The organism is Deinococcus aquaedulcis (genome assembly GCF_019693445.1).
In the GTDB taxonomy this organism is placed as follows: domain Bacteria; phylum Deinococcota; class Deinococci; order Deinococcales; family Deinococcaceae; genus Deinococcus; species Deinococcus aquaedulcis.
Map to the genome: position 1 here is coordinate 220,684 of NZ_JAHRBL010000003.1, position 56,506 is coordinate 277,189.

The window sequence follows — 56,506 nt, forward strand, 5'->3', positions numbered from 1 at the left end:
TCAGCCTGCTGCTGGCCGCCTGCTCGCCTACCCCTGCTCCGCTGGCCAGCACCGATCCCTATGACCGGCTCATTCAGGCGGTGGGCGGCGAGGTGGCCCTGGCCCAACGCACCCAGGCCCTGACCCCCGAGCAGGCCAGAGCCTTTTTCGCCTCGTTCGGTATGGGCTTTCAGGCCCACGACACCCTGAGCGCCCAGCTGGCCGACGGCTGCCCGGTGCGTTTTGCCACGAGCGAGCGCAATATGTGGCACAGCATTAACGGCGGCTACTACTACATTGACAGCGAGGGCCGACCGCGCAGCGCCTACCGGTACCTGCCGCCCATCACAGCCGCCACGCGCGACACCACCTGCCAGAGCACCGTGGGCAACCTCGACAACCCCGAAGGCTACGACGGCGGCCACCTCGTGGGCAGTCAGCTGGGCGGCTGGGGACGGCGGGCGAACATGGCCCCGCAGAACAGCAACTTCAACCGGGGCAACTACGTGCAGATTGAAAACCAGGCCGCCAAGTGCACCCGGCTGGCGCGCGGCGCCCTGACGTACCTCGCCCGGGTGACCTACCCCAACACCACCACGAACACGCCGTCCACCTGGACCCTGGAAATGACCATTGGCGGCGAGACCTTCAGCCGGACCTTCGAGAACGTGGCGTATGGCGGCGCCAGCGGAACGACGTACCGCCAGCAGGCCGTGAGCTGGCTGATCAGCAAGGGCTGCAGCTAAGCCAGCGGCAGCGGCAGGTCGCGCAGCGCGTCCAGGAACGAGGCCATGCCCTGAAAGCGGGACTCGTCGCCCTGCACGCTCAGGTCCCCGGCCTGCACCGCCCGCGCGGCCCAGGCAAAGAAAGTGTCCAGGTCGGGGGCCACCACCCGGCGCAGGGCTTCGTCCGGGCCATAGGTGATGACCTGCCCGGCCTTCCCTGCCCCGCCGGGGTCCAGGTCCACCGCCAGACCGTTGCCGCCGCCGTCGGTGGCGAAGGGCAGCCAGCCCCGGCTGAAATTCACTGCGCGGATGGCGCCTTCTGGCTCGCTGGTCAGGGCCGGGTCGTCCTGGGCGAGGTCCATCCAGGTGGCGTGCTCCTGCACGGCGCGCCCCAGAGGCAGCCACGTCAGGCCAAACAGCACACCGGGCAGGATGCCGTTCTGGCCGTCGTGGGTGCTGTAGGACGACTGAACAGCCGGGGGCAGAGGCAGCCCCAGGGCCGCCTGCGCGCCCTCCAGATCCTGGGCGCGGGCAGGCGGGCGCAGCGGCGCGGCCAGGGCCGGCACAGCGGCGCGCAGGGCATCGGCAAAGGCAGTGGCGCTCATGGCTGCAGGGTACACGGCGCGCGGCGCGGGGCCCTGCCGGGTTTCTTTAGGCGCGGCGGGCCGGGCTGGCGGCAGCGGCCTGGGGCTGGGGCTTCCGGCACCCGGTCCATCCCGTACACTGACAGGGTTGCCCTGCCGTGATTCGGCAGGAGAAGGAGTCGTGAAATCATGGGATTAGCTATCGGTATTGTTGGCCTGCCCAACGTCGGAAAAAGCACGCTGTTTAACGCCATCACCCGCGCCGGGGCACTGGCGGCGAACTACCCCTTTGCCACCATTGAGCCCAACGTGGGCCGCGTGACCGTCCCCGACGAGCGCCTCGCGGCGCTCAGCAAGGTGTTCACCAAGGGCGAGCGCGTGCCGCCGATTATTCCCACCTTCGTGGAATTCGTGGATATTGCCGGGCTGGTGAAGGGTGCCAGCAAGGGCGAAGGGCTGGGCAACCAGTTCCTGGCCAACATCCGCGAGGCCGACGCCATTGCCCACGTGGTGCGCTGCTTTGAAGACGGCAACGTGGTGCATGTGGCCGGGCGCGTGGATCCGATCGACGACATCGAGACGATCAACACCGAGCTGATTCTGGCGGACCTCGCGGGCCTGGAAAAGCGCCTGCAGAACCTGCAGAAAAAAGCCAAGAGCAACGACAAGGATGCCAAGGAGCAGGCGGTCCTGGCCGAGCAGATCATCGCCGTGCTCTCAGAAGGCAAGCCCGCCCGCGCCGCCCAGTACGACGCGCCCATTCCCAAGGAATTCGGTCTGATCACCACCAAGCCTGTGATCTACGTGGCGAACGTGGGCGAGGACAACCTGACTGAAGACAACGAGCACGTGCAGAAGGTGCGCGATTACGCCGCCGCCGAGGGCGCCCAGGTGGTCAAGATCAGCGCCCAGATTGAGGGCGAACTGGCCGAGATGCCTGAAGACGAGGCCCGCGCCTTTCTGGAAGAACTGGGCGTGCAGGAAAGTGGCCTGGACCAGCTGGTGAAGGTGGGCTACGAGACGCTGGGCCTGATCACCTTTATCACCAGCGGCGAAAAAGAGGTGCGCGCCTGGACCATCCGTAAAGGTGAGAAGGCCCCTGAAGCCGCCGGTGAGATTCACAGCGACCTGGAGCGCGGCTTTATCCGCGCCGAAGTGATTGAGTGGGACAAGATGGTGGAAGCGGGCGGCTGGGCCCCCGCCAAGGCCAAGGGCTGGGTGCGCACCGAAGGCAAGGACTACGTGATGAAGGACGGCGACATCATGAATGTCCTGCACAACATGTGAAGCGGGGAGTGGTAAGTAGGGAGTAGACAGTGGAAAAAAGAAGGGGGCGTTGCCACAAAGGACACGCCCCTTCTTCTGTTTCCACTGCCCACTCCCTACTGCCCACTTACTTCCCCACACAGAAATTCCGGAATACCGCGTCCACCACGTCTTCCTGCACGTCCTGACCCGTCAGTTCGGCCAGGGCTCGCAGGGCTTCTTCCAGTTCGTAGCCGGCCAGATCGTCGGGGAGGGTCTGGGCGGCCTGAATGTGGGCCAGGGCGCGGCGGGCGGCGTCGGCCTGCCGCTCGGTGGTCAGCCACGCTTCGCCCCGGGCAGCGTCGCCCAGCAGGGCCGCGCGCACGGCCTCGCGCAGTTCTGGCAGGCCCTGGCCGGTCACAGCACTGACCTCTAGGGCCCCAGGGTCAGTCCAGGCGGGGGGCAGGTCGGCCTTGGTGCGCACGCGCAGCACGCGGCCCGCCCCCGCCAGGTCGGCGCCCAGGGCCTCGCGCGGGCGGCTGCCGTCTTCCAGGGCCAGCACCAGATCGGCAGCCCCCGCCAGGGTCAGGGCCTGCTGCACCCCGGCCGCCTCGATCTGGTCGCCGGTTTCGCGGATGCCGGCCGTGTCTACCAGGGTCACGGGCACCCCGGCCAGTTCCAGGCCGGCTTCCAGGTAGTCGCGGGTGGTGCCGGGCAGCGGCGTCACAATGGAGCGTTCGTAGCCCACCAGGGCGTTCAGCAGGCTGCTTTTGCCCGCGTTCGGGCGGCCAATCAGGGCCAGCCGGGCGCCACGCGTGGCCACCTGTCCGGCGTGGGCGGTGCGCACCAGGTCCTGCAACTCGCGTTCGGCCTGGGCCAGCGGCTGGGCGCGGTCCTCTTCGGGCACACCTTCTTCGGGGTAGTCCAGCAGGGCCTGCAGCGCGGCCAGGGTGCGGGTGACCTGCCGGGCCACCCCCCCCACGCGTTCTCGCAGGGCGCCGCCGAGGCCCAGGCTGGCCTGCCGCCGGGCGGCGTCGGTCTGGGCTTCCACCAGATTCAGCACCGCTTCGGCCTGGGTGAGGTCCAGGCGGCCATGCAGGTAGGCGCGCAGGGTGAATTCGCCGGGGCGCGCCGGGCGGGCGCCCAGCGCCAGCGCGCGGGACAGCACCCCGGCCAGCACGGCGGGGCTGCCGTGGGTCTGGAATTCGGCCACGTCCTCGCCGGTAAAGGAGCGCGGCCCCCGGAAGACCAGACACAGCCCTTCGTCCAGCACCTCGCCCGCGTGGTCTACAAACTGCCCGAACAGAAAGCGGCCCCCGGGCGTGCGCGAGGGCACGCGCCGCCCCCGAAACAGCCCGTCGGCCACTGCCAGGGCCTGCGGGCCACTGACGCGCACGATGCCCACCCCGGCGCTGCCCGGCGCGGTGGCAATGGCGGCAATGGTGTCGGACAGGCCGGTGCGCGAACTCACGCCCGGCAGGCTAGCACCTGGGCCAACCGGGAATGAGGTGTGGAAAAGGGCGTGTGGGGCCCGCTTGAGGGTCGGCCCCTCCTTCCCCTTCAAAGTTCACGCTCATGCGCCGGCCATAGCATGGCCGGGTATGCGCCTTCACGTGCTTTCTGCGGCCCTGACCCTGGGGACCGCCTTGCTGCTCACTTCTGCCACCGCCCAGACGGCAGCCCCGGCCAAAACGGCAACCCCCGCCGCGCCGGCCAAGGGGGTCAGCTCGGCGGCCACCACCAAGGCGGTCAGCGCCCTGTCCATTGAGGTGAGCCGGGCAGTGGGCGGCCGGATTCTGTCCTGCCCCGACGCCCTGAAGCTCAGCCCGCGCGCCGTGTGCCTGTACGCCACCCAGGCCCAGGCCTCGCTGCGCCCGCTGGTGCGCGGCAAGCTGGCCGCCCGCGCCCAGGGTGACTGGAGAACCACCGGCAAGACCAACGTGCTGCTGGTGAGCGAAACAGCGGGCGGGCCCGTGGCCGCCTTCGTGATGCTCAGCCCCATCAGCGACAAGGAAACGCTGGTGGTCGTGGACGCCACTCAGGCCAGCGCCGCCCCGGCCGCCAAAGCCAGCGTGCCCGCTGGAGTCACCAGGGGGCAGCCCTACGTGCTGGGCAGCGATCTGGCCGGGGTGGTCAATGTGGCGGCCCTGGGGGGCGGCAAGTACCGACTGAGCGCCGACGACAACACCCTGACCGTGACGGTGGGGCAGCGCAGTGCCCAGACCTCGGGCGGCGCCGTGGAACTGCCCCTGGCCCCCGCCAGCGACGGCAAGAACCTGATTTTCCCGGTCTCGGCCCTGCGCGCGCTGGGCTGCACGGTGACCCCGGCGGGCGGCAGCCTGACCGTGGCCTGCGGCAGTGACAGCGTGGGCCTGAAACCCATCGTGTTCTAAGACGGCACCCAGCGCCCACCCTGCCCATCCCCGGGCAGGGTGGCCTTCATTGGGGCCGGGGGCGGCGCGGGCTTCATGCAGGCTTTAGCGTGCCTTGGGCAATTCCTGGCGGTGCGGCGCGTGGCCCTGGCCCCACGCGGCATGATGGACAGCACGACTGCACTCCCGCTCTTTTCACAGGAGGAACCCCATGAGCATCCTTGACCGTCTGTCCCGACTGCTGCGCGCCAACGTCAACGACCTGATCAGCCGCGCCGAAGACCCCGGCAAGATCATTGATCAGGCCCTGCGCGACATGCGCGCCGCCTACGCCGAAGCCCGCAGCGAGGTGGCCGAGGCCATGAGCCAGAACGCCAAGCTGGAGCGCGAAGCCAGCACCAACCGCCGCCTGAGCAGCGAGTACGAGAAAAAGGCCGAAGAAGCCCTGCGCGGCGGCAGCGAGGACCTGGCCCGCGAGGCCCTGCGCCGCGCCCAGAACGCCAAGGATCTGGCGGCCGGCTTCGAAGAACAGCTGAGCACGCAGAGCCAGACCGTTGAGCAGCTCAAGACCCAGCTGCGCGCCCTGGAAGCCAAGATTGACGAGATGGAAGGCAAGAAGACCCTGCTGGCCGCCCGGCAGAAGACCGCGCAGGCCGGGGCCACCCTGGACCGCGTCTCTGGCTTCGACAAGGCGGGCGGGGCCATGGACGCCTTCGAAGAAATGGAGGCCAAGGTGGCGGGCATGGAAGACCGCAACCGCGCCGTGACCCAGCTGCGCCAGGAGGGCGACTTCGACGCCCAGCTCAAGGACCTAGGGCGCAACCGTGAACTCGACGACGCCTTTGCCGCCCTGAAGGCCAAGGTGCAGGGCGAGGGCGGCCAGAACAGTGGCGGCACGAACAGCGGCGGCCAGACCGGCGGCTGAGCACAGGCCACCAGCGGGGCGTGGAGGAGCTGAGGCCCTCCGCGCCTCTTTTTCTGGCTGGTGGGGCGGCTTCCTACACGGGGGACTCCTCCCCCCAGTGCCCCCTGCGCCTTCTGGGGGACGCCTGTCAGCCAAAGTTCATGTTTGCTGACAGAATGAGGGCGATGAGGCGTTCTACCCTAGGCAGCATGGCTGCCCCCCTGCGCACGCTGCTGGGCACCCTGGCCCTGGGTCTGTCGGCGTGCGCGCCGCAGGCCACAACCACGGTGCAGGCGAACACCCCGGTCTCGGCGGTGTCGTTCTATCCCCACGAGCCGGGCTTGGCCTGGACCTATCTGCTGGAGGGCGAGGCGGCCGATCAGCCGGCCTACCTGCTGCGCGCGCTGGGGCCGACCGTGTTTTTCGACCAGCCCACCCTGGCCTTTCAGATGACCGGGCGCGGCGCCGACCAGACGTGGTACCGCACGGTGAGCAGCAGCGGGGTCTTCCTGCACGGCCTGCGCAAGCCCGGCGTGACCATTCGCCTGCAGCCCCCGTGGCGCGAGGCCCCGGCCGAAGTCGAATGGCGCGTGGGCCTGAGCTGGCAGGGCCAGTCGCAGGTGACGGTCAATGCCGACGATGGCAAGGAGCAAGCGCGCGGCACCCTGACCTACACCTACGTGGTGCAGGACCGCCGCACGGTGCAGACCCCGGGCGGCAAATTCGAGGTCTGGGTGGTCACCCGGCAGCTCACCGACACGCTGGGCGGCCTTTTTCCGGCCACCCAGCAGCTGTGGTTTACCCCGTTCGTGGGCGACGTGCGCACGCCCGAAGGCCTGCTGCTGACGGGGCGCAACTTCACGGCGCGCACAGGAGGCCGCTAAGTGCCTCGCCCCTCCCATTCCAACGCTTCAGAAGAGCGCCGAAACGTTTCCATTCCTGGGGCGAGGCCCTTTCTTCGCTTCTCGCTCTGCTCGGTTGATCTCAAGATCAACAGCGAGGTACTTCAATGGACAGCCCTGCAAGCCTGACCCCGCTGCTGGACCGGATTGCCACCCCCAGCGACCTCAAGGCCCTGAGCCGCGAGCAGTTGCCGCCCCTGGCCCAGGAACTGCGCGAGGAGATCGTGCGCGTGTGCTCGGTGGGGGGGCTGCATCTGGCGTCCTCGCTGGGGGCCACGGACCTGATCGTGGCGCTGCACTACGTGCTGAATTCGCCGCGTGACCGCCTGCTGTTTGACGTGGGCCACCAAGCCTACGCCCATAAGATGCTCACCGGGCGCCGCACCCAGATGCCCAGCCTCAAAAAAGAAGGGGGCCTAAGCGGCTTTACCAAGGTCAGCGAATCCGAGCACGACGCGATCACCGTGGGCCACGCCAGCACCAGTCTCGCCAACGCCCTGGGCATGGCGGTGGCGCGCGACGCCCTGGGCCAGGACTACCGCGTGGCCGCCGTGATCGGCGACGGCGCCCTGACCGGCGGGATGGCGCTGGCGGCGCTGAACACCATTGGCGACACCGGGCGCAAGATGCTGATCGTGCTGAACGACAACGAGATGAGCATCTCGGAGAACGTGGGGGCGCTGAACAAGTTCATGCGTGGGCTGCAGGTGCAGAAGTGGTTTCAGGAAGGCGAGGGGGCTGGTAAAAAGGCGGTGCAGGCGGTCAGCAAGCCCCTGGCCGACCTGATGAGCCGCGCCAAGAGCAGCACCCGCCACTTCTTCGACCCGGCCAGCGTGAACCCCTTCGCCGCGATGGGCGTGCGCTACGTGGGCCCAGTGGACGGCCACAATGTGGAGGAACTGGTGTGGCTCCTCGAGCGCCTCGTGGATCTGGACGGGCCCACGATCCTGCATGTGGTGACGAAAAAGGGCAAGGGCCTGAGTTACGCCGAGGCCGATCCCATCTACTGGCACGGCCCCGGCAAGTTTGACCCGGCCACTGGTGAATTCAGCGCCAGCAAGGCCTATTCCTGGAGCAACGCGTTTGGTGACGCCGTGACCGAACTGGCGCGGCTGGACCCCTGCACCTTTGTCATTACCCCCGCCATGCGCGAAGGCAGCGGGCTGGTGGAGTACAGCAAGGCGCACCCCAACCGCTACCTGGACGTGGGCATTGCCGAGGAAGTGGCGGTGACGGCGGCGGCCGGCATGGCGCTGCAGGGGCTGAAGCCGGTCGTGGCGATCTATTCCACCTTCCTGCAGCGCGCCTACGATCAGGTGCTGCACGACGTGGCCATTGAGCACCTGAACGTGACCTTTGCCATTGACCGCGCCGGCATCGTGGGGGCCGACGGCGCCACCCATAACGGCGTCTTTGACCTGAGTTACCTGCGTTCTATTCCGGGCGTTCGCATTGGCCTGCCGAAAGACGCCGCCGAACTGCGCGGCATGCTGAAGTACGCCCAGAACGCGGCTGGCCCCTTCGCCATCCGCTACCCGCGCGGCAACACCACCCCGGTGCCCGAAGGCACCTGGCCAGATCTGGAATGGGGCACCTGGGAGGTCGTGCAGCCGGGGCAAGAGGTGGTGGTGCTGGCCGGCGGCAAGGCACTGGAGTACGCGACCAAGGCGGCAGCCGGCCTCTCGGGCGTGGGGGTGGTCAACGCCCGCTTTGTCAAACCGCTGGACGAGACCATGCTGCGCGAGCTGGCCCATACCGCCCGCGCGCTGGTCACGGTGGAAGACAACACGGTGGTGGGCGGCTTTGGTAGCGCGGTGCTGGAATTCCTGAACGCCGAGGGCCTACACACGCCCGTGCGCGTGCTGGGCATCCCCGACGAGTTCCAGGAACATGCCACCGTGGACAGCGTGCACGCCCGCGCCGGCATTGACGCCCAGGCGATCCGCACCGTGCTGGCCGAGCTGGGCGTGGACGTTCCGATAGGGGTGTAAAGAGGGTGGCAGGGAGCAGGCTGCGGGAGGCAGGAATAGCCTGTCCCCCGCGCCTTTTTGGCTTGCTCTCCAGTCCTTTTGACCGCGCCCTGCTACCCGCGCACTGTACCCTCGCCTTCTACCACCCACTTTGTCGTCGTCAATTCCCGCAGGCCCATGGGGCCCCGGGCGTGGAGCTTCTGGGTGCTGATCGCCACCTCGGCACCCAGGCCCAGCTGACCGCCGTCGTTGAAGCGGGGGCTGGCGTTCACCATCACGGCGGCACTGTCCACGTCCTGCACGAAGCGCGCCGCCTGCCCGGGGTCGCGGGTCAGGATCACGTCGGTGTGGTTGCCATGTGCGGCGATAAAGTCCAGGGCCTCGTCCAGCCCGGCCACGGTCTTGATGCTGAGCGTCAGGCCCAGGAACTCGGTGCCGTAATCGGCCTCGGTGGCGGCCTGGGCGGGCAGGCCGGCCGCGTGTAGGGCCGCCAGGGCCTCCGGATCGGCGCGCAGGGCCACGGCCTCGGCTACCAGCGGACGCAGGAGGTCAGGCAGCGCGGCCAGCGCGGCGCGGTCCAGCAGCAGGGTGTCCAGGGCGTTGCAGGCGCTGGGTTTCTGCACCTTGGCGTTGTGCAGGATGGCGGCGGCGGCAGCGCGGTCTTCCGGTGTGCGGGTGAACGAAGCGTCCAGATACAGGTGCACCACGCCGATGCCCCCCACGATCACCGGCACCGTGGCGTTGTCCACGCAGAAGCGGTGCAGCCCGGCGCCGCCCCGGGGAATGATCGCATCCACCAGATCATCCAGTTTCAGCAGCTCCAGCATGCGCTCGCGGGCGGGGTCGCGGATCACCTGCACGGCCGCTGCGGGCAGGTCCTGCGCGCGCAGGGCCGCGTGAATCACCTCTTCCAGCGTGGCGTTGCTGCGCACCGTTTCCTTGCCACCGCGTAGAATCACGGCGTTGCCGCTCATCAGGGCCAGGGCGGCCACGTCCACCGTGACGTTGGGGCGGCTTTCGTAAATCACGCCCAGCACGCCCAGCGGCACCCGCCGCGTGCTCACCCGGATGCCGCTGGGCTGGGCCTGCACCGGGCCCGTCTCCCCCACCGGGTCTGGCAGGCGCGACACCGCCTCCACATCGGCCGCGATGCCTTCCAGAGCATCCGGGCTCAGACGCAGGCGGGCCACCATCGGCTCGGGCAGACCGGCGGCCACGGCGGCTTCCACATCCTGGGCATTGGCGGCCAGGATCACCCCGGCCTGGGCGCGCAGGCCCTGGGCGATGGCCGCCAGGGCCGCCACCTTGCGCGCGGTAGGCAGCGAACGCAGCACCCGGGCCGCCGCCCGGGCCTGCACGCCCATGAGGCGAATCTCGGCTTCTCCGGCCACAGTCATGTGCAAAGGGTAACAGGGCGCAGGGCAAACGCCGCCAGCCTGCCTACGGTGCGCAGCCCCTTACTGTGGGGTCATGGCCCACTCCAACATGCTGTGCTGTCTTGTTGCGACAGACACACTTCACCTCACGGTAATGCGGCTTCTGGATGGGCTGCGGGCTCGTCAGATCCCCGTTCGCCTGACGGGTGACGTATCTCACCCGGACCATCTGCTGGACTTTGTGCACGACGAACCGCCCTACAGCGCGCTGGAGCACTTTGACCTGAAGGTTGGCCCGCCCGAGGAAGCCTTTACCCTGAAGATCAAGGGCTGGCATGAACAGCTGTTCGTGGGGCACGCGGCGGCGTGCATCTTGATTGACCTGCCCAGCGCCCGCATGCCCCATGATTTTCTCCGTTACCGCACGGGCCTGTTGCTGATCCTGCGCCTGCTCGACCCGGAGCTGGCCTTTTCCAGCCAGGATTTCTATGGCCACTTCTCTGTGGCCCGCCTGGGAAGCCCCGATCTGCTTTTTATCCGCCGGTCCTGGCTGGTCCCCGAGTCTATTGACTGGTCAGCCTTTTACGACCATGCCGATTGCGGGGCGCATTTCTGGGTCTGCAGCCCCAGGCGCCTGGGGAACGGAACCCTGGCCGAGCAGGAGGACTGGCTTGGCGAGCTGGATGCGGTGGACCATACCCTCAGCGACGTTCTGTCCAGGCTTGAATACCGGCATGACCACGCGCTGGTCCCCCTGATGGCGCAACTCAGAGGAACTGGGGAACGCCTGGGGTGGTGACTGAACTCAGCCCTGGTCGCGCTTGGGGGCCGCGTGCAGCAGGGCCTGGGCCAGCGCGGCGGGGTCGTGCCGGGCCTGACCGGGTTGCAGGAGGGGCAGCACCACCGCGCGCCCACGCAACTCGCGGCTGGCGCCCGCGAGGTTCAGCAGGTGCGCGCCGCCTTCGGCGTAACGGGCCACCACGTCGCGCGGGGGCACGGCGCTGTTCACCAGCACGCAGTCGGGCATCCGGCCCAGGTGGCTGGTGATGGCCTGCACGTGGTCCTCCAGGCTCAGGCCGTCGGTTTCCCCGGGCTCGGTCATCAGACTGGCCACGTAGATCAGAGGCGCGGGCGAGGCGCGCAGCTCGCGGGCAATTTCGGGCACCAGCAGCGCCGGGATGATGCTGGTGTACAGGCTGCCGGGCCCCAGCACGATTTGCTCGGCCTCGCGGATGGCGTGCAGCACTTCGGGCAGGGCGGGCAGCGCCGGGGGGTCCAGCTGCACATGCTGAATCTGCGCTTCGCCCATCTCGGCGGCAAAGCGGCTCTCGCCGCGCAGGGTGCGGCCGTCATTCAGGCGGGCCACCAGCGTGGCGGGCTGGGTGGTGGCCGGGTACACCCGCCCGCGAATGCGCAGCACCTCATGAATGTCCAACATGGCTTCGCTCAGGCCGCCCTCTTCCTCGCTGAGGGTGGCCAGCAGCAGGTTGCCGAAGGTGTGGCCCTGAATACCGTCCCCGCGTTCAAAGCGGTGCAGCAGCAGCCGCGCCATGACGGGGCTGTCGGAGAGCGCCGCGTAGCAGTCGGTGAGGTCCCCGGGCGCGATCATGTCCAGCGAGGCCCGCAAGCGCCCCGAGGAGCCGCCGTCGTCCGAAACGGCCACGATGGCGGTGGTGTTACCGGTGTGCACCCGCAGGCCCGAGAGCAGGTTGCTCAGGCCCGTGCCGCCCCCCACCGCCACGATGCGCGGGCCCCGGGCGAGGTGACGGCGCTGGTACATCAGGTCCACGGCCTGTTCGGGGGCGGTGCCGGTGCCGCGCAGCACCGAGCGGCTGAGCATCATGATGCTCCACAGCGCGCCCAGCAGCGACAGCACCATCAGGGCCATGCCGCCGGTGTACAGGGGCATCACTTCGGGGCTGACCAGATGGTTGACCCACAGAATCCAGCGGGTGGCCACGAAATGCAGCGGCCCGGTCCAGGTGAAGTGCAGCACCCCCACGGCCCCCACCAGGGTGCAGACCACGAACAGCAGCAGCCAACGCTTGACCCCCAGGCCCGGCGACATCCACATGCGGGCGCGGCGGGTGACCTGCTGGCCGCGCCCCACCATGTCGTCCCGCACCGCTTCGGGCAGTACGGACGACGGGGACGGACGCGGAATGGGGGGGTCGCTCACGCGTCTTCGCCTGCCTGCATGTCGCGGTGGTCCATGATGTCCACGTTCAGGTCCTTCAGGTCCTGGGCCAGCCGCGCGGCCACTGCCACGCTGCGGTGCTGCCCGCCCGTGCAGCCCACCGCCACGGTGTAGCCGTGCCGCCCGGCCGAGCGCGCGCGCTCGGCGGCCACCCGCACGAAATCGCGCAGTTCGGCGTAAAAGGCCTCGGCCTCTGAGTCCCCAAAGGCGTAGCGGGCCACAGCCGGGTCCAGGCCAGTGCGGGGGCGTAGCACGGGGTCGTAGTAGGGATTGGGCAGCGAACGCACGTCCAGCACCAGATCGGCGTCTCTGGGCGGAGCATGCTTGAAGCCAAAGGACATCAGGCGCAGATGGAAGTCGTTTTCCAGCCGGAAGAGGCGCAGCACCTTGGCCGACAGGTCGCGGGCGCTGAGGTGCGTGGTATCAATGACGGTGTCGGCAATGGCGCGCAGGGGCGCGAGCAATTCGCGTTCGCGCGCAAAGTCCAGCATCAGGTTGTCGCCCAGCGGGTGCTCACGGCGGGTGAAGTTGTAGCGCTTGAGCAGCACGTCGGTATTCGCTTCCAGAAACAGCACGCGCAGGTCCTCGCGGCGGCGCGAGAGGCGCACGTAACTGGCTTCCAGCGCCCCCAGGAAGTCGCGGGTGCGGGCGTCGGTGCTGATCGCCACACAGGGCAGGCCCCGCGCCGACACGAGGTCGTGCATGGCGCCCCACAGTTCAGGCGGCAGGTTATCGGTGATGAAAAACCCGGCGTCCTCCAGCGTGCGCAGCGCGGTGCTCTTGCCACTGCCAGACAGACCGGAGACGACGACAAAAGGCATGGGGGCAGTGTAACGTGAGCGCCCAGCCCGAGCCTGATGAGGCGGTCAGGTGTTGGTCAGAGCCTGGGCACCGCCGGGCCGGGGCGGCATGTGGCTCTGCCTGCCTGGGCGGCCTTTACAGCCACCGCTCAATGACCTCGCGCGGCACAGTCGTCCAGGTGATGTGGCTCACATGGGTCTGGCCAGCGTAGGACCGCGTCTCGGTGCGCAGCAGCGCGTTCCAACCCCGGCTCAGCTTGAGGTTCACCCGAATGTTGTCCTGCGAGGCCGAGCTCCGGCCGGACTGTTCATAGCCACGGACGCAGCGTTGTTCCCCCTGTACCGTGGTGTCTTCTGACACGTACACCAGATTGACCCGGACCTGGCTGCCCGGCTGCTCATAGGCCTGCAGGTCGTAGCGCAGCCCCCGTTCCTTTGGAATCGGCGAGGTGAGGGACTGCATGGCCTGCTGCACCTCGGCGAAGCGGTAGAAGAAAGCCAGCTCGGGCAAGTGCACCTTGACCCCCGCCGTGGCCTCCAGGCCGTCCACCGGGCACAGGCCACCGGCCAGCGCATTGTTGCCGTTCATGGACAGGGTGTACTGCAGGGTTTCGGCCGGGCCAGTCTGGAGGGGCGCCGCGCCAGTGATGCGGCCATCGGGCTGCAGGTGCGCGGCCAGCACGACATTCTGGCCCCGGCCGCTGTAGAGGGGCACCACGTTGGTGGCCTTCCAGCCCTGCACGGTCCCGCCGGGCACATACGACTCGCCCAGCGTAAAGGCCGTGTACGCCGGCAAGGGCTGTGGGGGGCTGTCCACATAAAACGGGCGCAGTTCGGCCTCTGTCAGTGGGCGCAGCGGGGCCTGCACAGACGGATCAACGCAGCCACTCAGGAGGGGCAGGAGCAGCAAAGCAGGCACGAGACGTCGCACCCAGACAGCTTAAGCAATTGGCTCGCACCCAAGAGCCGCATTTGCAGCGCGGGGCCTTCTGACGACCCTGGCCCCGACTACCCACACAGGTCATCTGGCCTCCAACAGCGTCGCCCGCCAAGGACCCTGGGGAGTCCGTCCTGCCGACTCCACACAACGACGCCGCGCTTCCCAGAAGGATGGGAGGCGCAGCGTGGAGCTTCACGAAGAAGCGGTCATGGCCTGAAACGACTCAGGTGGCGTTTTGCCTGCAGAGCGTCCTCAGCGCACCTTCGTCCCGCTGGGCAGGTCCAGCTTCAGGCCCACGAGGTCCAGGTTGCCCTGATCGTCCTCTGCGGCCAGGATCATGCCCTGGGACTCGATGCCGCGCAGCTTGGCGGGCTTCAGGTTGGCGACCAGAATCACCTTGCGGCCCACCAGGGCTTCGGGCTCGAACCACTGGCGAATGCCGCTAACCACGGTGCGTTCTTGCTCGCCCAGGCGCACCGTCAGCTTCAGCAGCTTGTCGGCCTTGGGCACGGCCTCGGCGGCCAGCACCTCGGCCACGCGCAGGTCAATGCGGGCAAAGTCGTCAATGGAAATCAGGGGTTCAGTGGGCACGGCGGGGCTGGCGGCCGTGGCGGGGGCGGGCGTCACAGGGGTTTCAGTCTGGGTCATGGGTTTCTCTTTCGGGGGTTGGGGAGATTTAGGGGCAGCGGCGTCTGGAGCCGCTTTGGGTTCGGGTTTGGGGAACAGAATGGCGCCGCCGACAACCTGGGTACCCGCCGGGGTCAGCCCCCAGGCGCCGGCCAGGGTATAGGACTGGCCGCCCAGGCCCAGCTGCGCGCGCAGTTCGCGGGCCTTGACGGGCAGCGCCGCTTCCAGGGCCACGCTGGCCACCCGCAGGCCCTCGGCGGCGGTGTACAGCACCGTGTCCAGGCGGCGGGCGGTGTCCTCACTCTTGGCCAGATTCCAGGGCGCGCTCTCGGCAATGTAACGGTTGAGGTCGCGCACGAAGTTCATGGCGGCTTCCAGCGCCATGTTGATCTTCAGCTCGTCCACCAGGGCCAGAATCTGCCCGGGCAGGGCCAGCGCCGTCGCCTCAATTTCGCGCTCGCGCTCGGTGATCTCGGCGGCGGCGGGAATCACGCCACCCCGGTACTTCTGGATCATCGAAATGGTGCGCGAGAGCAGGTTGCCCAGGTCGTTGGCAAGGTCGCTGTTCAGTCGTGAGACCAGAATGCCTTCGCCATAGGGACTGTCGGCACTCAGGGTCGCCTCGCGCAGCAGGGTGTAGCGGATGGCGTCCACTGGGTACTGGGTCACCAGCGCTTCCGGGTCAATGGCGTTGCCCAGCGACTTGCCCATCTTGCGCCCGTCCTCGGCCAGGATGTGGCTGTGCACCACGAGGCGGCGGTAGGGGGGCAGCCCGGCGGCCTGCAGCATGGTGGGCCAGAACACCGCGTGCGGCTTGAGGATGTCCTTGCCGATCACGTGCCAGGCCGTGCCGATGACCTCGGGGGCCGCGCCCTTGCTGACGGGCGCCGAGACGTAATTGAGCAGCGCGTCGAACCACACGTAGGTGACGTGGTCGGGGTCCCAGGGCAGCTCGATGCCCCAGGGCACGCGGCTCTTGGGCCGGGAGATGCTGAGGGGGCCAATGGGCTCCTTGAGCATTTCCAGCACCTCGTTGCGGTAGCCGGCGGGCTGGATAAAGTCGGGGTTCTGCCTGATGTGGTCGAGCAGCCACGCCTGGTACTTCTCCATGCGGAAGAAGTAGTTCGCTTCGCGGCGCAGCTCGGGCGGGTCCTTGTCACCGGGGTAGCGGCGCACGCCGTCGGACCCCTCCACCAGCTCTTTTTCGGTGACATAACGCTCGGCGCCCACCGAGTACAGGCCCTCGTATTCGTCGAAATAGATGTCGCCGGCGTCGTACACGCGCTGCAGAATGTCCTGCACAAAGCGCTTGTGGCGCCCCTCGGTGGTGCGCACGAAATCGTCGTAGCTGATTTCCAGCCGGTCCCACAGGCCCTTGAAAGCGCGCGTGGCGAGGTCGTCCACGAACACCTGTGGGGTCTGGCCGGCCTTGGCGGCGGCCTTGGCGATCTTTTCGCCGTGCTCGTCGGTACCGGTCAGGAAAAACACCTCGCGCCCGGCGAGGCGCTGGTAACGGGCGATGGCGTCGGTGAGGATCTTCTCGTACACGTGGCCGATGTGCGGCGCGCCGTTGGCGTAATCAATGGCCGTCGTGATGAAAAAAGCGCGGTCAGGGTGGCTCATGGGATTCCTTCCTTCCTGGCCTCTGGGGGCCGGGCAACCTCCACAGCATAAAGGGCAACGGAAAGCGGGGCGCCCTGCCTGCTCAGAACGGCACCCAACACCGTTGGGGCGAACGAAGTGAGTGTCCGGCAAAGACGGGGGCAGAAGTGGAATTGAGGAGCCGCTGTCTGGCTCCAGGGTGGAACTGGCAGCCGCTGTCAGAACGCCCCGCGCGACTCCTGTGTGGCTCTCAGGGTCGCTGGGGCATTCGCATCATGGCGGTGCGGAACATGGAGGCAGTGTACCCCGGCGCCGGGGTCTGGGCCTGCGCCACCTGCCTTAGAGCTTCAGGCCAAACGTGATGGCGCCCGGCGAGCGGAGGAGCTCCTCAAAGCCCAGGTGCCGGTAAAAGCCCTGGGCCCGCGTGTTGCGTTCGCCCACGCCCAGGTGCACCCCCGGCGAACCCGCCGCGCGCAGGGCGTTCAGAAGGGTGGTCATCAGAGCCCGGCCCCGGCCGCCTCCCTGCACCCGGGGCAGCAGGTCAATGTGCAGGTGAGACGGGTAGGCGCCCAGCAGGGACTCTGGGGTGCGGCGGGGGTGGTGGATCAGGCCGATCAGGCGCTCATCGGGGGTGCGGGCCTCCGGGGGCGACTGGGGCAGCGGGTACACCTCTTGCAGGGCCGGCCACCACTCGCGCGCCAGGGTGGCTTCAAAGGCGGCGGTGTCGGGCGCGCCCAGCACGTAACCGGCCACCCCGGCGGCGTCTTCCAGCACAAAGGCGAAGTCCGGGGCAAAGCTCAGGTAGGGCCCGGCGTAGATGTGGCCCAGCAGCTGCGGATCGGCGTACAGTCCGGACGCGTCCTCGCCGCTGTCGCCGGTTTCCAGGCAGATGCGGTACAGCGCGGCGCGGTCGGCTTCGCGGGCAGGGCGCAGGGTCACCATGCCCCCCACTCAAGCACAACAGAGCCCGCCAGCGGTGTCGCCACGCCGGTAACTTTCCCAGACAAACCAATTGACTTTTTAAAGTTAAGATGTGGGCATGACGGCCCTCTCCCCTGCCCCCGCCGCGCCCACCCGCGCGGCCCCGGACCGCCTCACACAGGCCACGCTGCTGCTGTTGGCCGCCCTGACGGTAATGTCCGGCGCCACCATTGCCCCGGCACTGCCCGCCATGCAGGCGCACTTTGCCGACACCCCGAACGCGGCGCTGCTGACCAAGCTGGCCCTGACCATCCTGGGCGTGGTGATTGCGGTGACCGCCCCCATCAGCGGCGTGCTGGCGGACCGCTTTGGCCGCCGCCCAGTGCTGCTGGGTGCGCTGACCCTGTACGTGCTGGGCGGCGCCAGCGGCCTGGTGGCCCAGAGCCTGGGACAGGTGCTGGCCGGGCGCGTGGTGCTGGGGCTGGCGGTGGCCGGCACCATGACGGCGGCGGGCGCCCTGGTCAACGACCTGTTCAGCGGCCCCGGGCGTGGGCGTTTCCTGAGCCAGCAGGCAGCTTTTACCAGCTTTGGCGGTGCGGTGCTGCTGCCCCTGGGCGGGGTGCTGGCGGCCGTGAGCTGGCGCGCGCCGTTCGCGCTGTATCTGGCGGCGGCCCTGCTGCTGCCGCTGGTGCTGCGCCTGCCGCGTGGGGTGCCGGGGCAGGACGCGGTAGGCAGCGCCCCGCAGGCCGCCCCGCGCTGGGGCGCCATTGCGGTGGTCTATGCCCTGGCGCTGGGCTACATGATCGTGTTTTACCTGATGCCTGCGCAGGGCCCCTTTCTGCTGCGCGCGCTGGGCGCCGAACCCGGCGTGATGGGCCTCATGCTGGGCAGTTCCACCCTGATGGCCGCTGTGACGGCGCTGGTCTTTTCACGCTTTGCCGGGCGCTTTGACACGCGGCGCCTCGCCGGGCTGGGCATGGCGATTGTGGCGCTGGGCTGGCTGCTGGTGTTCCGCGCGCCGGGGCTGGCGGTGGTGGAGGCCGGACTGCTGGTGGCGGGCCTGGGCGGGGGGCTGGTGTTTCCCAATCTGTATGCGTGGCTGGCCGACCTGACCCCGCCTGCATGGCGCGGCCGGGTCACGGCCGGCATGAGCAGCGCGGTGTTTCTGGGCCAGTTTCTTAGCCCGCTGGTGCTGGCGTCTTCCGCAGGCCACGAAGCCCAGGGCTTCGCAGCGGGGGCGGCCCTGGCGGCGGTGATGGGCGGGGCGCTGCTGGCCCTCAGCCTGCGGCCAGTGCCGCGCGCCCAGGGCTAGGGCGGGCTAGCCCACCACCCGCCACCTTTTCTGTCCCGGGCAGAATGTAGACTGGGCGCGATGATTGCTTATCTGTCCGGCGTGGTCCGGGACATCCGGGAAAACAGCGCTGTGGTGGTTGCCGGCGGCGTGGGCTACGAGGTGCAGTGCCCGGTGAGCACCCTGGGCAAGCTGGTGGTCGGCGAGGTGGCCGAGCTGAACACCCGCTTCGTGGTGCGTGAAGACGCCCAGCTGCTCTTTGGCTTTCAGGACACCGACAGCCTGCGCCTGTTTGACCTGCTGACCGGCGTGAGTGGCGTGGGCCCCAAGCTGGCCCTCGCCCTGCTCTCGGCCATGCCGGTGAGCGCCCTGGCCGCCGGGCTGCTGGGCGGCGACGTGAAACTGCTGAGCAGTGTCAGCGGCGTGGGCAAGAAAACCGCCGAGCGGCTGGTGCTGGAACTGCAGAACAAGGTGCCCGACCACTTGGCCACCCCGGCGGCAGCGGGCGGCGGCAAGGCCGCGCGCGTGGTGGGCACCGCCGGGCGCGACGCCATTGACGCCCTGCTGGCCCTGGGCTTCCGCGAGGCGCAGGTGCGCGCTGTGGTCGCCGAACTGCTGGCTGCAGAGCCGGACCTGAACGCCGATACCCTGATTCGCAAAGGGCTGGGGCGCCTGCGCTAAACGGACAGGGCCCGCACATCCTCCACACTGCCGTATCCCCCCACAAACAGGGCCACGCGCAGGTCGTGAATAAACCGCGCCAGCCAGTCCTCCACCGCTTCGGCGCTGTCCAGGGCCGGGGCCAGCAGCGGCCGGGCCACCGCCACCACCTGCGCGCCCAGGGCCAGGGCCCGGGCGGCATCCAGGCCCGTGCGAATGCCACCCGAGGCAATCAGGGGCACCCCGGGCGCGGCCTGCCGGGCGTCTCGCAGCGCCTGGGCGGTGGGAATGCCCAATTCACACAGGTCGGTGCTTTGCACTGCACCGTGGTGAACCAGCTGCTCCACCCGCGCCCAGCTTGTCCCCCCTGCCCCCGCCACATCCAGCGCGGCAAAGCCCAGCGGCGCGGCGGCAGCCACACTGCGGGCGTCCAGGCCGTGCCCCACCTCCTTGAGCACCACCGGAAAGTCGAGGTGGGGCAGCACCGCCGACAGCCGCCCGGTCAGGCCCGCCCAGCGCGTGTCGCCGCCCGGCTGCAGGGCTTCTTGCAGAGGGTTGACGTGAATGGCCAGGGCGTCGGCGCCCACCTCGCGCACGGCGCGGCGCGCGTGCTCGGGACCGTAGCCCAGCAGGAACTGGGCGCCGCCCAGGTTGCCCACCAGCAGGATGTCCGGGGCCACCTCGCGCACCAGAAAAGAGGCGCGGGCCTCAGGGCGCTCCAGCATCACCCGCTGCGAGCCCAGCATCAGGCCCACGCCCAGCCGCTGCGCCGCCAGGGCCAGATGCCGGTTGATGCGCCCGGCGGCCTGGGCGCCGCCCGTCATGGCGCCGATCAGCACCGGGGCGCGCAGTGGCCGCCCCAGAAACGAGGTGCCCAGCGCCACCTCGTCCAGGTTGCGTTCCGGCAGGGCGCGGTAGGGCCAGGGCACATGTTCCAGGCCGGTGGTCTGGCGCTGGTACTGGCTTTCTGGGCGCAGGCAGGCTTCGATGTGGCGCAGCTTGCGCACCTGAATGGCGCTGTCTGCAGGGGCACTGCTTGGCGGGGCGCTGTCGGCCTGCTCGGGCGGGGTCACGCCCCCAGCGTAGCGGGCATGGGCCCTGGAGCGGCTGTAAGCCCCGCGACAAAGCCCGCGTGCCCGCCGGGCCCCCGTTGACAGATCGGGCATTCAGAGCTACTCTTTCTGAGCGCCTGAAACGGGCGCCGCAAGAAAGACCAGAGTATCGCAGGGTAGAGCAGTCTGGTAGCTCGTCGGGCTCATAACCCGGAGGTCGCAGGTTCAAATCCTGTCCCTGCAACCACTTCGCCCCCACTTCGGTGGGGGTTTTGCGTTGTGGGTGCTGGTCTGGTGGTGTCGGGCCGCGCTCGGAACCCTGGGGCCGCCCGGCGCGTAAGCATCTGTCGTATGAGTCTTGCGTTTCTGATCTTTCTGGTGGCCTGGATTATCGGCATGGTGGGTACCTTTGTGCCGGTGGTGCCCGCCACCGCCATCATCTTTCTGGGTTCGGTGGCGGCCACGCTGGTGGACGGCTTTCAGCCCTGGCCGGACCTGCCCTTCCTGCTCACCTTTCTGGTGATCACCATCCTGATCGGACTGGTGGACAACGTGGCCTCGGCCTGGGGCGCGCGCAAGTACGGCGGCAGCAAGCAGGCGGTGTGGGGCGCCCTGATTGGCGGCGTGGTGGGGATTTTGCCCATCATTCCGTTTGGCCTGATCGTGGGCCCGCTGGTGGGCGCCCTGATCGCTGAACTGGTCGTGGTGAAAAAGGCCCCTGCCGACGCCATGCGCGCGGCCTGGGGCACCCTGGTGGGCCTGCTGACCGGGCTGGCCGCCAAGCTGGTGCTGCACCTCTTGATCGGTCTGTACGAACTGTGGCGCCTGTGGGACCCGGCCAAGAGCGTGTTCGGCTGAGCCAGCTCCCCCTCTCCTGAAGCCCCCAACGAAGGGGGCTTTTGCTGTGGCCTGCGCGCCGCTGCTGCGCTAACGGCTGAACAGCAGCGGGGCCAGGGCAATGAAGCCCACCGCCAGCGCGGGCAGCAGGGGCAGCAGGGTCCCGGCGGCGGCCCGTGCGGGGCGGCCCGTCAGCACGGCAAAGGCGGGAAAGGCCAGCGCGCACTGGGCGGCGGTGCCCAGCATCGTCACGGCCAGCAGCAGCGCGGCGGGCGCGGTCTGGGCCAGGCCCGCCAGCGCCAGCTGCTGCACCTTGCGGCTGTTCTCGCCGGCCTGGGCCAGCGCGGCCAGGTCGGGGCGCCACGCGGCCTCTGGGGTCAGCAGGGCCAGCACCGTGACCAGCAGGTACAGCGGGGGCAGCAGCGCAAAACTGGCGCCGTAGACCTCGGCGGCGCGCCCAGCCCGGCCGGCGCCCAGGCGGCCCAGGCCCCACATCAGGCCGTAGGTGAATAGGGTCAGGAAGGCGCCCCCCAGCACATTGGTGGCGTGCGCGGCCAGGGGCGAGGCGCCCCCCGCCACCTCGGCGGCCAGCCGCACAGCGGGCGACACCAGGGCGGCGTAGGCCACACCGGACAGCGCGGCCGAGAGCCCCGCCATCCCCAGGTAGCGCAGGGGCGCAGGCTCGGTGGGGGCCAGCTGCCGGGCAAAGACGCGCGGCCCCATCAGGAAGGTGGTGGGCAGCGGGGCGGCCGGAGCGGGCGGCGGGGCAGAAGCAGGGGCGCGGGCCATAGGCCCCGCCATGCTACTGGCCCGCGCGGGGCCAGAGGACCCAGGCCAGCGCCAGCAGCCCCAGATAGGCGGCCATGATCAGCGCCGCGCCCCAGCCGCTGCGGCCCAGCCGGGTCGGGGCAGCCTCGGCCTGCCGCCGGGCATCGGCCATGACGGCTGGCGGAATCAGACGCAGGGCCAGCCACAGCCCGGCCGGAACCAGCAGCAGGTCGTCCAGCTGCCCCAGCACCGGAATGAAGTCGGGGATCAGGTCAATGGGGCTCAGGGCGTAGGCCAGGACCAGCAGCGCCCACGCGCGGGCGTACCAGGGCGTGCGCGGATCGCGCGCCGCGAGGCTGAGGGCCAGCAGTTCGGCCTTCAGGCGCCGGGCCAGGGTGCGCAGCCGCGTGGTCAAGGAGGGTCTGGACACAGGCTGGCAAGCCTAGCGCAGCGCCCCGCGCAGGTCGCTGGCCCACTGGGTGAACACCGGCAAGGTGGCCAGGGCCGCCAGTAACCCAAACAGCGCCACCGCCACCAGCGCCGCGCTGAGCCAGGGGCCCGGGGCGCTGCGTTCCTGCGGATCGGGGCGGGGGGTCAGCCACAGGTGCAGTACGACCAGGACCACGCTGCCAAACAGCAGCGAGCCCAGCGCCACCGGCACCTTCAGGGCCGGGTTCTGCAGCAGGTCGGTGGCCTGGGCCGTGTCGCTGGGCAGCCGGCCCGCCACAAAGGCGCCCAGCCCCACGGCCAGCGTGTTGTTCAGCGCGTGGATGATCACGCTGTTCCACAGGCTGCCGGTGTGCTGCGCCACGCGCGCCAGCACGTAGGCCAGCGGCAGAATGCCGGCCACACTGGCGGGCGCCCCGTGCGCCAGTGCGAAGACGGCCGTGCTGGTCAGGGCGGCCACCGTGAACCCCGCCGCGCGCTCGTGCCCGCGCATCAGCAGGCCCCGGAAGGCCACTTCTTCGGCAAAGGGAATCAGCAGGCCCGCCGCCAGCAGCAGCGCCCACAGGTCCGCGCCCCGGCTAAGAAACTGCGGCACGCTGTCGGCCGCACTGGGAAACAGGGCCACTACCGCCACCACGAAGGCGCGCGAGGCCAGAAAAGCCAGCACGAACGCGGCCAGCGCCGTGCCCCAGGCCGGGGGGGTGCGCCAGCGGGTGTCGCGCCGCAGCGTCTCTATCACCTCACTGAAGATGGTCAGGCCCACCAGCACCACCAGCGCAAACGCGCCCAGCAGCGCCGTGCCCAGCGGCACCCCGGCAGCCATCAGCAGCGCCGAGACCACGTTCTGCACCAGCAGCAGCGTCAGGGCGGCGCGGTTGCCGTCCACCGCCCGGATGCCCGGGGGCACGGGAGAAAGCGGGGCGGCCTGCGGCGGGGTGGGCGGGGGGCTGGGGTGCGGCGCCGTCATGCCCCAGAGCCTACCGCTTGCCCGGCCCCGCCGCCGCGCACCCACGGCAGGGGCTGTGGCGCGCTCTGGCCGCGCTGGCCTTACAGCGCCACGCCGTCTAGCTGGGCAATCCCGTGCTTCAGGGCGTACAGGGCCGCCTGGGTGCGGCTGTCCAGGCCCAGTTTGCCCAGCAGGCGCGACACATGGGTCTTGACGGTGGCCTCGCTGACCCCCTGATCGGCGGCAATGTCCTTGTTGCTGTAGCCGTGGGCCAGCAGCTGCAGCACAATCGTTTCCTTGGGGGTCAGGGTTTCGCGCATCTCGCCGCCCCGGAAATCGCGCACCAGGCGCTTGGCGGCTTCGGGGTGCAGCCGCACCTCGCCCCGGGCGGCGGCGTGAATGGCGTCGGCCAGGGTATCGCTGGAGGCGTCTTTAAGCATGTAGCTGATGGCCCCGGCCTCAATAGCGCCGTTCACCTTGTGCTCTTCCAGGGTGCTGGTCAGGGCAATCACCTCGGTGTCGGGCTGCTGGCGCTTGAGGGTGCGGGTGGCCTGAATGCCGTCCATCACGGGCATCATCAGGTCCATGATCACCACGTCGGGCCGCAGCTGGGCGGCCAGCAGGAGGGCTTCCTCGCCGTTGGCGGCCTCGCCCACCACGTCAATCAGGGGGTCCAGGCCCAGAAACAGGCGCAGGCCCTGGCGAACGACGGCGTGGTCGTCCACCAGCAGCACGCGCACGGCGGCAGGGGCAGCATCGGGGGTGGTCATGGGGTGTCCTCCAGGGGAGACAGGGTGAATTCCGAGCGGGGCGCGTCCACGAACACGTCCAGCGCGGGGGTGGGGCTGGGCGGCCGGGTGCGGGGCCAGTTCAGGGTGTCGCGGTCGGTAAAACGCACCCGCGTGCTCAGGGCGGGCGGCAGGCGCAGCGTCACGCGCCCGCCCTGGGTGCGGATGTCCAGGCTGCCGCGCGTGAGGGGGGTGGCGCTGACCGTCACGTCGCCCGTGGCGGTGGTCACCGTGGCGCGGCCCAGGATGACCGGCAGGGTCAGGCGCAGGTCGCCGCTGTCGCTGCCCACGCCCAGGGTCTGGGTGCGCATGCCCGCTAGGTTCAGCCGCAGCTCGCCGTCGGCGGTGTTCACGCGCAGGGCGTCGGGCGCGCTGCCTTTGGGGGCCGTGAGCACCACGTTGCCGCTGCGGGTGACCACGCTGACGGGGCCAGCGGGCCGCGCCGGCAGCACCAGGGCCACGTCGCCGCTGTCGCTGCGCAGGGTCAGCGCACGCACCCGCAGCGGGGTGAGCTGCAGGCGCTGATCGCCGCTGGTGGTCACGCTGCCCAGCGTGAGGGGCAATCCCCGCGCCAGCGCCAGGGTGAGGGTGTGCTGCACAGGTTCGGGGCCGCCCAGCACCACCCCGCGCGTGTTTGGCGGCTGCACGTTCAGGGTGACCTGCGCGGTAATGGCGCGGCCCTGGCGGCTGACCTCGGCCTGCACCGGGTTGCGGGCGCGGTGGCGGGCCGAACCCTGCACGGCCATGGGGCTGCCGGGCGGCAGCGGCGAGACCGCCACATTCACCCGGTCCCCGCTGAAATTCAGCGCGGCGCTGCTGGCGAGGTCCAGGGGCAGTGGGCCGTCCAGCGGCACCTGCAGGGGCGTGTTCTGCACGCTCATGCCGGGAGTCAGCGTGCGCGCAGCGCCGTGCCACGCCAGCGCCAGCCCGGCGCCCACCAGCCCCAGCCCCAGCGCCATGCGCCCCAGCACCGGCAGCAGCGGCCTCGACGGCGGCCACGTGGTCACGCGCGCCCCCGGGGCAGGGTCAGGGTCACGGCGCTGCCCTGCCCCGGCGCCGAATCCACGACCAGGGTGCCGCCCGCCCCCGACGCCCGCTCGCGCATGGAGCGCTGACCCAGCGTGCCCCGGCCCTGCGCCCCAGGATCAAAGCCCCGGCCATCGTCGCGCACGTGCAGGGTCACCACGTCTTCCGCCTGACTGAGGCTCAGCCACACCTGCGCGGCGCGGGCGTGCTTGACCACGTTGTGCAGGGCCTCCTGGGCCACGCGGTAGGCGGCGGCCTGGGCATCGGGGTCCAGGTCGGGCTCGGCGCGTAGATCGGCGTGCACGGTCAGGCCGTGGCGGGCTTCCAGGGCGTGGGCATGCTGGGTCAGGGCGGCCACCAGCCCGCCTTCTTCCAGGGCGTCGGGGCGCAGGCTAAAGAGCAGCGCCTTCATTTCCGACACGCCTCCTTCGGCCAGCCGGATGGTGTAGTCCAGGCTCTGGCGGGTGCGGGCGGGGTCGCGCTCCAGAGTGGCGCGGGCAGTCTTGGCGCCCAGCGTGATGCCGTACAGGGCCTGGGCCACGCTGTCGTGCAGTTCGCGCGCCAAGCGGGCGCGTTCCAGTTCCCCGGCCCGCGCCCCGGCACGCTCGATCAGCTGCGCGGCGTGCAGGGCGGTGCCCGCGTGGTCGGCAATGGAAAGCAGAAAGGCCAGTTCATCGGCCCCCGGGCGCGCGCCGCCCACATACCACGCGCGCAGGGTCCCGCCCTCCAGCGTGCCGGCCGACGCGGGCAGGGTGACCGGGAGGGTGGCCAGCACCTCGCCGCCGCTCAGAGCGCGCACGCTGGCCTCGCCGGGGGCGGGCTGCACTTCGCCGGGGGCCGGCAGCGGGCCCGGCACGCCGCTCACCGCCCGCAGGGTGCCGTCCGGGGCACACAGGGCCACGGCGGCGGCGGTGCTGGCCTGCCGGGCCTGTTCGGTCAGGTCGGCCAGGGTCACACCCAGGTCGTCACCCAGGGCCACCCGGCCCGCGGCGCGGCGCAGGGCGATCACCTCGCGCCGCGCCGCGCCGTCGCCATCCGGGGCCAGCAGGGCAATGCCCAGGCGGGTCCACACCCGACCCATCACGCTCAGTACCCCGGCGCTGACCAGCAGGGCGCCAGCGCCCGCCAGCATCAGCCCCGCCACCGACAGGGGCCCGGGGCGCAGGGTCCACTCGCCCCACACCACGGGCACGGCGCTGTTCAGGGCCCACAGCGGCGCGCCCAGTCCCAGCACCTCCAGGGCCAGCAGCGTGCCCAGCACCACCCAGCACAGCAGGCTCAGGGGCAACTGCACCACATGAAACAGCAGGGTGCGGTAGGTGACCGGATCGGCCAGGGTGCGGCCCAGCCACGCCAGCAGCCCGGCTGGGGACGCGGCGGCGGGGCGGGCCACCCGCACCCCCAGCAGGCCCAGCAGCACGCGCTGGACCTCGCCCAGCGCCACCACCAGCCACAGGGCCAGCAGCAAAAAGGCCGCGCCCACCAGAATGGGCAGGGTGAGCAGCCCGCCCACCACCGCCGCCGTCAGCAGGCCTGCCACCGTGCCGCCCACCGGCAGGGCCAGCAGCACGTACAGCGCGGCGCGGTAGGTGGCCGGGTCCAGCAGGTCGCCCAGCGGGCCGCCCCGGGTGGGGGTGCGTTCCCGCAGGGTGCCGGTGCCCATGACCTTCATCATGCCGCGCAGCCTACTGCGCCCGGCCAGCGCGCGGCGTCCCCCGAAAGAGGCAGCGAGGCGTGAATGGTGCCGAGGCGCGGCCCGGCGGTCCTGCATATTGCTTGCAGACAGGCTCGTCTGGGCCGTATGCACCGCAAAACCCAGAGCCGCCCTGGGGCACAGCCTTTGACGGCTTTAGAGCGAAGGAAGTGGGTCTCCAGCGGAGACAGCCGCGCGGGCGGGGGTGACGCTCGCGAAACGGGCCGCCGCGCTCAGAGCGAAACCCAGCGCGATCCCAGGTCTCTCCCCAGGGTCGCGCTGGGGCGAACCAAGTGAAGCCCCGGAGAAGACGGTGACGTGGGCGGACGTGAGGTGCGGCGCTCAGGGGCCGCCGAGCAGCCAACGGGGACTGAACTCCGCCGCGCCGCTCAGGCGCACCCGGTCCTCGGGGTGGGGTTCGCCGTCGCAGGGGGGTGTGGCCTGGGCCGGGCGCTGCAGCGGCCACACGCGGGCCAGGGCCCGCCCCGCGATATCGCCCACTGGCACGGGTCCAAACAGGCGGCTGTCCAGGCTCCCCCCGGGCGAGCGATTGTCGCCCAGCAGGTAGTAGTGCCCCGGCGGCACCGTGACTTCCGGCTGGGGTGCCGCCGCCGGCCACGGGGCCACGCCATTGGCCTGAGGCCCGAGGGTATCCAGGCAATACGCGGCCCAGAAGGTGCGGGCTACCTCGGGCAGCACCCGGCCGTTCACCCTTACCACGCCGCCCCGCAGGCTGACCCGGTCCCCCGGCAGGCCAATCACCCGCTTGACCAGAAAGGGCCGGTAGCGCCAGGGCAGCGGCATGCCCCGGTACATCTGGCTCCAGGCGGCTTCGGCGCCGCGTGGGGGCTTGAACACCACGATATCGCCCCGGGCGTAGCCCCCCACTCCCAGCCGGTGCACCCAGCCGCCGGCCTTTTCCACCGCCAGCCATTCGCCGTGGCGCAGGGCGGGCAGCATGCTGGCGCCGTCCACCTGCACCGCCGAGGCCCCAAACTGGGTGACCACCAGCGCAAACAGCACCGGCTGCCCCCACTCGCGCAGGGTGGCCCAGAGCCGCGCCGCCCACAGGCGCGTCATGGCTGCCCCGAGACGTGCAGCGGCGCCGCGAGGCTACCCTGCACGGCATACGCCGCGCCGCCCAGGGCCGCGCCCACCAGCACCGCTGCCCGCAGGGGCCGCCCCAGGTACACCCCGGCCAGCCGCAGCGCCGCCGGCCACACCGGCCCCGCCTGTTGCAGCGCGTGGGCCCAGGCCTGCGCTTCGGGCAGCCCGCGCACCTGGGCGTCGTGGGCCAGGCCATGCAGGTGGGCGTGCACCTCGGCCACCACGCGGGGCCGCACCTGGGGCGGCAGCAGCAAGGTCAGGCGGCGCAGGTACCGCCGCGCGGCCGGCGGGCAGGGAGCGGCACTCACCACAGGCTCCGCAGGGCGCGGTCAAAGGCGGCGTAGCTCTCGCGGCGGCGCTGCAGCTCGGCGCGCCCCGCTGCCGTCAGCGCGTAGGTGCGCACGGGGGGGCCGCCCCGGGCCAGGGTGGTTTCTGCCGTCTGCAAAAAACCAGCCCGTTCCAGGCGGTGCAGGGCGGGGTACAGGCTGCCCACGTTCAGGGTGATGCGGCCCTGGGTCAGGGCCTCCACCCGCTTAGCGAGGTCCAGGCCGTAGCCACTTTCCCGCTCCAGCACGCTCAGCAGAATCAGGTCCAGATTCCCCTTGAAGAGGTTGAGATCCATAGGTATCAGTGTCTGATATCGGCATCTGATAAGCAAGCGCAAATGGGTGGGGGCACCCGGTCGCCCCAGATGCCCCCACTTGCCCGCCCCGCGCCTCAGCCCGGAATGCGCAGCTTCTGCCCCGGCTGAATCAGGTCCGGGTTGCTGATGTTGTTGTAGTGGGCAATTTTCTTGTATTGCATCGCGTCACCGTAATATTTCTGGGCAATCTCCGAGAGGGAGTCGCCCGCCTTGACGGTGTAGACGGTGTCGCCTGTGTCCTGGTCCTTTTCCTTGGCCAGCTGCTTGGCACCGGCCGCGACGCGCAGGCCGCTGATGTCCACGCCCGCCACGCCGTCCACCGCGCGCGCCAGCTTTTCTGCAAGGCGCTGCTCGTGGTCGTTGTCCACCACGCCGCGCAGGATGATGCTCTTGCCACTCTGCAGCACGTCAATAGGGTCATCGGCCAGTTCGCCGTTGCTCCGCAGCGCCTGATGCACGGCCTTGGCGATGCGGCTGTTGTCTTCCATGTCTGCGTCGTCATCCTGGCCGCCGCTCTGGGGCATGGGCTCCAGCGGCGCGGCCGGCGTGCCCGCGCGGGCGTTCATGTTGCCGGTGGTGGGGGCCAGGTCCGGCTGCAGTTCGGGCAGCGGGGCCTCGGCGGTCTGGGCCTGGGGGGCCGGGGCCGCAGCGGGGGCCGACTGGGGCTGGGGCGCGCTGGCCTGCTCGAAGGTCACGCCGCTCACGTCCACGGTTTTCACGCCGTTGATGCCGCCCGCCACCACCCGGATCAGGCCCAGGTAGCGGTCATGGGGCACCATCCCGCTCACCTTGACCTCGCCGCCGCGTTCCTGCACCTGCAGACCCAGACCTTGCAGGCGAGGCTGCTCGTTCAGCGCGTCTTTCACGCGCTCCGCCGTGCTCTTTCCAAAAGGCCACATGGGGGCCAGCGTACACCGCTGCTTCTGTGGCCCTCCCCTTTTCTTCAGCTTGGGTCAAGACCGCCCCTGGCTGTGGGCTCAGGGCAGAACCCAGAGCTACCCTGGGTTTTACCCTCAACGGCTCTGGGGCGAACGGCGTGACAGCGGTTGAAGTGGAATTGGGGGGCCGCTTTTTGGCCCCAGGGTGGAACTGGCCGCCGCTATCAGGGCAGCGGCGGCAACGACGGCGACTCGACCCAGGTGCGCAGCACGCCCTCGGCACGGGGGCCCAGTTCGGTGCGGGCCAGGGCCAGCAGGTCGGCGGTGCGGGTGGGCCGGGCGGCGCGGGTGCGGGCGTAGGTCTGCAGGAAGGCGCGGAACAGGCCGTCACCCACGGCGCCCCGTAGGGCATGCAGGGCCAGGGCGCCGCGCACATAGGCGCTGCGGTCAAACAGCTCGGCAGGCGTGCGGGCCACCAGCGGGCGAGTGGGCCAGTTTTCCACACTGTCGCGCCAGCGCTGCAGCACGGCGCGGCCCTCCTCTTCTCCCTGGGCCTGTGCCCAGAGCAGTTCGGCGTAGGTGGCAAAACCCTCGTTCAGCCACGTATCGCTCCAGTCGCCCAGGGGCACACTGTTGCCAAACCACTGGTGCGCGGCCTCATGCACGATCACGCGCACGTGGCTGGAGGTCACCGGCATGGTGGACAGCGTGGCCGTTTCCAGCGCCGGCAGGGGCGGCGTGACCACCGCCGAGCCGTAGGTGGCAAATGGGTAGGGGCCGAACCACTCGCCCAGAAGGCGCAGAATCTCGCCGGTGCGCTCGTAGGGCGCGCGGATGTTCGGCGGAGTACCGGGCGGGAAATAGTCGCGCAGCGCCACCGTCTTGCCCCCCACCTGCACCGCCGGGCGGTCCACACGCTCCAGCGGCCCGATGTGAACGGCCAGGGCGTAGGTGGGAATTGGCTCGCGCTGCTCGAAGGTATAGGTGCGGCCCTGGGGCGTGTCCTGCACAGCAGTCTGCCGACCACTGGCGGCGGCGGTAACCCCCCGGGGCACGGTCACGCGCAGGGTGAAGCCAGCGGGATCGCCGGGGTGGTCGTTGACGGGCAGAAAGGCGCGGGTGCCGTCCGGCTCGCTGAAGGTGAAATTCACGCCGGGCTGCGTGCCCTGCCCCGGCAATGCCTGCCAGCCCAGGTCCACCGGCAGGTCGGGGTCAGGCACGCGGCCAGCGGGACCAGCGAGGCGCACCGTCACGCGGGCGGGGGTGCCAGGGGCCAGGGCGCGGCGAATCAGGAGTTTTTCGGCCGCGCGCTCATAGGGCACCGCCGCCCCGTTCCAGGTCACGCCCTGCACCGCCGGGCCCAGGTAATCCAGGCTCAGCAGCGGCAGGGGGCGGGTGGCCTGCACGGTCAGGGTCACCTGGGCCTGCAGGGTGCGGGTGCCGGGCTGCGGCACCCGCAGCGCCACGTCGTAGTGTGTGACGTCCAGCCCGGCCTGACCCAGTTGCGGATAGATGCGGTCGCCCCAGGCGGTGGGGACGGCCGGGGCCAGTGCCCCCTGGCCCAGCGCGCCGCCCAGCAGCGCCAGCGCCAGGCCCCACACGAGCGGCGCCATGTTAGATGGGGTAATAGGCGCGGGGCTGGCCCTGCACGAAGTCGCGGGTAGGCACCCAGATCAGCGGATTGCGCTCCTCGACCTCGGGCGGCGGGCCGTAGCGCACCAGCCCCTCCACCTGATCAAACGGCACCCATTTCACGCCCACCACTTCGGGGTCGGTGGGGTCCAGGGTGCCGTGAAAAGTGGCGGTAAAGCGGCCGAAAATTGCGTAGCACTCGTTGCGGGTGCCGGTCAGCAGCTCGCCTTCGAGCAGGCTGATAAACATCAGGTCGGTGACGGTCAGGCCGGTTTCCACCAGCACCTGCCGCACCGCCGCGTCGCCCAGGGTTTCGCCGGGCAGCGCCTTGCCCCCGGGCAGGCCGTAGAAGATGCTGCCGTCGTCCATGCGTTCCTCGACCAGCAGCAGTTTGCCCTCGTGAACGAGGTAGACGTGGGCGGCCCGCTTGACCGGCAGGGTACGGGACAGGTGACTCATGAGGGAGGCAGTCTAGCGCAGCCTCAGTCGCTCGCTGTTGATCTTGAGATCAACCGAGCGGAAGAGGTGCGTCGCAGTGCGAGAAGCGAAAAAAGCGCCTTGCCCCGAGAATAGAAACGTTTCTGCGATTCATGGGAGGGACGAGGCCCTTAGCTGGGCCCCAGCAGCGCGAGCAGGTCGTCTGGCAGCCGGGCGGGGCGGTAGGTGTGATCGGTGGCGATGTGGCGGGTTTCGCCGGTCGCCAGCAGCTCGCCCGCCCGGCGGACCTCGTAGCTGAAGGTCAGCGTGCGCGACCGCACCGCGCTGAGGGTCGCGTGAATCTGCAGTTCGTCGTCGTAGCGGGCGGCGCGGCGGTATTCCACGTTCAGACCCGAGAGCATCAGGTAATAGCCGCGCGCTTCCACCTCGCGGTACGGCAGGCCCAGGGCGTGCATGGCGTCGGTACGGGCCACCTCGAACCACACCGGATAGGTGGCGTGGTGCGCCACCCCCATGGCGTCGGTTTCGGCGTAGCGCACCCGCAGCACCGAAACAAAGGTGCGGCTCACCAACGGTCCCCGGCGGCATGGAACTCCAGCGTGGGCGTGCGGCGCATGCGTACGTGCTCGGCCACCTGCCGCTGCAGGTGCCCCCGGGCGCCGCGCAGGGCGTCAAGCAGCTCGTCCATGTCGCCGGACATGGCACTCACGTACACCCGCGCCAGCCCGTAATCGGGCGTGACCGTCACGCGCTCCACGGTCACGATCATGGGCACGCGGGGATCGCGCAGCCCGGCAATCGCGTCACTCAGCACCCGCGTCAGTTGTGCCTGCACCTGCTCCGGCTTCATGCCGCCCCCCAGACCAACCGACTGTTCAAGCCCTGCATCCCCGCATGGTACGGCATGGCGGATAGCCTGGGGGCGTGCGGACCATTGACCTGACCACATGGCCCCGGCGGGCCCACTACGAGTTTTTCCGACAGCACAGTCAGCCGCACTTCAGCGTGACGGCCCCAGTGGACGTGACCCGCTTCCGGGCGGGGGTGCAGGCGCGCGGGCGGCCCTACATGGCCAGCACCGCCTACGTGCTGGCCCGCGCCGCCAATGAACTGCCGCCCTTTCGCCAGCGCATTCGCGGCGAGACGGTGGTGGAACACGAGCGCGTGCATCCGTCGGTCATTGATACCGAGCCCGGCAGCGAGCTGTTTCATTTCTGCACCCTGCCCTACCAGCGGGGCGCCCCCGGGTTTCTGCAGGACGCGGCCCAGGCCCTGGCCGCCCGGCGCGCCCAGCCCACCCTAGACGAGGACCCTGCGCAGGACGATCTGCTGTACCTCTCCAGCCTGCCCTGGGTGGCCTTTACTGGCATCACCCACGCCATGCACCTCAGCCCGCCAGACTCTATTCCGCGCCTGACCACTGGCCGCTTTACCGAGGAGGGTGGGCGCACCCAGATGCCGCTGTCGGTGCAGGTGCACCACGCCCTGATGGACGGCCGCCATGTGGGCGCGTATTTCGAGGCGGTGCAGACCCTGCTGGACGACCCGGGGTTGTTGGATTGAGGGCGGAGGTTCAAGGCGCCGCACAGCCAGTCCTCAAGGGCGCTGAGGTGAACGAGGGGTGTAGCGGGCAGGAAAAGCCCCAAAAGGAGGCCCCGCTTTCTCACCGCAGCATCAAACCGGTCGTTGCTCTGAGGGCCACAGAGTTCTGGTTCTGTTCTCCTCTGCCCTATTTCGCGTACCGCCGCCCGGCGTAGTCGGTGAACACCCCGATGCCGTAGCTGACCCGGCGCACGCTGTCGAGCACCGCGCGGCCATTCCAGGCGATGCCGGTGCTGCTGCCGCCGTCCAGCAGCAGGGCGTCGCGCACGCCCAGGCGGGTCATGATCTTGCCCATTTCGGTGGTGGTCACGCGGGCGTGGGTGCTGACGAACACGAGGTCGCGGTTGCCGATCAGGCCCACGGCGCTGCGGGCGGCGCGGCCAAACAGGGCGGGGTCGCGGAAGACGCTGCTGTAGCGTGTGACCACCCGCCCCCCGCTGAGAATGCGCGGCCCGGTCGCCACCACCGTTTCCAGGCCGGCCCAGGTGGTGTCCAGCGGGCGGCCCAGGGCGGCGACCGCACTCACCCGGAACGCGGCGCGGTTGTCCGGCGTGATGGTCAGGGCCTGGGGAATACGGCCCCAGGTGAGCAGCCGCCCCTGGGTCACGATGTCGCCGGCCGGGGCATAGGACTGCGGATGAAAATACGAGCCGTTGACCACCATGCGTGCGCCGCTGCGCCGCGCCAGTTCGCTGACCCGCGCCCCCGAGCCGAAAGTCAGGCGGCCCGAGGGCAGCACCGGGGCCACCAGCACGTGGCGCCAGCGCAGGTCCACGCTGGCGATCTGCACCGGCACATTCAATGGCGCCAGGCGCTTGAAGGTCACGGGGGGGCGCTGCGGGCGGGGCGGAATGGGCACGGGTAGGCGCATAGGCACCAGCACCTTCTTGCCCGGCACGATGGCGCGGGCGGTGGTCATGCCGTTTAAGCGCCGCAGGGCGTCCACACTCAGGCGGTAGCGGGCGGCCAGGGTCTGCGGCGTATCGCGCACGCCCACCCAGACGTAGCGGTAGACGGTACGCACCTCGGTGGTGGGGCGCGGGGCGGGCGGGCGAACCGCCGTGCCCGGCGCGGGCACAACCAGCCGCTGCCCGGCCACGATGACGGTGCCCCGCAGGCGGTTGGCGGCCTGCAGCGCGGCCACACTGGTCCCCGTGCGCGCCGCGATGCGGCTGAGGGTATCGCCCGCCTTCACCGTGTAGGTGCGTGGCTGGGCGGCCACGGGGCGCGCTGGTCCCCCAGCCAGCCGCAGCACCTGCCCGGCACGGATGGTGTCGCCTTTTAGGCCGTTGTAGGCCCGCAGCTGCGCCACGCTGAGGCCGTGGCGCGTGGCAATGCGGAACAGGGTGTCGCCCTTCTGAACCTTGACGGTGGGCACAGTGGCCCCCAGGGCCGCACTGGCGGCCACCAACACAAGCAGGGAAAGCAGTCGCCGCATGGGGTCACACCTCATCACAGTTCTGCCAGCCGGACGTGAAGTGAACCTGACGCCGCCGTTTACCGAGGGAGGCGGGGCCACAGCGCCCGGGCCCCGGAGTACCCCTCCCCCAGCCTCAGGTGCCCGGGGTGCTGCCGGGGAACACGGCCACGCGCCCCACCATGTAGGCGCAGCCGTACAGGAAAAGCGTGACAAGTGGCAGGAATTTCAGACCGTCACGGTGCTCAATCATGCGGCCCTTGACCAGCACCTCAATCACGTACAGGCTCAGCAGGCAGAAACCCGCGTACATCCAGTGTTCCCAGTCGCGGCTGGGGTCGGCGGGATAGCCGTACTTGGTGGCGCCGCCCCCCACATCGGTGGCGCTGGGCACCTTGAGGCCGCTCAGGGTCAGCAGCACGCCGGTCACGCCCGGAATCAATGTCAGGGCCCAGGTGAGGCGCAGCCAGACCAGAAAGGAGGTGCTCACACGGGTTTTCACAGCCGGCGCGATGCTCCAGACAAACAGCACCAGCGTCGCCAGCGCGTAGGGGGTCGGGAAGAGCAGCGCCAGGGAACTGGGGAACTGGTACCCGTGAATGAGCTGCAGGAAGTCCATGCCCGCCAGCGTATCAGGGGCCTGTCCGCTACCCCTTCAGGAAGTCAATGACCGCGTGGGCGGGCAGGGCGGCCCCCGGGCGCAGCGCCGAGGCCTCGCCGGCCGCGCGCACCTGCAGGTGGTCGGGCACGCGCAGCAGCAGCACGTCGCGCCCGCTGAGGCTCACGGCCAGTTCCTCCAGGGCGGGCGCGCGCAGCACGCGGCCCAGGTCGGTCACGGGGGCGCTCAGGCCCAGGGCGTGTTCGCCGTAGGGGCCGCGCAGCCGCACCTGATGGCCGCCCACATGCAGCGCCAGCGGCAGGCCCAGCCCGGCCAGTTCGCCCAGCGGGGGGTGCGGCGCGCGCGCCCGGCGGGCCACCGCCACGCCCAGCAGGGTGCCGGGGCGAATCACGTCGCCCACCTTCACCAGCCGCGCGCCCTGGCTGACCTCCAGGTCCGGGGGAATGCGCAGAATGCGCAGGCCGTCGCGGTGCTGCTCGGCGCGCAGGCCGCTGAGGTGCGGCACGCTGGACAGCTGCCCCAGGTCAAAGGGCCCGCCCAGCGGCGTGGGCACCCCGGTCACGTCCCCCTGCGCCGAGACCAGCGACAGGGTGCGGTCCTCGCGGTAGGTCAGGCCCTCCACGGCGGGCGGGGGCGCGGGGCGCGGAGCGGGCGGGGCCACCGGCGCGCGCCGACCCCGGACAAACACCCCAGCGGCCAGCAGGCCACCTCCCAGCAAGGCCGTCAGCAGCACGGGCCATACCGGGCGCCCCTCCTGACGCGGCGCCTCGCGCGTGGGCGCGGGGGGTGGGGTCGCCGGCTCCGGCACCCGGCCCCCGGCAGCCCCCTGCACAGATGGCAGCGCCAGGGCAGGCAGCCCCGGGAAGGTGAGAGTGGGGGTCAGGGTCACGCCGGGCTGTGGGCGTAGGCCGGTCAGCCGCACCGCGAACTCGCGGGCGCCGCGCCGGGCCTCTACGACCCCGCGCACGCCGGATCCCAGGCCGCCCAGCACCGCCGCCGCCGGATTCAGGCCTGGGGCGGCGCGCAGGCGCAGCACCACGTCTTCCCCGGCCCGCAGCGCGCGGTCGGCGCCGGGGTTCAGCCACGTGAGCCCCGCGCCGGGCAGGGTCAGGCGCAGCAGCACCTGACGCGGGCGCGGCGCGATCCAGCCTGCGCCGCTGGGGGGCGGCGCGCACAGCAGCGCGGGGGTTCCGGGCGGCACCCGGCCAGGGAGTGCCAGCGCCCACTGCCCGCTGCTGGCCTGCAACTTCGCGCCCTGCAGGTCAGGGCCCACGCCCAGCGTCAGGGGCGTACCGGGGGCGAAGATGGGGGGCAGCTGGGCCGGGTCGGTGACCACCCGCAGCCCCCCTTCCAGACCCGCGCCCGTCAGGTCCGGTACCTGACCCACCGGCACGGTCAGGCCGCTGGCGTAGGTGCTGCGCTGCAGGGCGGCCTGGGCCTCGGGCGGAATGTCGGTGCCCAGGGCCACGTAGGTCAGGCGGTCCAGCGGACCCCGTTCCCGGAAGGCTGCCAGCGCCGCTTCGGGGGTCACGGTGCGGCCCGCCTCGCGCGTGTCGTTGTCGATGCCGTCGGTGAGCACGAACACCTGGGTCACATCGCCCTGGGCCGCCGACAGCGGGGCCAGGGCGCCCTGCAGGCTGCGGTAAAGGTAGGTGTTCTTGCCGTCGGCCTTCAGATTCGCCAGGGCCGCGTTCCAGGCCGCCGTGCCCGCCGGCTGGGTAAAGCTGCGCCGCGAGCGTAACCCGGAATCGAAGGTCAGCAGGTCCACCCGGTCCGGCCGCTGCTGGCGCACGTAAGCGCCGATGCTGGCCTTGACCCGCTCGAAGATGTCGGCCTGGCCGTCGCCCATGCCCCGCATGCTGCCGCTGGTGTCCAGCACGAACACGGCGCGCGTGCGGGTGGGCAGCGCCCCCCCTTCCGGCAGGGCGCAGGTGACCTCCTGCGCGGCGGCGCTGGTCAGCAGCAGGGCACAGAGGAGAGCGGTGCGGCGCATTCGAGGCGCATTGTAGCCAGATCGGGGGAAGAGGGCCGCGCCGTCTGCGCCCGGTGCAATGAAAGGGCGGACCCCGAGGCACTCACGGCCTGGTGACGCCGCCGGGTGCACGCGGGTGCCCAGAGGGCGCGGCCTTCTCTCTGCCTTCGCCCGCCGTGCTCTGGGAGGGCAGAGACCTTGTGACAAGGCTGGTGTGTTCAGATTCAGCTGGGGGCCGTTCTGGCGGCGCAAGTGCTGGGCAAGTGTGTTAGCACGTCCGGCCAGCTTGGGGACCAGGCGGCCCTGAAAGCCTTCATGTGGCGGACGGCAGGAGCCGATCTGGGTGAGTTGCGGGAGGTTTATGACGGGGCTTTCCCTAACCCAGCTTCACCTCCTTCTCCAGTCCACGCCCAGGGCCAAAACACGCCGGGTCAATTCTCCTGCCTTTCAGACCCTTTGTTCCCTGCCCAGACACACTCGCTGGCGAGGAGGGGCAAAGCCTGCCCGCGCCATGGCCTAGGCGGCGGCTCAGGTCCGTGCCGGGCGAGACAGCGGGCGAACGCGAGGCCCGCGCCTTCCCACGCCACCGGCCGTTTCTCTAATCGCGGCGGCCCACAGTATTTGCGGGGGAGCTCTGGATGGAAGTCGCCTGTCGCTTTTGAGGTGAGGAAGCAAAGCCATCCCACTTCCACATACTGACCCCAACGCACGTCCCTGCCGACATGACAGAAGCCGCGCTGTGACGCCCTTCTGCCCGGCCCGTGTCACGTCAAAGTATTACGTTATGAACGTAAAATATTTGACCCATTTCAACTCTGATAGTATACTGGACAGACCCGGAAGGCGCCTGCAGCGCGCCCCATCCCTCCTCTTCCCCATCCGGCGTTGGCCCCACCGGGAGCCGCGCCCCAGGAGTGACATGACCAAGATTGACGATCCCAGCACCGACACCACCGAACAGGGCAGCACCCGCGCCCGCGCCGAATACACCGCCGCCGACATCTCTGTGCTGGAGGGCATGGACGCCGTGCGCAAGCGCCCTGGCATGTACGTGCAGGGCGGCACGGGCGTGGACGGCTACCACCAGCTGCTGACCGAGATCATTGACAACGGCATCGACGAGGGTCTGGCCGGCTTTGCCACTGAGATCCACGTGATCATGCACGAGAATGGCGCCGCCACCGTCACCGACAACGGGCGCGGCATTCCCGTGGACATCATGGCCTCCAAGGGCCGCCCCGCCATCGAAGTGATCTTCTCGGAGCTGCACGCCGGGGGCAAGTTCGGCCAGGGCGCCTACAAGGTGTCGGGCGGTCTGCACGGCGTGGGTTCTACCGTGGTGAACGCGCTGTCCACCTTCCTGGACGTGACGGTCAATAAACACGGCAAGCTGCACAACGTGCGCTTTGAAAAGGGCCTGCTGGTCAAGCCCCTGACCGTGGAGGGCGAGACCCCCGCCGACGTGACCTGGGCCACCAGCGTGACGTTCCACCCGGACCCCACGATCTTCAAGGAGTTCGAGAACCAGTTCAACTACGACCGCATTCGCAACCGCCTGCGCGAGCTGGCCTACCTGACCGGCCTGAAAATCGTGATCCGCGACGAGCGCAAAGAGCTGCACGCCGGGCAGATCAAGGAAGAGACCTTCTTTGAGCAGGGCGGCATTGCCAACTTTGCCCGCGCGCTGGTCACCGACGACACCAAGCTGCTGTACGACCAGCCCATCGTGATGGTCGGCACGCACAGCGAGGTGAACGTGAAAGTGGCGTTTATTCACGCCAACACCTACGCCAGCGACAACATCCTGACCTACGCCAACATGATCCGCACCCGCGACGGCGGCACGCCGCTGACCGGATTCAAGACCGCGTACACCCGCATTCTGAACAAGTACGCCAAGGACAAGAACCTGATCAAGAGCGGCAACCCCGTGCCCAGCGGCGACGACCTGCTGGAAGGCATCTACTGCGTGGTCAGCGTGGAAGTGCAGGATCCGCAGTTTGAGTCGCAGGCCAAGGTCAAGCTGCTGAACAGCGAAGCGCAGACCGCCGTGAACGCCATCGTGGGCGAGAAGTTTGCCGAGTTCCTGGAGGAAAACCCCAAGGTCGGCAAGACCATCGTGGAAAAGGCCGCCGAAGCCGCCCGCGCCCGCGAAGCCGCCCGCAAGGCCCGCGACATCGTGCGCCGCAGCAACCCGCTGGAAAACGATGACCTGCCCGGCAAGCTGGCCGACTGCTCCTCGCAGGACCCCAGCGAATCTGAGCTGTTCATCGTGGAAGGGATCTCGGCCGGTGGCTCGGCCAAGGGCGGGCGCGAACGCCGCTTCCAGGCCATCCTGCCCCTGCGCGGCAAGATCCTGAACGTGGAAAAGGCCGAGCTGAACAAGATCCTGAAAAACGCTGAAATCCGCGCGCTGATCGGGGCGATTGGGGCCGGGGTGGAAGGCACGGGCGACCGCATGCACTTCGACCTGTCCAACCTGCGCTACCACAAGATCATCATCATGACCGACGCGGACATGGACGGCGGGCACATCGCCACGCTGCTGCTCACCTTCTTCTACCGCTACATGCGCCCCATCGTGGAGGCCGGCTACCTGTACATTGCCCAGCCGCCCCTGTACCGCATCATGGTGGGCCGCGAGAAGAAGGGCACGTACCTCTACACCAACGAGGAACTCAAAGAGCACGTGGCCCGCGCCAGCAAGGAAGGCAAGAAGTACGAGATCCAGCGCTTCAAGGGCCTGGGCGAGATGAACGCCGACCAGCTGTGGGACACCACCATGAACCCCGAAACCCGGGCGCTCAAGCGCGTGGGCATCGAGGACCTGATCGTGGCGAACGAGGTCTTCGAGAACCTGATGGGTTCGGAAGTCGCTCCGCGCAAGACCTTTATTCAGGAAAACGCGAGGTTCGCGGAAATCAGCGTGTAAGCGCGTGCCGAAGGAGGGCCGTTCTGTGGGAACGGCCCTCCTTCACTCTGTGCTCTCCTCTGGGGCGTCAGGCCAGCTTTGCTCCACCAGCACGCTACTTCAGGGGCGCAACATTCAGCAGCCATTCGTAGCGGAGAATCTGGCTCTCGGGCTGACCCGGCTGGTAAGACTCCAGAGCAGGCGTCAGCCCTTGATGGGGCGCTGGCTGTAAGGAAATCCAATTGGCCAGTAACGCGGCGAGGACCGGCGAGGCGAAAGACGTGCCCTCGTACAGTCGGGGCTCCGCAGCAGCGGCCAGCGTGTATTCGAAAGCTCCGGGAAGATAGCGCGTGGGTGTCGTCACAGGCACGTAGGGTCGTCCAGATCCTTCACGGCCAAATTCGGCTTTCCCTGCGCCTGCCACGTCCCAGCCACCCGCACTGAACAGCCGGTGATTGCGTTGGAAGCCCGTCCCTGTTTCGTCGGTGGGATAGGGTACCCCGGTCACTGGCCGCCCGGTCCAGTCCGCCGGATAGGCATTGCAGTGGTCCTTGAAAGGCGCAGTGGTGGTGGCCTTCTCACACCGATCTCTATTACCGTGGGCCATCACCACTAGCGCCCCAGCAGCCGTAACTTCGGCCAGCGCCTTTTTCAGGGCAGGCGAACGGTAGGGCAAGTGCAGACTAAGGTTAACAACCACCGGGCCACTGCGCGCCTGATTGGCCGCTTCACACAGGTGTTGCAGGATCAGGTCGCCATGACACACCCCCTCATCCGTACACGCGGGAGCCAGGATGACCTCAGCGGCCGGCACCATGTCGGAGATGATGCGTGCCACGGCCGCTCCGTGGCTGGCGAACGCCTGCCGTGCCTGTGGACTGGCCGGCCCCTGACCAGCGGGAGCGTTACTGCTGAGCCCTGAATCCACGACATACACTTTGACGCCCCGCCCCGCCGCTGCGCCGTTGAGACGCTGCCCCGCCGTAGTGATCACACCCGTGACCGTCAGGGCTGCGTTCGCGCCCGACTCGGGCGGCGCCTGCGAAGGAATTCCGTAGCCTGTGGGGTCCAGGGTTACGGCCTTATCCATGTACAGCAAATCGGCCAGAATTGCGACCTGCTCGCCTGTGGCTTTGATCTGCACGCGAGGCTTTCCGCAGATCGACGTCTGCATCGCTGCGGCTGAAGAGGTCGCTGGAGGCAAGCGCACATTGAGGCCCGGTACCCCGGCCGGGGTGAAAGCCAGGACGGCCCCCCCCTGAGTAGGAACGTCCGGCGCCTGTTGCAGCGATTCCAGCTTCACCTTGTAAGTCAGGGTGGGCAGCAACGCGTTGCGAACGGTGGCCTGTTGGTTCTGGAGTACGCTGGCCAGCTCCTGCGCCCGCACGCCCACAGGCAAACGCTGACGTAGCGCCGCCAGCAGTTCAGGCGGCAACGCGGGGACACCACTGAGCTTCCACCGCTGCACGTCTTCCAGGAGTGCTTCTGGAAGCCCCACACGGTAAGATGATCGGTCCAGCGGCCTTGTCATCCGTAGATCTTCGATCTTTAAGCCCCTGAGCAGCTTCAGGTAGGTTGCCGAATAGCTGTTTGGCTGACGCGGGGCCTGAACCCTCCTGGCAATAAGGTCGCGAAGCGCAACCTCTGTCCAGGGCAAGGCTCCAGTCTCTTGGTTTCTCACGACAGTCACGAGTCCAGGCGACGTCTGAACGGCCTCGACCCATCCCACCACCTGCGCCCGCCCGAACTGACCATTCAGCACCATCCGCACAGGCTGCGGCCCTGGAAGTACCTGATCCGGGAAGCGGAAATCCCAGGTGCGGCCATCGCCCCGCACCTCCCGAACCCGTTGTCCTCCCACAAACAGCTCAGGGGTGCCGGGCGGCAGCGGTTGGGTCAGGTTGAGGCGCATGGACGTTCCAGCCACCGCGAAGCTCGGGGCCACAGTCGCGGCCCTGGCCTGGGGCAAAGCGGTCAGCAGGATGCAGGCAGCCAGCAGTCGTTTCATGTCATTTCCTCCACCGCCCACCCTGCACCCGTCGGCGTGACTACGCCGTGACTGCCCGGCGGCGTGACCATGCTGGCGTTCCGGCGGATGAGGGCCACCGTGGCGTCCTGACCGCTTTGCTCCAGAAACGCCAGCGCGTCCTCAAACCCCGACAGGTCCGCCTCCAGTTCCGAGAGATTGCTCAGGGCCAGTCCCAGCAGACGCACGTCGCCGGTATTCAGGGTCAGCTCGATGGTCTGGCGGTAACAAGCGGCAGCCGCGCTCAGGTCGCCGTTCAGGTGGTGGCGGAGCCCCAGATTGTTCAAGGCGATGGCCACGCCATTGCTGTTGCCCGCTTCCCGCATGACCGCTGCTGCCTGCTCCAGTAGCGCAGGCACCTGACAGAGCTCGCCCATGCGCTCAAGTTCGACGGCGTAGTTGATCAGCACAAAGCCCCGCGCCGCCGGATGGTCGCCCGCTGCGAGCAACACGGGGGCGAAGAGGGCCTGCACACTCCCGGCTGACAGCCGACAGGCAGCTGCAGCCGCCAGCGACGCAGCCTGGGCAGCCTCAAGCAACTCGCCATGAAGGTGCCAGATGTGGGCACAGCGCGCGAACAGTTGCCGCGCCTGCGCAAAGTCTTCTCGGTAGCGGGCATCCAGACCGAGCACGAAGGCGGCCTGAGCGTTCAGCGGCGTGCTGCCCAGGCAAAAGGGCTTCGCCAGAGTCACGGCGCGCGCATTCTCACCACTGCGAAACAGCGCGGAGGCCAAACCGACCTGCGCGGCTGGACTACTGTCGAGACTTTCAAACAGTGCCCGGGCCTCGCCATACCGGCCCAGATGCACCAGCGCCCAGCCGCGCAGCAGCCGCACCTCGGGGGTCTGGGGCGCGGCCTCCAGCGTCTGTGCGGCCCGGCCTGGGTAGCCGCGCCCCAGTTCCTGGCTGGCGTACCAATGGGCCGCCTGGGCACAGGCGGTCTGGTCATGGTCCTCCCACAGGTCGCGCGCCTGTTGCCAGTGGGGCCACGCCGCCACCGTGGGGCTGGCCCGTGCCAAGCGCAAGTGAATCAGGGCAGTGTCCAGTGGAGCGCTGTCTAGCAGCTGCCGGGCCGGGCTGCTGGCACGGAGAGTCCCGTCCGGCGCGGCCAGTCCCTCGCGCACCAGCAGGTCCAGGGTCTGGGCCAGAGCTGCCGCGCCCAGCTCCAGGGCGGCGCGGGTGGCCTTCAGGTCGGGGGTGGTCTGCGCGGCCAGCGCCAGGAAGAGGCGCCGGGCGTCCGGGCCCAGCAGGGTCAGGCGGGCGTCTAGCGTGCGCTCGGGGGGCTGGCCGCGCAAGAAGGCCTGCAGCAGCGCCGGGTGTCCCCCAGTGGCGGCGTGGGCCCCCGGGTGGCCCTGCAGGTCCGCCGCACTGAGGGGGTAAAGGGGCACATGGTACGGCGTCAGGATTGCCGGGGGCTGGCGGGCAGCCACGATCAGGGTGGCGCCGGGGCGTTGCCGGGCCGCCAGCGTCAGGGCGGCGCGGGTGGCGTCGTCGGTGTCTTCCCAGTCATCCACGGCCACCTTCAACCGGGGATCGCGCAGCAGGTTCAGGGCGCCCTCCACGCTGCCCAGGGGGCGTGGGCTGAGCGGTTCCAGGGTGGCCAGCGGCAGCCCCGCGCGGGCCGGCAGCACCCGCCAGCCCCGCGCGCCCAGGGCCTGCAGGAGCGCTGTTTTGCCCATGCCGGGCGGCCCGCTCAGCCACGCCAGTTCACCGGGCGGCAAGCGGTCCAGCGTGGCCAGTTCGGCGGCGCGGCCCAGCAGCGGCGGGAGCGCCGGGTGCGGGGCGGGGGGCCGCAGGGTCAGCCCCAGTTCATCGGCCTCGCGGCGCAGGTGCACCCCCAGGGGATGGGCCGGGTCGGCGACACAGGCCCACAGCCGGGGCAGGTCTTCGGTGGCGCAGGGGGGGGCGCCGGGGGTGTGATACGCCTGCTCGGCGTGCGTGGTGGCGGGTGTGCGCTCGCCCCGGGCCATGCAGTCCTCGGCCCGGCTTAGGTGCGCGGCGCGGGCCTCGGCCCCCAGGGCCTCGCGCGTTTCGAGCACCCACTCTTCCAGATCGGGGTTCAGGGCCAGCGGCAGGTCGCCCAGAAAGGCGCCGCTGTACAGCGCCAGCGCCTCGGCCCAGCGCCCGGCCCGGGCATGGGTGCGGAAGGCCTGGGCATCGGCCTCCAGTCCGGCGGCCACCCGTTGCCCTTCCTCGCTGATTCCGCCGGGCAGGGGCCGCAGGCGAATGAGGTTTTGCGCTAAGGAGTTCATGGGGTTGGCGGCTTCGGGCCAGAACAGGCTGGCCAGCCGGCGCCGGGGCTGGGGGCCTTCCAGACACAGGTACGCCAGCAGCAGCAGGGGTTTCTCGCGGCGGTAGGCCGCTCCCTGCACCGACAGGCCCCCGAACGTGAGAAGTTTCATAGAGCATTGTAGTGACCTGCCGTCCAGGGGCGTCAAGCCAGGATGTGGAAAGGGCCGCCAAGACATCTCCGGCGGCCCTTCGAGCGAAGAACTGAAGGGGCCTAGCAGGGATTCACAGCGGCAGGCAGCAGCGGGGCTTGCCCCGGGGCCGTGATCAGGGGCAACAGGGGCACGCCCGGCTTGCAGGTCATCCAGTTGGCCAGCACGCCGCTGACCACTGGCGCGGCAAAACTGGTGCCGAAGTAGGGCCAGCCGCCCAGCCAGAACTCGCCTGGGGCCTGCACGCTGGGGGCCAGGGCTGTAACGCCCGGGGTCCCGGTGCCCCGGTTGTAAGTGGCCATCTGTCCGGTGGCAATGTCCCAGCCGGCCACACTGAACAGCATGGTCTGGCGCAGGGTGGTGTGGCCCAGAGCAATGCCCGGGCCGAATTCAAAGTCCTTTGTCCAGTCGGCGGGGAAATGCCAGCATCGGTCGCCCTTGCTGAGGCCCATGCAGTCGTCGCGGTTGCCATAGGCGGCAGCAGTAGGCACGCCGGCCGCCGCCACTTCCCGCAGGGCCAACTGCACGCCCACGGTGGGGTACGGCCCCCCCGCGCTGAGGTTCACCACATGCCGCCCGCCACGGCGGGCCTCGGCCGCTACGGCACACAGGGCCTGGGCGACTTTGAGGGTGGCGCAATTGCCGTCCCTGTCGCAGACCTGCTTGTAGCTGAGCGCGGCATTGGGGGCCACCGCCCGCACGATCTGCCCCACCGCCTGACCATGCAGGGGACGGCCTTCAACCGGCGTGCTGTAGTACATCGCCGGGCCGGAAGCACCCGAGGCATGGAACACGTAGTCGTCGGCGGAAGCGGTGGCGGTGTCCAGAATATGAACGGTGACGCCCTTGCCGTTGCCTCCCTTCAATCCAATGAACTTGTTGAGGAGGGCGGTGGGTTTGCCGTTTTTGTAGGGGGCGTCAGATTGGTCGGGGTGGCCGTAAGCAGTCGGGTCCACCTGCATATCTGGCCCGAACAGCAGGCCCAGCACCGTCAGCACCTGACCGGTGGGCAGACCAGCCGTTGGGAAAATTCCAGCCAGCGAGGTGCAGAACGATGAAGCAGACCGGGCTGGTACGGCAGACGGCACCAGTCGTTGTAGGTCAAGGTTCTGAAGTACCTGGGGGGTCAGAACAGCAGTGGACGGCGCCACGGTCAGGGGGCCGGACGCGACCCGCTGTCCCGTCACTGCCGAAGCCAACGGGGCGAAACTGGGCACGCCCAGCACCGCCAGCCGGTCAATGACGGCGCGAACCTGTTGCGGGCAGGTCTTCTGACAGTTGCTGGAGAGCCGCCGCAGCCGTTCGGCGTACTCCTGCTGCACAGTTTTCAGCGTACCCGGCGCAATGTAGGCCACCACGTCCTGCGCGGCAGCTTCGGCAGGCAGCACATTCAGCACCATGGCACTGCGCTGGCCCGGCCCCTGGGCGCTAATAAATTGCGGCCCACCCGCCGCCGTTTTCGGCACCTGAAAGGCCAGCCAGCCCGAGGCCGGGTCGCGCAAAAAAGAGGTGGCCTGTCCGCCCACCCACAGGGTGCCGCGTTCCCCCAGAGTGCTGCTGCCAATAATCCAGGCCGTGTCGCCGGGCGCGGCAGCCACCGGGTACAGCCGGGCGCCGCCAGCCACCGCTGTCTGATTCTGAGCCACGGCCCAGCCTCCACTACATAGTCCGAGTAGCCCAGCCACCACCCCTGCCCACATCCACCCGCGCCTTTTTGCCATGTCTGTCCTCCTGCGCCCAGAGTGCCAGGGTGGGCATGATCGCGGCATGAGCAGCTGCCACGGGGTTAAGACCGCAACGGCTGGCCCGTGCTCTGGGCCGCTATATGGGCGTTGCGCCTGATCTGCGCCACAAGCTCGTGATGCCCGGCTTGCTCCAACATGTGCAGCGAGTCCTCGAACGCGCTCAGGTCACCCTCAATCTCGCTGAGATTGCTCAGTGTTTGCCCCAGATGACGAACGTTTCCTGTTCCGCGCAGATAGTGCAAAGCCCGTCTGTACAGTTCTGCAGCTTCTCTTAGCTGTCCCTGCAAATGGTGGGAGACGGCCAAATTACCGAGCGCCGAGGCGAGACCTATTTGATCGCCGGAGAGCGTTAGAACATCTACAGCTTGATACATGATTTCGCTGGCCTCGGCTGATTGTCCAGTCTCAAGAAGAACTTGAGCCAAATTAACGAGTGCCAGTCCATGCACACTGGGCAGGTCGCGGGCAGCTTGAAGAATTTCTGCAAACGCAGCTTGAGGCTCAGCCCCTAAGCGCACATGTGCCCGGGCCACCATTACCAGCTCTGTCAGTTCCCGCTCGTCGTCACCATTGGCTTGCCAGAGGTCAGCGGCCATTTGACTGTGCCGTCTGGCCTCCGCCCACTGTTCCCGGATGCGCGCTGCATTTCCCTTCACACTCGCCGCATGCGCCGCTTCTGGGCCACTGCCTTTAATCTGATCGGCCAGCGCCACCGCCTCGTCCACCCGCCCCAGGCGCACCAGCGTGGTGGCGCGGACGGCCAGCACGTCCGGCCGGGTCTGGGGCTGTTCGGGTAAGGCCTCCAGGCGGGCATACGCGTCGTTGTAGCGGCCCACGCCAATCAGGGCCCAGGCGTGCGGCACGGCCAGCGAAGGCACGTCCCGCAGCGTGTCCAGCAGGGCGGCGGCCGGGCCGGGATACCCGCGCTTCAAGAGGGTCTGGGCCCGCAAGCAGGCGGCGCGGGCGGCCCGCACCTCGTCGTGGTCTTCCCACAGGTCGCGGGCCTGCTCATAGTGGGGCCACGCATCGGCTTCGGGCAGGGCGCGGGCCAGTTTCAGGTGGAGCAGGGCAGCGTGCACATGAATCTGGTGCAGATGCTCGCGGGTGGCGGCAGCGGCGTATACGCGCCCAGCCTCGTTCGTCAGGCCCTCGGTGGTCAGGAAGGACAGGGTGCGGGCAAAGTCGTCGGCGGTCTGGCCCAGGGCGGCGCGGGTGGCGCGCAGGTTCGGCTGGTCCTGCAGGGCCAGCAGCAAGAAGCCGTCGCGCGTGGCGGGGGGGTAGGCACGCACGCGGGCCCCCAGGCGCAGGTCCAGCGGCTGGCCGCGCAGGGCCGCGCCCACCAGCACCGGGTGGCCGTCGGTCTGGCGGTGCAGCGCGGGGTCGGGCAGTTCGTCTTCAGTCAGGGGGCCCAGGTGCAGGTGACGGTCCACATCAAAGGGCGGGTGGGCGCGGCCCGTCACCACGATCACGGCGCCGGGGCGGGTGCGGGCTGCCTGGGCCAGCACAGCGCGGGTGGCCTCGTCCACCTGTTCCCAGCCGTCCACCGCCAGCTTCAGGTGGGGGTCGCGTAGGGGGGCCAGCGCCGCGTGGGCACTGGCGGGGGGCGCCGAGCACAGCGGGGCCAGCGTGCCGTAGGGCAGGTCGGCACGCCCCGGCAGCACCGTCCAGCCGCCGCTGCGGGCCAGGGCCTCCAGCAGCGCGGTCTTGCCCATGCCCGCGTGCCCGCTGACCCAGGCCAGCTGCCCCGGGGCCAGCGCCGCCAGCGCCGCCAGCTGGGCGTCCCGGCCCACGAAGGGGGCGGCGTCCAGCTGCGGCGCGGCGCCCAGGTCCAGGCCCAGGGTGCGGGCGTCGCGCTCCACCTGGGTCGCCAGCGGGTGCCCGGCCAGGGTCAGGTAGTGGTGCAGCCGGGGCAGGTCCAGTTCGTCGGGGGGTGGGGCACCGGGAAGGCCCAGGGCGCGCGCCGCGTATTCGCCCGCCCCCTCGCGCTGGCCCCGGGCCGCCGCCTGCGACGCCAGAGTCAGCAGCGCGGCGCGCGCTTCCAGGGCCAGGGCCTCGCGGGTGTCGTACACCCACTCCTCCAGGTCATTGCCCAGGGGAATGCCCAGGCCGTCCAGAAAGGCGCCCCCGTACAGGGCCGCCGCCTCGCCTGCGCGCCCACGGCGGGCAGCCTCGCGCAGCAGGGCGGCGTCACAGGGCATTCCGGCGGCCACGCGGGGGCCGTCTTCAGCCAGGGCGCCGGGCAGCCCGCGCAGATGCACGAGATGCTGGGCCAGGGAATTCATGGGGTTGGCGGCCTCGGGCCAGAACAGTTCGGCCAGCCGGCGCCGGGGCTGCGGGCCTTCCAGGCACAGGTAGGCCAGCAGCAGCAGCACCTTTTCCCGCCGGAAGGTCACGCCTTCCACGGACAGGCTCCCCAATGTCCGCAGGGTCATACCGGCATTGTCTGCGATGGGTGGGCGTCGCCACAAGAGGCGCGGCCCCGGACGCAGCCTGGGTATGCTCAGCGCCATGCTGAGTTTCCCCCACGATATTTCCCGCCGCCTGACCCCCGGGCATCCCAACTGGCCCGGCGACGCCCCCTTTGAGGTGAGGCCAGGGGCGCGCATGGCGGGCGGCGACAGCGTGAACACGGGCGTGCTGCACACCAGCACCCACACCGGCACCCATGTGGACGCGCCCTGGCACTACGACGACGCCGGCGAGCGGCTGGGCGAGGTGCCCCTGCCGGTGTACCTGGGCCGCTGCCGGGTGCTGACGGTGGGCGGCCCGGTGGTGGAGCCAGGGGTGCTGGCCGCGCTGCCGGCGCAGCTGCCGCCCCGACTGCTGCTGCACACCGGCCAGCCTGCCCACTGGGCGGTGTTCCCCGAGGATTTCGTGGCCCTGTCGCCCGCCTTCGTGCACGAGGCCGCCCAGCGTGGCGTGCGCCTGCTGGGCACCGACGCCCCCAGCGTGGACCCCCTGACCAGCAAGACGCTGGACGCCCACCACGCCTGCCGCGCAGCCGGCGTGTTCATTCTGGAGGGCCTGACCCTGGGCGGGGTGCCGGACGGCGAGTACGACCTGGTGTGCCTGCCGCTGCCGCTGACCGACACCGACGGCGCCCCGGCGCGCGCCGTGCTGCTGCCCGCTGGCAGCGTGCCGGATCAGCTGGCCGGCACCTGACCGGGAAGCGCAAAGTGGTCATGGAACGACCGCGCGGCCAGTGCACGCCCCACGCCGGGCAGGGCCAGCAGCCGCAGGGCGGCGCCGCGCAGGTGCAGCCCCAGGCGGGTGCGGGGCGCAAACCAGGGGCCAAAGCGCACCGCTGTCCGCTGTTTGGCGCCCACGAACGGCCCAAAGGCCGCCTGATACCGCGCAAAGGCGGCGCCGGGCGCGTCCGGCGTCTGCCCCAGCTCATGGGTCAGCACAAAGGCCCCCGCCAGCGCCAGCGCTGAGCCCTGCCCCGAGAGTAGCGAGGGCGCATAGGCGGCGTCGCCCACCAGGGCCACCCGCCCGCTGTGCCAGCGGGGCAGGCGCACCTGCGCCACCATGTCCAGATACAGGTCCTGGGCGCCGGGCAGGGCCGCGCACATCTGCTCGCCCAGCACGCCGCAGTCGGCAAACACCTGCTCAAGCAGGCAGCGCTGGGCGGGTGCGCCGACTCCGGGTGCCGGGCGCCCGGCCTGCACCCACAGCAGAAAGTAGGCGCTATGGCCCCCGCGCAGGGCAAAGCGGGCCACCTGCCGCCCCGGCGACGTGAAGCTGAGGTATGTGCCCGGCTCGCCTGCCTGGGCATCGGGAACGGTGAAGGCGGCGGTCCAGTAGCCCAGCAGCCGGACCACGTCCTGGGGTTCCCTAAACACCAGGGTCCGCAGCGGGGAATGCAGGCCATCGGCCCCAATCACCAAATCAAAGTCGCGGGGTGGGGCGTGGGCGAACGTCACCCCCACCCGGTCACCCTGCGGGACCAGGGCCGTGATGTGGTCACCGAACAGCGGTTCAACCTCCGGCTCGACCAGCGTCCATAGCCGCCGGGCCAGATCACCCCGGCGCAGGTTCACGTACCGGTGGTGGGCCGGCACCAGCGCCCCGGCGGGCAGGGTGACCACCGGGCGGCCCCGGCGGTCCACGAAGCGGATGCCCTGGACCGCGTAGCCGTCTTCGTGCAGGGCCGCGCGCAGCCCCAGCTGCTCGGCCGCGTCGTAGCCCACACCCCAGAAGTCAATGAGGTGGCCGCCGTGGCGGGGGGCCGGCGCCCGCTCCACCAGGGTGGGGGCAAAGCCGGCCCGGCGCAGTCCATAGGCCACGGCGGGCCCGGCGATGCCCGCCCCCGAGATCAGCACGCTGCGGGGGGACTTCATGCCGGCCCCCCAGCCGCCGCGCGCAGTGGAAACTGCACCTCGGTCACGGCGCCCTGGCCGTCTGGACCCTGCGGGGGACACAGCAGCACTTCCCGCGCGGGGCCGGCCCGCACGAAGGCGCCCTGGGCCAGCCACTGCGCCAGCGCGCGGTACGCCAGCGGCAGGTCATCGGGTGGCCCGGCGTGCAGCGCGGCGGCCACCAGGTCGTGGGCCGGCAGTTCGGCCTGGGCGAAGGGCCCCGGGGGCCCGGGCCAGCAGCGGCCCACGGGCAGCACCCGCCCGGCTTCCACCTCTAGTTCACCGTCCCCGCCTTCCGGGTCGTGAATCAGGCCCACGAAGGGGCTGTCTGGGGCAAAGGGCGCCCCGCCCAGCGCCGACGAGACACGCCTGAACAGGGCCTCGGCCTGTGCGGGGCCCCTCACCACCGCCCGCGTGCGCACCCAGCGCGCGGCCGGCACCGCCTTGAGCACTACCGCCGGGTCATCGTGCCCGGCGCGGTTCAGGTACTCCAGCCGGGTCTGGATGCGCCGCCAGCGCGCGGCTTCGGCCTGCAGGCGCTGCTGGCTCTCGGCCTGCTTCAGGCGCAGCATGCCGCGCAGTTCTTCGGGACTCACGCCACTCTGCAGCAGGCCACGAATCTGGTCCAGGGAAAAGCCCAGATCCTTCAGGGCCAGGATGCGCTGCAGCTGCGGCAGTTGCGCCGCGCTGTAGGCCCGCCGCCCCCCCGGCCCCACCTGATCGGGCACCAGCAGCCCCAGCGTGTCGTAAAAGCGCAGCTGCCGCGTGGTTACCTGCGCCAGCTTTGCAAACAGGCCAATAGAGAACACCTTTGCACCTCCCCTTGCCTGCCACGCTACGGGTTGACGCGGCGTCAAGTGCAAGGGGGGCGTGGGCGGGTGGGCCTAGCCGGTGGGGCCGGCCGAGAAGCCGAAGGTCTCCCCCACCACGGCGGGCGCACGCTTGGGCCGGCCGGTGCCCGGGTCTACCCACACCCACTCGGTCTGGCATTCGGCCAGCCGCAGGCCTTCAGGTGGGTCGCCGGGGTTCAGGCGGTCCAGGGCGTAGGCGCGCACGCTGCGCACCCCAGCGTGCAGGGTCAGGGCGGTGCGCACGCGCACGTGGTCGCCCAGCAGCGCGGGGCGGTGGTACTCGATGACATGCTGCCGGGCCACCGGCACCGCGCCCAGGGCCATCAGGGCGGCGGTGCCCATGCCCAGGCGGCTGGCGTGTTCGCGGGCCACGGTTTCACACCACGTGAGGTACACGGTGTTGTTCACGTGGTTCAGGTCGTCCAGATCTTCCGGGCCCACGGTCAGCATATGTTCAAAGCGCCGGGCGCTGGGCAGACTGTCCCACAGCACGTCCGCATCGGGAATGCGGAGCTTCAAGCCTCGCCCTGCGCCAGTTCGTTTACAGCGCGCGCCGCGTCAATGTCCTGCTGGGTCACGCCGCCCGCATCGTAGGTAAAGAAGTTGACGCGCACGTAGTGGTAATGCACGTGAATATCCGGGTGGTGGCCGCGCGCCTCGGCCTGTTCGGCCACCTGCATGGCAAAGCGCATGCCCGCCATGAAGTTGGGAAAAGCAAAGTCGCGGTACAGCTTGCCAGCGTCGCCCCACCAACCTTCGGGCTTGAGGTCCATCACGTCGCCGTCAGTGAGCTTGCGGCTGGAGTCGTAGTTCATGCGCGGGTCGTACGGCATACCCGGCATGGTAGAGGGCAGCGGGTTGCAGGAGGCAGGAGGCGGGACGCGGTGCAGGGCCCGAAACACCTGCCAGCTGAGGTCTCAGGCTGTCAGACAGCAGGTCAGTTCACATTTACATAAAGTTTTCTTCATGTACAATCAGGGGAACATCAGCTTCAGGAGAGTTTGGTCATGACTGCACTGCTGCGCCGTCTGTTCGCCCGTCGTCTTCCCCGCCCCGTTCCGGCCGCCCGTCCCCGGGCCATCACGGAGCTGGAATTGCTGCGCGCCCTGGGCTGCGACGAATAAAGACCCCCTGCAACTTCCGGCCCCGCTGAGGCGTTCGCCCTCAGCGGGGCTGTTGCTGTTGTCATGGTCGGGGTTGAACCCTTTCCCGGTCAGAGCCCCTGGCCCTGCGCAGCCAATCGTCGCCAGAGTCCTTTCTGCGTACCCACGCGGCGCTATCCTGCCCCCAATGCGGGCACAGAACGTCCTCAAGGGAACCGGCTCGGGGGCGCTGCCGCCCATGCTGGAGCAATACGTGCGGATGCGCGACGAGGTGGCCGCGCAGCTGCCCCACGCCCTGCTGCTGTTTCAGGTGGGGGACTTTTACGAGACCTTCGGTGAGGATGCCGAGCGCGCCGCCCGGCTGCTGGGCCTCGCGCTGACGCACAAGAGCAGCAAGGATTTCTCCACACCGATGGCGGGCATTCCGCTGCGAGCGCTGGACAGCCATGTGGAGCGTCTGCTCTCGGCCGGGGTGTGCGTGGCGGTGGCCGACCAGTTTGAAGAGCCCGGCTCGGGGCTCATGGAACGCAAGGTCACGCAACTGCTCACCCCCGGCACCGTCACCGAGGAGCGGCACCTCAGCGCCGACGAGAACTATCTGGCGGCGGTGGCGACGGGCGACGGCTACGCGCTGGCGCTGCTGGACGTCTCTACCGGGGAATTTCGCTGCGCGGCCTTTCACACCCGCCTGGCGCTGTACGACGAACTCTCGCGCTGCCGCGCCCGCGAGGTGCTGCTGGCGCCGGAACTATCCGGGAACGCCGCGCTGCTCTCGGACTTTCAGCAGCGCTTTCCGGTGATGCTCTCGCCCGCCACCTTTGACGAGGCGCGGGGCCGCGAGGAGCTGACCCTGACGCTGGGCGAGGTGCCCGGCAGCCTGAGCTCGGCGGCGCTGGTGCGCGCCTGCGGGGCGGTGCTGGGCTATGCCCGCGTGACCCAGCAGGGGCAGCTGGACATGGTGCGGCGGGTGGTGCGCTTTGAGCCCGGCGCCCACATGCGCCTGTCGGACGCCGCCGTGCGCGCCCTGGAGCTGTTTCAGGCACACGTGCCCCAGGGCCGCACCCTGACGGACGTGCTGTGCCAGACGCGCACGGCGGGTGGGCGGCGGCGCCTGCGCGCGTGGCTGCGCGCGCCGCTGCTGGACAATCTGAGCATCCGCGCCCGCCTGGACAGCGTCGAAGCCCTGACCCGCGCGCCAGACCTGCGCGGCGCCGTGCGCGCCCTGCTGTACCGCGCCCACGATCTGGAGCGGCTGGCCGCCCGGGTGGCCACCCGCCGCGCCGCCCCGCGCGAGGTGGCGGCCCTGGCGCGCACTCTGGACCTGCTGCCCGAAGCGGCCACCCTGCTCGCTGGCCAGAGCGGGCTGCTGGCCGGCGTGCGCGAGCGCCTGGGCGCCCTGCCGGATGTGGTCACCCGCATTCGCGCCGCGTTGGTGGACGAGCCGCCGCTGCGGCTGGGCGAGGGGGGCCTCATCCGCGACGGCTTTCACGCCGAACTGGACACCCTGCGCGCCGAGGCCCTGGGCCACCGCGCGTGGCTGGCCGAACTGGAAGCCAGCGAGCGCCTGCGCACCGGCATTGGCAACCTCAAAGTGGGGTTTACGGGGGTCTTCGGCTATTACCTGGAAGTGACCGGGCCGCACCTGAGCAAGGTGCCCGCCGATTACCGCCAGATTGCCACCCTGAAAGACCGCGCCCGCTTCACCCGCCCCGACCTGCGCGAGCGCGAACGCGAGATTGCCCGCCTGGAAGCGGCGGCCAGCCGCCTGGAACTGGAGGTCTTCACCGAGTTGCGCGCCAGCTTAGCGGCCCACGCCGAGGCCCTCTCCGAAGCGGCGGGGGCCCTGAGCGAGCTGGACGTGCTCTCGGCGCTGGCGGAAGTGGCGGCCGAAGCCGGCTGGATTCGCCCCGAGACCACAGACGGCGAGTTGCGGCTGACCCAGGCGCGGCACCCGGTGGTGGAGCGCAGCCTGGGCGGGCGTTTCGTGCCCAACGACGTGACATTGGACGACAGCGGGCGGCTGGTGCTGCTGACCGGCCCCAACATGGCGGGCAAAAGCACCTACCTGCGCACGGCGGCCCTGTGCGCGCTGCTGCACCAGATCGGCTCGTTCGTGCCCGCCGACGCGGCGGCCCTGCCGGTCTATGACGCCATTCACACCCGCATTGGTGCCAGCGACGATCTGGCGGGGGGCCGCTCTACGTTCATGGTCGAGATGAGCGAACTGGCCGCCATCCTGCACGGCGCCACCGGACAGAGCCTGGTGATTCTGGATGAAATCGGGCGCGGCACCAGCACCTTAGACGGCCTGGCCATTGCCCAGGCGGCGCTGGAACACCTGCATGGAGCGGGGGCGCACACGCTGTTTGCCACCCACTATTTCGAGTTGACCCGGCTGGAAGGCGAGTTGCCCGGCCTGCGCAACCTGCACGTGGCCGCCGAGGAAGACGCGGCGGGGAGTGGGGGCCTGACCTTTTACCACCAGGTGGTGCCCGGCGCCGCCCGGCAGAGCTACGGCGTGGAGGTGGCCCGCCTCGCCGGCCTGCCCGGCCCCGTGACGGCCCGCGCCGCCAAGCTGCTGGCCGCCCTGAGCACCCAGGGCGACGACCGGCGCCTGATCCGCGAACTGGCCGCCCTGGACTTGGGCCGCCTGACGCCCCTGCAGGCCCTGGAACTGCTGCATCGCTGGCAGCGGGAGGCGCGGGGCGTGGAAGCGGTGGGCGGGGGGTAAGGGAAAAGCGTCGAGGAGTCGACGGGTCGAGAGGTCGAGCACTTCAGACGACTTCCTGATGATTCGTGACCGCCCCTACGCTTCGGTCTTTCACGCCTCTCCGTCACCATTTTTCCTTCTCTGCTGCGCCGCTCGACGAGGCCCTCCGGTCGGGTTTATCCGTCGTGGAAGAGCTGATGAACCGGAATCCTGATCAGCCTTCTCGACACCTCGCCTGCTCGACCTTGACTGCTCGACCTTAGGCTGCCCTATTCCACCAGCTGGCGCGCGCTGGCACTTTCCCGGTAGGTCAGGTCGCCCGTCACACGCATGGCCAGGGCTTCTAGGGCGGCCTGCCGGGCCTCGGCGTTGGTGCCCGCCAGCACGGCCTGGAGGTCTCGTGCGGCGCTGGGCTCGCGCTGCTCAAGCTCGGTCAGCCAGCGCTGCGGCTTGACCTCCCACCAGCCCCGGGCACGGAACAGAGCGGGCAGGAGCCCATGCACGCACAGGCCGGCCATCAGGACGTGCATGGGGTCATCGGTCTCGGCCAGGGCGCGGGCGTCCACCACCGCGTCAATCAGCCCGAAGCGTGCCTGCTCGCTAAGGGGCCGGGGCGCCGGGCCAACCGCATACAGGGCGCGGGCCTCGGCCATCAGGGCGTCTAGGTCGGGGTGGGGCCAGACGGGGCGGCCCTCGGCGTACATGGCGATGGTGGCGGCGTCGCCGGCCGCAAACATGGCGCGGACCTTGCGCGCCGGGTTGTGAAACACCTCCACAGGCACACCGTCCACCAGCCAGTTCCCGCGCCAGCGCTCGTCGCCGTCCACCAGCACGTGAAAGTCCAGGTCGCTGTGGGCGTTCGCCTCGCCCCGGGCTGCGCTGCCGCACCACAGCGCAGCGTAGGCGCCCGGGGTGGCCTGAAGCCGGGCCAGCACCGCAGGGAGGGCAGCTTCCAGGCGGGCTTGCGCGGCGGTCGTCATGCCGGAGGCTAGCAGGTCACCCCGGACCCTTCCTGCGCACCCTGGCCTAGGGCTTGTGCTCACGGCTCCGCACTTCCCGTTGGGCTACGTATTCCACTGCCATTTTCGGGTTCTGGAGTATCAAATCGACGTACCCATGAGCCTGCCTCAGAAAGCCTGACACGCGGATCTCCCCATCGTGCATCTCAAAATCGCAGATCTCTGCCAGCTCGTCATGGAGGTATTCAACGGTGACACAGCCACGGTCCTGCACATGCTCCTGAAGACGAAGTGTCGACCATGTAGAGAGTTCAAGACGTACGCCTTCAAGCATCACGTCTGGGCCAGCAAAGGCAGCGGTTACACCCACGACAAAGCGGCGAGCGTCCTGATCCAATATCATCGCCAAAACAGGCTCATCGGGAGAAAACGTCAGGGTGTG

50 protein-coding genes and 1 tRNA gene (2 of these 51 running past the window's edge) are annotated in these 56,506 nt (G+C 69.8%); 15 read left to right on the plus strand and 36 right to left on the minus strand.

All coding sequences use genetic code 11. The features are described from left to right. On the plus strand, positions 1–725 hold the 3' portion of the coding sequence (locus KMW22_RS19630) for a DNA/RNA non-specific endonuclease (protein WP_221089113.1). 28 nt of this gene lie to the left of the window's left edge; 725 of the gene's 753 nt are visible here — the last part of the coding sequence; the start codon falls outside the window, past its left edge; it ends in the stop codon at positions 723–725. On the opposite strand, the gene KMW22_RS05970 is transcribed toward KMW22_RS19630, so the two are convergent. Beyond that, positions 722–1,309 (minus strand): SMI1/KNR4 family protein, encoded by a 588-nt coding sequence (locus KMW22_RS05970; RefSeq protein WP_221089114.1) that lies wholly within the window; start codon positions 1,307–1,309, stop codon positions 722–724. The two genes, KMW22_RS19630 and KMW22_RS05970, sit on opposite strands and share 4 nt — an antisense overlap. A 168-nt stretch (positions 1,310–1,477) precedes the next feature. Here KMW22_RS05970 and ychF point away from each other — a divergent pair, with 168 nt between their 5' ends. Continuing rightward, entirely contained in the window at positions 1,478–2,575 is a 1,098-nt protein-coding gene (ychF, locus tag KMW22_RS05975; protein ID WP_221089115.1) for a redox-regulated ATPase YchF, read from the plus strand. Positions 2,576–2,681: 106 nt separating this feature from the next. Here the strand turns inward: ychF and mnmE are convergent, their stop codons facing one another. Further along, positions 2,682–4,004: a tRNA uridine-5-carboxymethylaminomethyl(34) synthesis GTPase MnmE gene (gene mnmE, locus KMW22_RS05980; RefSeq protein WP_221089116.1), complete on the minus strand. Its 1,323-nt coding sequence runs from the start codon at positions 4,002–4,004 to the stop codon at positions 2,682–2,684. 130 nt (positions 4,005–4,134) lie between these two features. Between mnmE and KMW22_RS05985 the strand changes: the two genes are divergently transcribed. The 4 genes from KMW22_RS05985 (at position 4,135) to dxs (ending at position 8,702) form a co-directional block, all read left to right on the plus strand. Further along, positions 4,135–4,926, plus strand: a complete 792-nt coding sequence (locus KMW22_RS05985; protein WP_221089117.1) for a hypothetical protein — start codon at positions 4,135–4,137, stop codon at positions 4,924–4,926. Between the two features lie 190 nt (positions 4,927–5,116). Further along, positions 5,117–5,830, plus strand: coding sequence for a PspA/IM30 family protein (locus tag KMW22_RS05990; protein WP_221089118.1), 714 nt, complete (start codon positions 5,117–5,119; stop codon positions 5,828–5,830). 188 nt (positions 5,831–6,018) lie between these two features. After that, positions 6,019–6,693, plus strand: coding sequence for a hypothetical protein (locus tag KMW22_RS05995; RefSeq protein ID WP_221089119.1), 675 nt, complete (start codon positions 6,019–6,021; stop codon positions 6,691–6,693). A gap of 125 nt (positions 6,694–6,818) precedes the next feature. Next, entirely contained in the window at positions 6,819–8,702 is a 1,884-nt protein-coding gene (gene dxs, locus KMW22_RS06000) for a 1-deoxy-D-xylulose-5-phosphate synthase (RefSeq protein WP_221089120.1), read from the plus strand. A 92-nt stretch (positions 8,703–8,794) separates the two neighbouring features. On the opposite strand, the gene KMW22_RS06005 is transcribed toward dxs, so the two are convergent. Further along, positions 8,795–10,078: a glutamate-5-semialdehyde dehydrogenase gene (locus tag KMW22_RS06005; RefSeq protein WP_221089121.1), complete on the minus strand. Its 1,284-nt coding sequence runs from the start codon at positions 10,076–10,078 to the stop codon at positions 8,795–8,797. 133 nt (positions 10,079–10,211) lie between these two features. Between KMW22_RS06005 and KMW22_RS06010 the strand changes: the two genes are divergently transcribed. Continuing rightward, entirely contained in the window at positions 10,212–10,856 is a 645-nt protein-coding gene (locus KMW22_RS06010; protein ID WP_221089122.1) for a hypothetical protein, read from the plus strand. Positions 10,857–10,862: 6 nt separating this feature from the next. On the opposite strand, the gene KMW22_RS06015 is transcribed toward KMW22_RS06010, so the two are convergent. From KMW22_RS06015 to KMW22_RS06035, 5 genes are all read right to left on the minus strand, one after another. Continuing rightward, positions 10,863–12,236, minus strand: a complete 1,374-nt coding sequence (locus KMW22_RS06015; RefSeq protein WP_328774613.1) for a gluconeogenesis factor YvcK family protein — start codon at positions 12,234–12,236, stop codon at positions 10,863–10,865. Further along, positions 12,233–13,075 carry an RNase adapter RapZ gene (gene rapZ, locus KMW22_RS06020; RefSeq protein WP_221089123.1) on the minus strand — a complete coding sequence of 281 codons (843 nt, stop codon included), beginning with the start codon at positions 13,073–13,075 and terminating at the stop codon, positions 12,233–12,235. The genes KMW22_RS06015 and rapZ overlap by 4 nt, the downstream gene beginning before the upstream one ends. A 115-nt stretch (positions 13,076–13,190) precedes the next feature. After that, complete coding sequence (locus KMW22_RS06025; RefSeq protein ID WP_221089124.1) at positions 13,191–13,985, minus strand: hypothetical protein; 795 nt, start codon at positions 13,983–13,985, stop codon at positions 13,191–13,193. A gap of 261 nt (positions 13,986–14,246) precedes the next feature. Beyond that, positions 14,247–16,244 (minus strand): methionine--tRNA ligase, encoded by a 1,998-nt coding sequence (metG, locus tag KMW22_RS06030; protein WP_221089125.1) that lies wholly within the window; start codon positions 16,242–16,244, stop codon positions 14,247–14,249. A gap of 318 nt (positions 16,245–16,562) precedes the next feature. Further along, entirely contained in the window at positions 16,563–17,165 is a 603-nt protein-coding gene (locus KMW22_RS06035) for a GNAT family N-acetyltransferase (protein WP_221089126.1), read from the minus strand. Between the two features lie 97 nt (positions 17,166–17,262). Here KMW22_RS06035 and KMW22_RS06040 point away from each other — a divergent pair, with 97 nt between their 5' ends. After that, on the plus strand, positions 17,263–18,456 hold the full coding sequence (locus KMW22_RS06040; RefSeq protein WP_221089127.1) for an MFS transporter: 1,194 nt from the start codon (positions 17,263–17,265) through the stop codon (positions 18,454–18,456). A 60-nt stretch (positions 18,457–18,516) separates the two neighbouring features. Next, the gene (gene ruvA / locus KMW22_RS06045; RefSeq protein WP_221089128.1) at positions 18,517–19,116 is read left to right on the plus strand and encodes a Holliday junction branch migration protein RuvA; all 600 of its coding nucleotides are present in this window, start codon (positions 18,517–18,519) and stop codon (positions 19,114–19,116) included. Here the strand turns inward: ruvA and fni are convergent. Next, positions 19,113–20,168 (minus strand): type 2 isopentenyl-diphosphate Delta-isomerase, encoded by a 1,056-nt coding sequence (gene fni / locus KMW22_RS06050; protein ID WP_328774614.1) that lies wholly within the window; start codon positions 20,166–20,168, stop codon positions 19,113–19,115. The genes ruvA and fni overlap by 4 nt on opposite strands. A gap of 149 nt (positions 20,169–20,317) precedes the next feature. Here fni and KMW22_RS06055 point away from each other — a divergent pair. After that, positions 20,318–20,394: transfer RNA gene (locus tag KMW22_RS06055), tRNA-Met, on the plus strand. 104 nt (positions 20,395–20,498) lie between these two features. Next, entirely contained in the window at positions 20,499–21,005 is a 507-nt protein-coding gene (locus KMW22_RS06060) for a DUF456 domain-containing protein (RefSeq protein WP_221089130.1), read from the plus strand. Between the two features lie 69 nt (positions 21,006–21,074). Here KMW22_RS06060 and KMW22_RS06065 read toward each other — a convergent pair whose 3' ends face one another. From KMW22_RS06065 to KMW22_RS06130, 14 genes are all read right to left on the minus strand, one after another. Next, the gene (locus tag KMW22_RS06065; protein ID WP_221089131.1) at positions 21,075–21,773 is read right to left on the minus strand and encodes a hypothetical protein; all 699 of its coding nucleotides are present in this window, start codon (positions 21,771–21,773) and stop codon (positions 21,075–21,077) included. A gap of 13 nt (positions 21,774–21,786) precedes the next feature. Then, a complete protein-coding gene (locus KMW22_RS06070) occupies positions 21,787–22,182 on the minus strand; it encodes a YkvA family protein (RefSeq protein ID WP_407928423.1) in 396 nt (131 codons plus the stop codon). Positions 22,183–22,194: 12 nt separating this feature from the next. Continuing rightward, positions 22,195–23,166, minus strand: coding sequence for a CPBP family intramembrane glutamic endopeptidase (locus KMW22_RS06075; RefSeq protein ID WP_221089132.1), 972 nt, complete (start codon positions 23,164–23,166; stop codon positions 22,195–22,197). Positions 23,167–23,246: 80 nt separating this feature from the next. Then, positions 23,247–23,915 (minus strand): response regulator, encoded by a 669-nt coding sequence (locus KMW22_RS06080; protein WP_221089133.1) that lies wholly within the window; start codon positions 23,913–23,915, stop codon positions 23,247–23,249. After that, complete coding sequence (locus KMW22_RS06085) at positions 23,912–24,940, minus strand: DUF4097 family beta strand repeat-containing protein (protein ID WP_328774615.1); 1,029 nt, start codon at positions 24,938–24,940, stop codon at positions 23,912–23,914. The genes KMW22_RS06080 and KMW22_RS06085 overlap by 4 nt, the downstream gene beginning before the upstream one ends. Next, entirely contained in the window at positions 24,937–26,634 is a 1,698-nt protein-coding gene (locus KMW22_RS06090; RefSeq protein WP_407928424.1) for a sensor histidine kinase, read from the minus strand. The genes KMW22_RS06085 and KMW22_RS06090 overlap by 4 nt, the downstream gene beginning before the upstream one ends. A 360-nt stretch (positions 26,635–26,994) precedes the next feature. Continuing rightward, positions 26,995–27,732, minus strand: a complete 738-nt coding sequence (gene lepB / locus KMW22_RS06095) for a signal peptidase I (protein WP_221089134.1) — start codon at positions 27,730–27,732, stop codon at positions 26,995–26,997. Continuing rightward, on the minus strand, positions 27,729–28,067 hold the full coding sequence (locus KMW22_RS06100) for a hypothetical protein (protein WP_221089135.1): 339 nt from the start codon (positions 28,065–28,067) through the stop codon (positions 27,729–27,731). The genes lepB and KMW22_RS06100 overlap by 4 nt, the downstream gene beginning before the upstream one ends. After that, a complete protein-coding gene (locus KMW22_RS06105) occupies positions 28,064–28,381 on the minus strand; it encodes a PadR family transcriptional regulator (protein WP_221089136.1) in 318 nt (105 codons plus the stop codon). The genes KMW22_RS06100 and KMW22_RS06105 overlap by 4 nt, the downstream gene beginning before the upstream one ends. 95 nt (positions 28,382–28,476) lie before the next feature. Next, positions 28,477–29,301 carry a BON domain-containing protein gene (locus KMW22_RS06110; protein ID WP_221089137.1) on the minus strand — a complete coding sequence of 275 codons (825 nt, stop codon included), beginning with the start codon at positions 29,299–29,301 and terminating at the stop codon, positions 28,477–28,479. A 203-nt stretch (positions 29,302–29,504) separates the two neighbouring features. Further along, a complete protein-coding gene (locus KMW22_RS06115) occupies positions 29,505–30,893 on the minus strand; it encodes a M1 family metallopeptidase (RefSeq protein ID WP_221089138.1) in 1,389 nt (462 codons plus the stop codon). Between the two features lies 1 nt (position 30,894). Further along, positions 30,895–31,371, minus strand: coding sequence for an NUDIX domain-containing protein (locus tag KMW22_RS06120; protein ID WP_221089139.1), 477 nt, complete (start codon positions 31,369–31,371; stop codon positions 30,895–30,897). A gap of 149 nt (positions 31,372–31,520) precedes the next feature. Further along, entirely contained in the window at positions 31,521–31,919 is a 399-nt protein-coding gene (locus KMW22_RS06125; RefSeq protein ID WP_407928425.1) for an acyl-CoA thioesterase, read from the minus strand. After that, a complete protein-coding gene (locus KMW22_RS06130; protein WP_221089141.1) occupies positions 31,916–32,200 on the minus strand; it encodes a ribosome-binding factor A in 285 nt (94 codons plus the stop codon). Before KMW22_RS06130 ends, KMW22_RS06125 begins: the two co-directional genes overlap by 4 nt. 74 nt (positions 32,201–32,274) lie before the next feature. Between KMW22_RS06130 and KMW22_RS06135 the strand changes: the two genes are divergently transcribed. Continuing rightward, the gene (locus tag KMW22_RS06135) at positions 32,275–32,913 is read left to right on the plus strand and encodes a CatA-like O-acetyltransferase (RefSeq protein ID WP_221089142.1); all 639 of its coding nucleotides are present in this window, start codon (positions 32,275–32,277) and stop codon (positions 32,911–32,913) included. A 166-nt stretch (positions 32,914–33,079) separates the two neighbouring features. Here KMW22_RS06135 and KMW22_RS06140 read toward each other — a convergent pair whose 3' ends face one another. From KMW22_RS06140 to KMW22_RS06150, 3 genes are all read right to left on the minus strand, one after another. Further along, complete coding sequence (locus KMW22_RS06140) at positions 33,080–34,390, minus strand: LysM peptidoglycan-binding domain-containing protein (RefSeq protein WP_221089143.1); 1,311 nt, start codon at positions 34,388–34,390, stop codon at positions 33,080–33,082. 115 nt (positions 34,391–34,505) lie between these two features. Continuing rightward, positions 34,506–34,988 carry a hypothetical protein gene (locus KMW22_RS06145; protein WP_221089144.1) on the minus strand — a complete coding sequence of 161 codons (483 nt, stop codon included), beginning with the start codon at positions 34,986–34,988 and terminating at the stop codon, positions 34,506–34,508. A 28-nt stretch (positions 34,989–35,016) separates the two neighbouring features. Then, a complete protein-coding gene (locus KMW22_RS06150; RefSeq protein ID WP_221089145.1) occupies positions 35,017–36,981 on the minus strand; it encodes a vWA domain-containing protein in 1,965 nt (654 codons plus the stop codon). 898 nt (positions 36,982–37,879) lie between these two features. Here KMW22_RS06150 and KMW22_RS06155 point away from each other — a divergent pair. Further along, complete coding sequence (locus KMW22_RS06155) at positions 37,880–39,892, plus strand: DNA gyrase subunit B (RefSeq protein WP_221089146.1); 2,013 nt, start codon at positions 37,880–37,882, stop codon at positions 39,890–39,892. Between the two features lie 94 nt (positions 39,893–39,986). Here KMW22_RS06155 and KMW22_RS06160 read toward each other — a convergent pair whose 3' ends face one another. The 4 genes from KMW22_RS06160 to KMW22_RS06175 all read right to left on the minus strand — a co-directional run bounded on the left by KMW22_RS06160 (position 39,987) and on the right by KMW22_RS06175 (position 48,515). Then, positions 39,987–41,879 carry a S8/S53 family peptidase gene (locus KMW22_RS06160; RefSeq protein WP_221089147.1) on the minus strand — a complete coding sequence of 631 codons (1,893 nt, stop codon included), beginning with the start codon at positions 41,877–41,879 and terminating at the stop codon, positions 39,987–39,989. Continuing rightward, positions 41,876–44,299 (minus strand): hypothetical protein, encoded by a 2,424-nt coding sequence (locus KMW22_RS06165; RefSeq protein WP_221089148.1) that lies wholly within the window; start codon positions 44,297–44,299, stop codon positions 41,876–41,878. Before KMW22_RS06165 ends, KMW22_RS06160 begins: the two co-directional genes overlap by 4 nt. Before the next feature lie 101 nt (positions 44,300–44,400). Beyond that, positions 44,401–45,984: a S8 family serine peptidase gene (locus tag KMW22_RS19635; protein WP_221089149.1), complete on the minus strand. Its 1,584-nt coding sequence runs from the start codon at positions 45,982–45,984 to the stop codon at positions 44,401–44,403. Between the two features lie 140 nt (positions 45,985–46,124). Next, on the minus strand, positions 46,125–48,515 hold the full coding sequence (locus tag KMW22_RS06175) for a tetratricopeptide repeat protein (RefSeq protein ID WP_221089150.1): 2,391 nt from the start codon (positions 48,513–48,515) through the stop codon (positions 46,125–46,127). A 76-nt stretch (positions 48,516–48,591) separates the two neighbouring features. Here KMW22_RS06175 and KMW22_RS06180 point away from each other — a divergent pair, with 76 nt between their 5' ends. Then, on the plus strand, positions 48,592–49,245 hold the full coding sequence (locus KMW22_RS06180; RefSeq protein ID WP_221089151.1) for a cyclase family protein: 654 nt from the start codon (positions 48,592–48,594) through the stop codon (positions 49,243–49,245). On the opposite strand, the gene KMW22_RS06185 is transcribed toward KMW22_RS06180, so the two are convergent. The 4 genes from KMW22_RS06185 to KMW22_RS06200 all read right to left on the minus strand — a co-directional run bounded on the left by KMW22_RS06185 (position 49,227) and on the right by KMW22_RS06200 (position 52,125). Continuing rightward, positions 49,227–50,423 carry an FAD-dependent monooxygenase gene (locus tag KMW22_RS06185; protein ID WP_221089152.1) on the minus strand — a complete coding sequence of 399 codons (1,197 nt, stop codon included), beginning with the start codon at positions 50,421–50,423 and terminating at the stop codon, positions 49,227–49,229. The two genes, KMW22_RS06180 and KMW22_RS06185, sit on opposite strands and share 19 nt — an antisense overlap. After that, positions 50,420–51,250 carry a MerR family transcriptional regulator gene (locus tag KMW22_RS06190; RefSeq protein WP_221089153.1) on the minus strand — a complete coding sequence of 277 codons (831 nt, stop codon included), beginning with the start codon at positions 51,248–51,250 and terminating at the stop codon, positions 50,420–50,422. The genes KMW22_RS06185 and KMW22_RS06190 overlap by 4 nt, the downstream gene beginning before the upstream one ends. A 75-nt stretch (positions 51,251–51,325) precedes the next feature. Beyond that, positions 51,326–51,811, minus strand: a complete 486-nt coding sequence (locus KMW22_RS06195) for an acyl-CoA thioesterase (protein ID WP_235692657.1) — start codon at positions 51,809–51,811, stop codon at positions 51,326–51,328. Continuing rightward, positions 51,808–52,125 carry a 4a-hydroxytetrahydrobiopterin dehydratase gene (locus tag KMW22_RS06200; RefSeq protein ID WP_235692659.1) on the minus strand — a complete coding sequence of 106 codons (318 nt, stop codon included), beginning with the start codon at positions 52,123–52,125 and terminating at the stop codon, positions 51,808–51,810. Before KMW22_RS06200 ends, KMW22_RS06195 begins: the two co-directional genes overlap by 4 nt. A gap of 457 nt (positions 52,126–52,582) precedes the next feature. Between KMW22_RS06200 and mutS the strand changes: the two genes are divergently transcribed. Continuing rightward, positions 52,583–55,126 carry a DNA mismatch repair protein MutS gene (mutS, locus tag KMW22_RS06205; protein ID WP_221089155.1) on the plus strand — a complete coding sequence of 848 codons (2,544 nt, stop codon included), beginning with the start codon at positions 52,583–52,585 and terminating at the stop codon, positions 55,124–55,126. 248 nt (positions 55,127–55,374) lie between these two features. Here mutS and KMW22_RS19295 read toward each other — a convergent pair whose 3' ends face one another. Continuing rightward, positions 55,375–56,085: a hypothetical protein gene (locus KMW22_RS19295; protein WP_235692660.1), complete on the minus strand. Its 711-nt coding sequence runs from the start codon at positions 56,083–56,085 to the stop codon at positions 55,375–55,377. A 46-nt stretch (positions 56,086–56,131) separates the two neighbouring features. Further along, on the minus strand, positions 56,132–56,506 hold the 3' portion of the coding sequence (locus KMW22_RS06215) for a hypothetical protein (protein WP_221089156.1). The gene runs 27 nt beyond the window's last position; 375 of the gene's 402 nt are visible here — the last part of the coding sequence; its start codon lies beyond the right edge, outside the window — the gene reads right to left on this strand; the stop codon is at positions 56,132–56,134.

Coding starts and splice junctions, on each gene's coding strand:
- KMW22_RS05970 (WP_221089114.1), bottom strand. CDS start 1,309: ATGAGCGCCACTGCCTTTGCCGATGCCCTGCGCGCCGCTGTGCCGGCC.
- ychF (WP_221089115.1), top strand. CDS start 1,478: ATGGGATTAGCTATCGGTATTGTTGGCCTGCCCAACGTCGGAAAAAGC.
- KMW22_RS05985 (WP_221089117.1), top strand. CDS start 4,135: ATGCGCCTTCACGTGCTTTCTGCGGCCCTGACCCTGGGGACCGCCTTG.
- KMW22_RS05990 (WP_221089118.1), top strand. CDS start 5,117: ATGAGCATCCTTGACCGTCTGTCCCGACTGCTGCGCGCCAACGTCAAC.
- KMW22_RS05995 (WP_221089119.1), top strand. CDS start 6,019: ATGGCTGCCCCCCTGCGCACGCTGCTGGGCACCCTGGCCCTGGGTCTG.
- dxs (WP_221089120.1), top strand. CDS start 6,819: ATGGACAGCCCTGCAAGCCTGACCCCGCTGCTGGACCGGATTGCCACC.
- KMW22_RS06005 (WP_221089121.1), bottom strand. CDS start 10,078: ATGACTGTGGCCGGAGAAGCCGAGATTCGCCTCATGGGCGTGCAGGCC.
- KMW22_RS06010 (WP_221089122.1), top strand. CDS start 10,212: ATGCGGCTTCTGGATGGGCTGCGGGCTCGTCAGATCCCCGTTCGCCTG.
- rapZ (WP_221089123.1), bottom strand. CDS start 13,075: ATGCCTTTTGTCGTCGTCTCCGGTCTGTCTGGCAGTGGCAAGAGCACC.
- metG (WP_221089125.1), bottom strand. CDS start 16,244: ATGAGCCACCCTGACCGCGCTTTTTTCATCACGACGGCCATTGATTAC.
- KMW22_RS06035 (WP_221089126.1), bottom strand. CDS start 17,165: ATGGTGACCCTGCGCCCTGCCCGCGAAGCCGACCGCGCCGCGCTGTAC.
- KMW22_RS06040 (WP_221089127.1), top strand. CDS start 17,263: ATGACGGCCCTCTCCCCTGCCCCCGCCGCGCCCACCCGCGCGGCCCCG.
- ruvA (WP_221089128.1), top strand. CDS start 18,517: ATGATTGCTTATCTGTCCGGCGTGGTCCGGGACATCCGGGAAAACAGC.
- KMW22_RS06060 (WP_221089130.1), top strand. CDS start 20,499: ATGAGTCTTGCGTTTCTGATCTTTCTGGTGGCCTGGATTATCGGCATG.
- KMW22_RS06065 (WP_221089131.1), bottom strand. CDS start 21,773: ATGGCCCGCGCCCCTGCTTCTGCCCCGCCGCCCGCTCCGGCCGCCCCG.
- KMW22_RS06075 (WP_221089132.1), bottom strand. CDS start 23,166: ATGACGGCGCCGCACCCCAGCCCCCCGCCCACCCCGCCGCAGGCCGCC.
- KMW22_RS06080 (WP_221089133.1), bottom strand. CDS start 23,915: ATGACCACCCCCGATGCTGCCCCTGCCGCCGTGCGCGTGCTGCTGGTG.
- KMW22_RS06090 (WP_407928424.1), bottom strand. CDS start 26,634: ATGATGAAGGTCATGGGCACCGGCACCCTGCGGGAACGCACCCCCACC.
- lepB (WP_221089134.1), bottom strand. CDS start 27,732: ATGACGCGCCTGTGGGCGGCGCGGCTCTGGGCCACCCTGCGCGAGTGG.
- KMW22_RS06105 (WP_221089136.1), bottom strand. CDS start 28,381: ATGGATCTCAACCTCTTCAAGGGGAATCTGGACCTGATTCTGCTGAGC.
- KMW22_RS06110 (WP_221089137.1), bottom strand. CDS start 29,301: ATGTGGCCTTTTGGAAAGAGCACGGCGGAGCGCGTGAAAGACGCGCTG.
- KMW22_RS06115 (WP_221089138.1), bottom strand. CDS start 30,893: ATGGCGCCGCTCGTGTGGGGCCTGGCGCTGGCGCTGCTGGGCGGCGCG.
- KMW22_RS06120 (WP_221089139.1), bottom strand. CDS start 31,371: ATGAGTCACCTGTCCCGTACCCTGCCGGTCAAGCGGGCCGCCCACGTC.
- KMW22_RS06130 (WP_221089141.1), bottom strand. CDS start 32,200: ATGAAGCCGGAGCAGGTGCAGGCACAACTGACGCGGGTGCTGAGTGAC.
- KMW22_RS06140 (WP_221089143.1), bottom strand. CDS start 34,390: ATGCGGCGACTGCTTTCCCTGCTTGTGTTGGTGGCCGCCAGTGCGGCC.
- KMW22_RS06145 (WP_221089144.1), bottom strand. CDS start 34,988: ATGGACTTCCTGCAGCTCATTCACGGGTACCAGTTCCCCAGTTCCCTG.
- KMW22_RS06150 (WP_221089145.1), bottom strand. CDS start 36,981: ATGCGCCGCACCGCTCTCCTCTGTGCCCTGCTGCTGACCAGCGCCGCC.
- KMW22_RS06155 (WP_221089146.1), top strand. CDS start 37,880: ATGACCAAGATTGACGATCCCAGCACCGACACCACCGAACAGGGCAGC.
- KMW22_RS06160 (WP_221089147.1), bottom strand. CDS start 41,879: ATGAAACGACTGCTGGCTGCCTGCATCCTGCTGACCGCTTTGCCCCAG.
- KMW22_RS06165 (WP_221089148.1), bottom strand. CDS start 44,299: ATGAAACTTCTCACGTTCGGGGGCCTGTCGGTGCAGGGAGCGGCCTAC.
- KMW22_RS06175 (WP_221089150.1), bottom strand. CDS start 48,515: ATGACCCTGCGGACATTGGGGAGCCTGTCCGTGGAAGGCGTGACCTTC.
- KMW22_RS06180 (WP_221089151.1), top strand. CDS start 48,592: ATGCTGAGTTTCCCCCACGATATTTCCCGCCGCCTGACCCCCGGGCAT.
- KMW22_RS06185 (WP_221089152.1), bottom strand. CDS start 50,423: ATGAAGTCCCCCCGCAGCGTGCTGATCTCGGGGGCGGGCATCGCCGGG.
- KMW22_RS06200 (WP_235692659.1), bottom strand. CDS start 52,125: ATGCCGTACGACCCGCGCATGAACTACGACTCCAGCCGCAAGCTCACT.
- mutS (WP_221089155.1), top strand. CDS start 52,583: ATGCGGGCACAGAACGTCCTCAAGGGAACCGGCTCGGGGGCGCTGCCG.
- KMW22_RS19295 (WP_235692660.1), bottom strand. CDS start 56,085: ATGACGACCGCCGCGCAAGCCCGCCTGGAAGCTGCCCTCCCTGCGGTG.